This is a genomic window from Glutamicibacter arilaitensis (genome assembly GCF_044793945.1).
In the GTDB taxonomy this organism is placed as follows: domain Bacteria; phylum Actinomycetota; class Actinomycetes; order Actinomycetales; family Micrococcaceae; genus Glutamicibacter; species Glutamicibacter arilaitensis_B.
On record NZ_CP084994.1, the window covers coordinates 3,677,413 to 3,735,083 of the forward strand.

The following is a 57,671-nucleotide window of genomic DNA, read 5'->3' on the forward strand; positions in this document are numbered from 1 at the left end:
TGCTGCGCCGAGAAATCAGCACACCAGCGGCCGCCAGGAGCAGGCCAGCGATCAACACAGACATCGTGGTGAAGCCGGTGTTTGCAAGCTTCTGGTCCTTTTCAGGCGACTGCGGTTCGCCGGATGGTTCCTCAGCCGGGGTCGACTCCTGAACGGACTCTTCCTCGGCTTGTTCGGTTTCAGTCGGCCCTTCGACTGGATCCTTAGTTGGCTCCTCCGAAGCGTTAACCGTAGGTTCCGTAGTCGGCTCAGTCGGCTCAACCGGTTCCATAGGTTCCGTAGGTTCCACAGTTGGCTCGGTCGGTTCCACAGTCGGCTCAGTCGGCTCAGTCGGTTCCGTAGGTGCCACGGTCGGCTCGGTCGATTCGGTCGGCTCGGTCGATTCGGTCGGTTCCGTAGGTTCCGTAGGTTCCGTAGGTTCCACGGTCGGCTCGGTCGATTCGGTCGGTTCCGTAGGTTCCACGGTCGGCTCGGTCGATTCGGTCGGTTCCGTAGGTTCCGTAGGTTCCGTAGGTTCCGTAGGTTCCGTAGGTTCCGTAGGTTCCACAGTCGGCTCGGTCGGCTCAGTCGGTTCCGTAGGTCCCACGGTCGGCTCCGTAGGTTCCGTAGGTTCCGTAGGTTCCACGGTCGGCTCGGTCGATTCGGTCGGTTCCGTAGGTTCCACGGTCGGCTCGGTCGATTCGGTCGGTTCCGTAGGTTCCACGGTCGGCTCGGTCGATTCGGTCGGTTCCGTAGGTTCCGTAGGTTCCGTAGGTTCCGTAGGTTCCACAGTCGGCTCGGTCGGCTCAGTCGGTTCCGTAGGTCCCACGGTCGGCTCCGTAGGTTCCACAGTCGGCTCGGTCGGCTCAGTCGGTTCCGTAGGTTCCACAGTCGGCTCAGTCGGTTCCGTAGGTTCCACAGTCGGCTCGGTCGGCTCAGTCGGTTCCGTAGGTTCCACAGTCGGCTCAGTCGGTTCCGTAGGTTCCGTCGGTTCCGTCGGTTCCACAGTCGGCTCAGTCGGTTCCACAGTCGGCTCAGTCGGTTCCGTCGTCGGCTCAGTTGGTTCCGTCGTCGGCTCAGTTGGCTCAACCGGTTCCGTCGGAACTGGCCTAACGACAAATCCGAAGTCCAAGGTTGGATCGCGGTCGCCGTCGTTGGTCAGCCCCTCGGACTTGGCTTCCCAAGTCGAGGAATCGCCTTCGCGATCGGTGCCATTTTCAATGGTCGGAACGTATGGTGCCAATGGCTCCTTGGATGCATCTTGGTCGATAATCACGGTGTACGACTGGCCGTCTTCGAGAACCGGAAGATTCTCGAATGTGTAGAAGCCGTTTTCGTCGGTGGTGGTCGGTCCAACAGGATCGCCGTTGACATCGATCACCGGTTCGCCATCAGGGCCAACCAGGGTGAGTACGACGTTCTCGATTCCGGATTCGTCGTCGTCCTGGATGCCGTCCTTGTTATCGTCTACCCAGACGTAGTCGCCAACAGAAACCTTCGGTTCCTGCTTCAGCACTACACCGGCATCCCACGTAGGGTCGATTCCCTCGGTGGCCTTGACTTCCTGATCCGAGTATTCCTTGGTCAGAGCGGTGTTCTGCTCGTCTAAGGTGAACTTGATGGTCAGGCCGGTCTGCGGATCAGCATCCGAGTCAGTGGCGTCATCCTCGCCTGCATCCTGCGAAGTGAACTCGTACTTCGCAGCCTGCTCTTCGGTCAGCTCGAACTTCACCTGGTAATCGCCAGCAGGCAATTCATCGAAGATGTAGCGGCCGTTGGCATCGGTGGTCGTCTCGCTGACAACCTCGCCATTGCCATCAAGCAGAATCACCTTGACGCCTTCAAGGACCTCGGCATCGCCTTGGACGCCGTCCTTGTTAGCGTCAACCCAGACGTAGTCGCCCACGGCAAAGGTCTTGGCCGGTTCTTCAGCTGGGGTGTTGTAGAACGAGACGGCTTCGGAAGAACCGTCTGTTTCCACGGTGACTTCAAGCAATTCTTCGGAGAGCTCGTACCCTTCTGGGGCAACGACTTCCTTGATCTTGTAGGTTCCCGGGGTTGAAACAGTCACGTTCTTGATTTCCTCGCCCACGGCGATGCGCAATGCACCGTCCTGGACGAAGACATCATCGACGACGACTGCGTCGTCGGCATCCAGGATCTGGAAGCGCGCGTTCTCATCCGAGATGACGCTGAGGGGATCCTCGGCATCGATCTTGGCGATCGAAAGCGGGTAGCCGTCGGTGGGCGTGATCGATGCCTTCGTGCTGCCGATGATGTTCTCGATGGCCACGTCAGCTTCGAAATCAACGATCTCCACCAGCACGTTCACCGAGGCAGCGCCCTGCGAGGAATCAAGCACCGTGCCAGGCTTCTGGGACAGCACCACTGTGCCGGACGGAGCGTCAGCGGTTGGCACGTCGTAACGAGCCTGGACGTTTCCATTCAAGTCCTGGACATCCAGGCTCGGGTTGCTGAGCGAATCAACGCTTGAGTCGGAAACGAATCCGAGGAATTTCATTCCTGCAGGCAAAACGTCAACGACATCAAAGATCTTGACGCCGGTGTAGTTGCCATGGGGAATCAGTGCCACGTTGTAGACGTACTTCGACTGAGCCAGGTTTCCTTCCGGATCAATTTCCGCACGCAGGTTCTGGGTCCACGCTTCGTTAGGGGTGTCGCGGACGTTCTTGCGGATCTCCGCTTCGTCGCCATAGGAGGTAGCTTCACTCACCGCTTCGGACCAGTACAGTGCCTTGCCGGCTTCGCCGAAGAGGGTGGCTTTGTTCTTGATCTGAATGGTCTGCTTGCCCGCGAATTCCTTGGTGTTCAGGGTCAGGTCAAGAGTGAACTGCTTGTCGGTTCCCCAATCGGCGACCTTGGCAGCGCCAGCGTCGCTCAGCTTGATGACCAGATGCTGCTCGGCGTCCAGGGAAACGACGAAGTCCGCTGGCTCCATGGTGCGCCACCAGTCGTAGGTGGCAGTGACGTTCGAAGCGATCGACTCGAGGTCGCTCACGTCGAAGACCTTGGTGTCCACGTAGTCCACGATGGTGCTCTTAGCCAGGTCAATACCCTTGCCCTGGCCCACGGTGAAGGTGTACTTCACCGGGGCTGAGGTGCCTGGTTGGACCTCGACCTGGGCTGCGTTGGAAGTTTTGTTGAAGTAGTTCGGCGCGTTGAAGCCTTCTTCGTTGTCCTCTTGGGCCAGCAAGCTGACCTTATTGTTGTAGCCGTTCTTTCCGTTCGTGAACTCGGTGTTCAGCTTCCACTCGGCGCGGTTGGTGAGCTCGTACTTGCTCTGGCCGGGAATGTTGGTAGCAGACTTCGCCAGACCGCCAACGGTGTGGATGGCTGCCTTGAGTTCCACGGTGACGTTCAGGTCCGTGCCCTTGCCGATGTTGATAAACAGCTTCTGCCCGTCGACAAAGTAGGTTCCCACGTAGGCATCTCCGGCAAAAGCTGCCGGGTCAACGGGATCGATTTTGGCCAATTCGATTCCGCTGGCCTTCAGGAAGTCCGCATCCTCGCTGCTCCACTTTGCCTGTGAAGGCAGTGCGTCAGAGATGATCACATTGTCCTTGAACGTCTTCTTAACGTTCGATCCGTCCCATGAAGTCAGATCAGACTTGATGGTGTAGATGATGTCCTGCGCTGGATCCAGGGTTCCATCCTCGGCTGGCTCGACGTCTTGCGAAGCCCAGCTCGAATTCTTGCTCAGTCCGCCCGCATTCGGACCCGGCAGGCCGGAAACGGTGCCGGTGATGTTGCCGCCAACGGACAGCGTTGCTTCGCGGTCTGTCTCCCCCAAGGTTGCAGTGTTCTTCAAGTTGACTCGGTAGTTACCACCGTTTTGCTTGTTGACCTTGTCAGCTTCGGCCTGCAGCTGGGCTTCCAGAGCTGCACGTGCAGCCTCATCGGCAACTGCGGCCTTGTAGGTGATCACGGTCTGGGAAGGGCCCGGCAGGTCCAGCTCCCCGGCGAAGGTATTCCCGTTGACCATGGGGGAGAATTCCACGGTGGATTGGGTCTTGTTCAGGCCGTTTTCATCCCAGGTGGTTTGCTTAGCGTTGAAGGAGTCTGCGATGTAGCTCATGGATTCCGGGAGGGCATCGGCAATCGAGTAGCCTTCACGGGCAGTTTTCGTGTCAGCGGTGAGGGTGTACTCGACCGGAGCGCCGATCACGGCGGGATCGAGAGTCACGCGTTCAGTGGCCGGATCGTATTTCACGAAACGGTTCAGATTTCCGGCGTTGGAAACGTACTTGCTCGAGTTCTCGTTCACGTTGGCGAAGTCATCGCCGCCGTTCTTGACGATCACATTCAAGGAGGTTTCTTCCCCATCGAGCAACCAGGTGATGTCTTCCACCGAGCTGTGCTCGACCGGGTTGACGGTGAAGTCCAACGCCCAGACGCCCTGGCCGCTGCCGGCTGGCCATGGGTCCGCAAAGGTCAGGAGCACCGTATTGGGATCGTTGGGATCCTGCGTGACGGAGGTAATTGCTTCATTTCCCGGCGGAATTGAACCAACGCTCACGTTGGGCCCGAGCTTGATCGCCACGGTCGAACCCGGAACCACCTGCGCGCCGTCATACTGGAGCACCATCGTCAGGGTCTGGTTCTCGGTAACTACCGAAGTGCCATCGTATTTCTCGTCACCGAGGTTCACATCGACAGTGACACCTGGCGTTGCAGCGAAAGATGCGGGTGCACCCAGCCCGATCACCGAAGCAAAGGACAGCACGGCGGTCAGCAGAATTGCCAGCGCCGCATGTTTCCGCCCTCGGCCCTTAATGGGTATTCGATCTATTTTGGATGCATCAACAGACGCAGAACGCCACGCAGACATCAAGCATTTCCTCCAGGAATTTTGATTTCAACCGCCTTCAGGATTTTCCTTTGGCAATCTAGAACCATAGCCCGGAGCTTTCACATCAAGTTTTGAGATTTTCCTGCTATGGGATCATAGCTTTCAGTTATTCCGCGTGCGGAATCAGCGACGCGCATTCAGCTCTGTCGCAGCCATAACGTCACCATATCGTGCGGCACTGCTCCGTGGCCTAACAGTCAGATGGCATTAAAAAGAAGGAAGATCCCCCGTTTTGCCTATACCCTGGGGCCCTCGGCTACACGGATTCGCGCCCGAATTGATTCAGTTCGCGAACTGATTCAAAGGAGAACAGGAGCTTCCAAGATCAATCGAAGATGTCACGTTCCGCAGTAAACCAAGAGCATTTCGATAATTCAGGGATGGAAATTTTCAGATCTTGGATTAAAAAGTTAACCCCAGAATTCACCCGCATTTGACTGACCTGCCGACAAATTCACAGGCCCAAGGTGCGTGCCCTGTCCAGCATCTGCTTCAAATTATTCGCTTGCAGCTTACGGTACAAACTTCTGATCTGGGTCTTGATGGTGTTTTCCGAACGGAAAGTTTGTTCGGCAATTTCCTTGCGACTCTTCCCCTCTCGCAAGTGGCTGAGGACTTCGCGTTCCCGCTGCGTCAGCAAAGGGCGAACCGCCGTTCGGCTTTCTGCCGATACTGTAATCCTGCCCAGTCTGCGCGCCGACTCGGAGTCCATTTCCAACAGGCTGTCGATGCTTCCCCACCCGGGGAGCATTTTGAGCATGGCGATTTCATACAGGCTTCCTGAATCGGCATGGGCCTGCCGGACTGATGCAGCAAGCCCGGGCGTCGCGCCCTCCGGGCTGAGCGCGGCCATCCGTGCGTACTGTCCAAGATTTCCTCCACGACGCAGGCCCGTGAAGGGCCCGCGGTTATCCAGTTCTGCCAGTGCAGAATCTGGCTTTCCCTCGGAAAGATGCTTCAGCGCAAGCAGTGCAGGATCGATTCCGATGCGGTCGAGATCATCGGGGAGATAGGTGTGGTCAACAAAAGCAGCGGTTGCAAGGATGTCATCGAGCAACCGTCGGGCCAAGGGGGCCCGTGATGCCACCTCCCGCTGCTGCCGCATCCGGTACACCAGCTTCCTTGCAGCCGCGGTGAGACCAGAGCTGATCTTCTCCATGGCCAGCAGATAGGCATGCACCGACCAGAATTCATCCGAGTCAGGAGTTCGCGGCAATTTCCCCAACTCGCGTCTCATCTGGTCTGAATCCAGACTTCCGCTGGCAAGGTACGCTCGCGCCAGGATGGCCCCGCGTTCGAGCATGGCTTGGCCCCAGCGCACTTGCCCGATGTGCTGTTCGTGCTCGTCCAGGTATTTCCGCGTGGAGTCCATGTCGCCGTGCAGCGCGTGCAGCAAGGCAAGTTTTCCACTGGGATCCGAAAGCAAATAAGCATTGCCGGTCTTCCGTGCATGAGACAGCGAGAGTTCATAGGATTGCAGTGCTTCGGCTTCGCTTCCAGCCAAATAGAGGCTGTTGCCTGCCTGGGCGTGGATCAACGCAGAAAATGAAGACTCCATCTCGTGGGCACCGGATGCCTTGTGGAGGGCGTCGCGCAATCGCAGGGACGCTTCACCAGCCTCCGTGTACATCCCATTGAAACGCAGATAGAGCATCTCCAGCAGGCCGACCGTGACCGCTCTGGCGTCCGGTTTCAGGAACAATCGGTCCGTTTCAGTTCTCAGCGACTGCGCTAAACGGTCGTTTCCATAATTCGGCGCTATACGGGGGAACTGCGGCCCGGATTTATCATGCGTAAGCGAGTCCAGAAGGCGGATGCCCAGCCCCAGATAGGCGTTACTTCTGGCGACGAACGACGGGATTTGGGATGCAAGTTCCGTGAGCTGCATCGGGTCCAGCAAATACAGCTCATCCCACTTCCCAACCACAATCCGGCTCAAGAAGTCCCACTGCTGCCGCGCAATGGCCACCTCTGCCGTTGCGATCAGGCCCTGTTCGCTAATGCTCGCCTCCAGCGCTGCGTCTTCCAGGATCTCCATTCTCTCTGCTCCGGCCAGACGAACTCGTTCCAACAGCAGCTGGCGGACCATCTCTGGCATGAGCCAGCCGCCATTTCCAAAGCCCTGCAGCAACCCGCACTGGACGAGGTCGCCTACGGTGTGTGAAGTGGTCGTGAGTTGTCCGTAGTAGGCTGCCACCGTCGCCTCATCGAAGACAGACAAGATGGCGGCCTCGGATAGTTCTCTGTGCGGATCTCGGTGAGCGAGCCACATGGACAATCCGCCACGCAACAGCTGCAATGCCGGCTCTAGAGCCTGTTGGTCTTCGGCCAGTTTCCGGGCCGCTATCAGCCAGCCGCCACACTGCCGGAAGATGGCATCTGCCGCCTCCGAGCCTGATCCCGCACGGCCCCCGAGCAAGATAGGGATTTCATCGAGGCTAAGCAACAGGTCTCGCTGTTCTGCAAATTGAACTGGTGCGTGCAGAGCCAAGTGCCATACGGTGTGCCCGGGAGAAAGAATAACTGCGGCACGGAGGTTCGGATCTTCTGCCAGCTGCTGATCGAGTACCTCCAGTTCGGAGCAGTCGCTGTGCGACTTGGCGGAGAAATCATGGACCTCTCCTGGCCCATCGCCGATCCAGGAATTGGCGAACCAGAACCTTCCGGTGCCCTGAGCCGCACGAACCAGCAGCAACCTTGCGCGGGGGTTGGCCCAGCCCATAAATCGCTGAAATGCCGGGTGCGGCTGGAACTGGGCAGTCACTCGTTCACCTTCCGGTGCGGTGTTAGGATGTCTCGGAGAAATGCGGGCGATCCCGTCCGCATTTCTCGGGATGTCCCCAGGCGCTGCTGGATAGCGCCCAGACTGGCCATTGTATCTACGAATTGACTCCAGCCAAGATGCCGCTTAAGCGGCCAAGTCTCCACACGTGAAGTTCGTGGCCCTCCACGCCGCTTCGCCGGGACTTCACCCTGGATCTTTGAGGCCGCGCTTCATGCGTCCGTTTCCGCGCAGGTCTCCGAGAGCCGGCAGCATTTCGATCCGCGGTGCAGGACGTTGCCGCGAGCTCTGCGCTGGTTGCTCGGCGCCATCCTCTTCGGCCGCTGGCTCGAGAGATTGGGAGGTCTTGGGATGCCGGCGCCAATGGACATAGGTCTTGATCCCGAAAGCAAGGAGCACAGCCACGACAATCGAGCCGAAGACCAGCGAAGCATGCACCACCTCGGCCAAAGCCAAGTCATCCAGATTTTTGGTCATTATCGAGGTAGCAGTATTCGCGTTCATAACCATTCCTGTACTCGAAGTGACGACTGCGCTAACCCCATATGGCTCACAGTCTATGAGCTGGGAGGCCCAATTCGCGCGTGCCTCATCCAATCGATACCTCTTTGTTATGCGCGAGCCGAACACTGGGCAGTTAAGCCAGTAAATGCACCCGGAAGCATTGGAATCCGGCGGTGCTGAGGCTACGATGCGGCCTTGCCCGGAGGCCGGTGCGCGGTCCGGCACGCGAAAACCCCTCTCCCGCCAGGAAGTGAACTGGTCCCGAAAGTTGGACTAGGTAATTAAAGTCTAGACGGGTCAAGCTGCCAGGGTATGGCACCGATATTCAATCGGTGCCATACCCTGCAGTCGTTCTTGGCACCGAACGTTGTTATACCAGTCAATATACTCATTGATTTCCCTGGTCAGATCGGCAACGGTGGAGAAGTATTCACCGTGATACATCTCCGATTTCAGGTGGCCGAAGAAATTTTCCATCACCGAATTATCGAAGCAATTGCCCTTGCGAGACATGGATTGAACCGCACCGTGCTTCGTGAGCAGGTTGCGCCACGACGAATGCTGATAATGGATTCCTTGGTCCGTGTGCACCAGCAATCCAGATGCCGGCTTCTGCGATTCGAAGGCCTCGGCCAGGCTTGCACTGGTAAACGCCGTTGTCGGCGAAGTCGAGATCGTATGGCTGATGATGCAGTGATCAAACAAATCCATGATCGGTGACAGATACAGTTTTCTGCCAGCCACCCGGAACTCGGTCACGTCGCTGACCCACTTGGTGTTCGCCGTATTGGTTTGGAACTGGCGTTTGAGTAGGTTCTCCGCGATATGACTGGGTTTCCCTTTGTAGGAGGAGTACTTGCGTCGTATCCGGACCTTGGATTTTAGGTTCATCTGATCCATCAGCTTCCAGACCAGCTTCTTAGACACCTTCCAACCCATCTTCACCAGCTCGACTCGCACGCGGCGGTACCCAAACCGATGTTTGCTTTCGGTGAAGATTGTTTGGATGTCTTCTTTGAGATTCTGGTGCTTGTCAGGTTCGGTGAGTCGTTGCGCATGGTAGAAATACGTTGATCTGGCCAGCCCTGCTGCTTTGAGCAGGTCAGCTAGATCGTGGTCGGACTTGATGGTTGCGATCGCCAGCGTTTTCAGGCGTGCCCCTGGTTCCTCAAGTCCCGCAATTTTTTTAGGTATGCGTTTTCCGCTTGAACACGCTTGAGTTCGCGACGTAGCTTGTCTTCTTCACTCAAGGCCACTGGTTTTTCGGAGCCTTTGGGTCTGCCCTTAGGTTTGAGCATCAGCGCTTCATCGCCGCCCTCACGATGTTGCTTAGCCCATTTCCCAACCAAGTTGCGTGAGCTGAGATTAAACTCTTTAGCAAGATCCATCATCGTTTCTCCGGTCGCATGTCGGTCAACGATTTCCTTCTTGATCTCAAATGAATAGACGGCATTCGTGCGTTTTTCCATAAGACATAGCCTGCCATGAAGCTGCCAGCTTCGATGAAGAGTGCGAACAGGTTCTCGCTTCACCCCTAGTTCGGATGAGGCTGCCATATCGCCTGCCCCTTGCTCGAAGAGGTCGACTAGTTGTTCTCGTTGTTGCTCGGTTAATGTGCTTCTTGCGTGCATTGAAAAGCTCCCCAGGTGTTGGTTACTGATTTCTCAGTCCAACTTCTGGGGAGCAGTTCAAAGGCAGAAGAGGGGTCCGGCAAAATCCATTTCCTAGTGCTCGCGGCGGATCAGCGCTCCGCCAGGAACCTGGAAGTCCACGTCGGCCCCGGCGATGATCGACCGGCGGACCACGCCGTGCAAGGTCTTGCCCTGGTACGGGGAAATCGGGTTCTTGTGATGCAGTTTGGCCACGTCCACCTCGAAGGTTTCCTCCGGAGCAAAGATCGCGAAATCCGCGTCCTTGCCGGTTTCGATGCCGCCCTTAGCGCTCAGCCCGGCAAGCTTGGAAGGATTTACGCCCATCCACTGCACCACCTGCTCCAGCTTCAGTCCGCGCCCCTTGGCTTCAGTCCAGATCAGCGGCAGGCCCAGCTGCAGCGAGGCGACGCCGCCCCAAGCGACGCCGAAGTCGCCGTTCTCCACGTCCTTCAGATCAACGGTCGACGGAGAATGGTCCGAAACGATGCAGTCGATAATGCCTTCTTCCAGGCCCTTCCACAGCAGTTCGCGGTTGTCGTTCTCGCGGATCGGCGGGCAGCATTTGAAGGCCGTGGCGCCGTCCGGGATCTCTTCGGCAAGCAGCGTCAGATAGTGCGGGCAGGTTTCCACGGTGAGCTTCACGCCGTCGGCGCGGGCCTCGCGGATCATCTCAAGGGCATCCGAGCTGGACAGGTGCAGCACGTGAGCGCGCACCCCGGTCTTGCGGGCGCGCTCGATGACCTGCGCAATGGCGGTGTTCTCCGCATCGCGCGGACGCGAGTTGAGGAATCCGGCGTACTGTCCGCCGACAGGATTCGGCGAATTATCGATGATCTCCGAGTCCTCGGCGTGCACGATCATCAGAGAGTCGAAGGAGGCAAGCTCTGCCATGTCCTCTTCCATCTCATCGACGGTCAGCGAGGGGAACTCGTCTACGCCCGAATGCAACAGGAAGCATTTGAAGCCGAAGACTCCTGCGTCGTGGAGTTCGCGCAGGTCTTCCTTGTTGCCGGGGATCGCGCCTCCCCAGAAGCCCACGTTGACGTAGGCCTTGGTGCTGGCTGCTTCGCGCTTGACCTTCAATGCTTCAAGGTTCACCGTGGGCGGGATGGAGTTCAGAGGCATGTCCACGATCGTGGTGACGCCGCCTGCCGCTGCGGCCTTGGTAGCAGACTCGAAGCCTTCCCACTCGGTACGCCCAGGCTCATTGACGTGGACATGGGTATCCACCAAGCCCGGGAGCAATACCTCCTCGTCACCGATCTCTATCGTGCGTGCGCCCTGCAGATTATTTCCCAGCGGCTCAATGGCCACGATCTTTCCGTCGCGGACGCCGATTTCGCGGGCGGCAATGCCGGCGGTAGTCAAGATGCGTTCGCCGCGGATCACCAGATCGAAGCCCAGATCTGTGTTTCCGTTGGTTTCACGTTCAACAGCTTCGTTGATGCTCATGAGTCGTTCCCTACTCGTTACGTTTAAAGCTTGAGACAAAATTCAGTAGTGCAAGGTGCGATTATTTCCATGATCTCCTATCTTGAAAATAACCGCACCCGCTTTTCAGTGGAGTTGCCAATGGCAGCGACGACCGACCTCAGGCACCCACACCGGCACTGGATTTCATGGGCACTAACGCGGTAGGCGCATCCCCAATCTCCAGTGCAAGATCTTCAAATTCGTTGACCGCATCCAGCTGGGCTCCCATGGAAATGTTGGTGACCTTCTCCAGGATCACTTCAACCACCACGGGGACCTGGTGTTCGTCGGCCAGTCGGTTTGCCTCAGCGAAACCTTCGGCCAGCTTCGCCGGATCATTCACCCGAACGGCCTTGCAACCGAGTCCTTCGGCCACCTTGACGTGGTCCACGCCGTAGCCGTTGGTCTCTGGGGAATTGATGTTGTCGAAGCCCAAGGAGACGTGGTAATCCATTTCGAAGGGACGCTGCGACTGGCGAATCAGGCCGAGGTAGGAGTTGTTGACCACCACGTGCACGTAGGGCAGTTTGAACTGCGCACCTACCGCAAGCTCTTCAATCATGAACTGGAAATCGTAATCTCCAGACAGTGCCACAACTTTTTCTCCTGGCTTGCCACGCACGACGCCCAATGCCGCCGGACCGGTCCAGCCCAAAGGTCCGGCCTGGCCGGCGTTGATCCACTTGCGTGGGCCATAGACGTGCAGCATCTGCGCGCCGGCGATCTGGCTGAGCCCGATGGTTGATACGTAGGTAGTGTCCTTGCCGAAGGCCTCGTTCATCTCTTGGTAGACGCGCTGCGGCTTGATCGGGATGTTATCGAAGTTGGTCTTGCGGTGGTTCGTCCCCTTGCGGGCGGTGCACTGATCGGCCCACTCCGTGTAGTCGGGGATCAGTCCAGCACTCTTGCGTTCGCGCACGATCTCCAAAATCGAATCCAAAGCCGCCGCGGCATCCGAGGTAATTCCCAGATCCGGCGCGAAGACGCGACCGATCTGAGTTGGCTCGATATCCACGTGGATGAACTTGCGCCCAGCACGGTAGGTTTCGAGCCCACCGGTGTGACGGTTCGCCCAACGGTTGCCGATTCCGAGCACCACGTCCGAAGCCAGGAAGGACTCGTTGCCATACTTGGTGTGAGTCTGGATTCCCACCATGCCCGACTGCAAACGGTGATCATCCGGAATCACGCCCCACCCCATCAGGGTGGGCGAGACCGGGATGTTCAGCTCTTCGGCCAGCTGCACGAGCTTGTCGCTGGCGTTCGCGTTGATGATGCCACCGCCGGCAACGATGATTGGACGCTCGCCACTCAGCAGCAGGTCGACAATCTTCTCTGCCTGGCCGCGGGTTGCTTCAGGCTTGGTGGGTGCCAATGGCTCATAGGCATCGATATCAAAATCAATTTCGGCCAATTGCACATTGATAGGCAGGTCAATGAGCGCAGGGCCGGGGCGGCCCGAACGCATGATCTGGAAGGCTTTGGCGAAGGTTCCCGGAACGAGCCCCGGCTCCAGTACGGTGCTGGCGTATTTGGTCACCGGCTTCGCGATGGATTCAATATCCACCGCCTGGAAGTCTTCCTTGTGCAGTACGTGGGTTGGCGCCTGACCGGTGATGCACAGCATCGGGATCGAGTCGGCGATGGCCGCATACAGGCCGGTGATCATGTCGGTGCCGGCCGGCCCGGAGGTACCCAGGCACAGACCGATCTTGCCGCTGGCCCGCGAGTAGCCGTCCGCGGCATGCGAGGCACCTTCGACATGGCGGTGCAGCGTATGGCGGATTCCGCCATGCTGTTTCATCGCCGAGTACAGCGGGTTAATTGCCGCGCCGGGCAAGCCGAACGCTTCGGTGGAGCCTTCCTTTTCCAGGATCAGCACGATGGCATCTACTGCGCGCATCTTAGGCATTGAAATCACACATCCTTATCGATGGTTCGGCCCCGAACGGAGCGGTGAAAGAAGAATCAAGATTATGAGGGATGACCTGTGGCGGGCCGACGAAGTGAATCGACTTCACGCCCACCCCGAGCACCGGAAGCCGGACTCGAACTGGAACGAAGGACTCCACCTGCTGGCGAAACTGTTGCTCGCCGGAAGGTGGGCCGGCTACCGAAGGCAGGCGTAGGACCCGCCACAGGAAGATTGCGGTGGAAGCTAGCGTGGAGACTTACTCGCTCTGGCCCGAAAGGCGCTGTACGCCGCGGAAGAGGCCGGAATGATCCAGTGCGCCGTCGCCACTAGCGACGGTGGAACCCACCAGCTGGGCCACTAGCGAACCCATCGGAAGCACCACACCGGCTTCTCGGGCGGCCGAGGTGACGATGCCCATGTCCTTGTGGTGCAAGGCCAGGCGGAAGCCCGGTCCGAATTCGCGGTCCAGGATCTTCTGGCCCTTCTGATCAAGCACCTTGGAGCCGGCAAGTCCCCCGCCGAGCACCTTCAATGCCGAGCTGGTGTCTACGCCATAGGCTTCGAGGAAGACCACCGCTTCGCTGAGCGCCTGGATATTCGCCGCGACGATCAGCTGGTTTGCGGCCTTGACGGTCTGTCCGGATCCGGAGGGACCAACTAGGACAATGGTCTTGCCAACTGCTTCGAGGACCGGCTTGGCAGCAGCGAAGTCCGCAGGTTCGCCGCCGACCATAATGGAGAGTACCGCGTCGATGGCTCCCTGCTCGCCGCCAGATACTGGTGCGTCCAGCGGACGCAGTCCGGCTTCACGCGCGGAGTTCGAAAGGTTCACCGCAACGTCGGGACGGATAGAGGAATTATCGATCCAGATAGCCCCGGATTTCGCGTGAGCGAACAGGCCCTCGGCACCGGTGGTTACCGCCTCGACATCAGGCGAGTCAGGAACCATGGTGATGATGAAGTCCGCGTCCTTGACCGCTTCGGCGATTGAGCCTGCCGCGTGACCACCGGCTGCGGTAAGCTCCTTGGTGGCTTTTTCGCTGCGGTTGAAACCGGTGACATTGAAGCCTGCGGTGACGAGATTCTTGGCCATGGGCAGTCCCATGATTCCCAAACCAATAAATGCAACATTCTGTGACATGTGATTCTCCAAAGTTTTTTGGCGGCCAGCAAGGCAGGCGAGTGGAAATTTAGGAGGCGTTAGCGCCTGCGGTGGCAAGCCATTCAAAGGCAGTCTGCGTGTCCTGCTTGTATTCCAGGGCTACCTTGCCGGTGTAGCCGAGCTGGCGGGAGCGTTCGATCCAGGCCATCAAGGGCAGATCGCCGGTTCCAGGTGCGCCACGTCCGGGTGCGTCCGCAATTTGGATATGGCCGAAATCTTTCGCATGGTTTTCGATGACCTGTGCGACGTCATCCCCGTTGACTGCCAGATGATAGAAGTCGGCCAACAGGGCTATATTGCTCTGCCCAGCAGCCTTGACCTTATTGACCACACTGAGAGCGTCGGCAGCGGTCTTCAGCGGGTAGGCCTCCGTGCCGGACACAGGTTCGATCAGTACGGTTCCGCCAATGCGTTCGACGCCGCCGGCGGCCACCAATAGATTCTCAAGGGCCAGCTCGTCTTGAGCCTGAGCGGTGGATTCGGCAAGCCGGTTTCCGTAGAGGGCGTTGAAAGCTCGGCATCCGGTGGCCTCGCCGATTGCGGTAACCACGTCAACATTCTCGCGGAACTCAGCGCTGCGCCCCATCCACGAAACTAAGCCCCTGTCCCCCGCTGGCATGTCACCGGCGAAGAAGTTCAATCCGTCCAGCTGCACTCCAGCATTCTTGATAGAGCCAATGAATTCATCTACCTGCTTGTCGCTCGGCACGGCGGAGTCAAATGGCCACCAGAATTCAACACTGTCGAACCCCGCCTGCTTGGCTGCTTCGGCGCGCTGATTGATGGGTAGTTCGGTGAGCAGAATCGAGCAGTTCAGAGTGTAAGGCACTGGATTTCCCTTCAAAACCTATTTCAAATATTCCATCTTGTGGAATGTTTGTTTTGCTTTATGAAAACTCTAAGTCGAGACCCAGATCACTGTCAACCCTCCGAAGCCCATCACTTGCCCCACCCTAGATAGAGGTACTCCGGAAGCATGTCGCCTGCAATGCAACGAAGTCCACCGAGGGCTAGGGGCGCGACATGGGGCTAATTACATCAATATTCCACATCTCGGAAAGAATTCATTTCGCATAACGGAAATTCAATTTTCCCTTGCGGAAATCTTGTGATGCACATTACAGTTGGGGCAGTCCTTCGACATGGCATATACCTCGCGAGCAATCAACCTCTGGAGCAGTCGTGAAAAAATCATCAACCGAAGACTTTGCCAAGGCAAAGCCGAAACCCAAAAAGCGCCTCTACAAATCATTGTTCGTTCAACTCGGAGTAGCGGTCCTCGCCGGAGTGCTCATAGGCCACTTCTGGCCCGCTGTCGGCTCCGAGCTCAGACCATTGGGTGATGGCTTCATCATGTTGATCAAGATGATCATCGCGCCACTCATCTTCCTGGTCATCGTCACCGGCATCGCTGCCGTCGGCGATGTGAAGGCGGTGGGCCGCGTGGGCATCAAGGCCCTGGTGTACTTCACCAGTGCAACGCTCTTTGCCTTGGTCTTCGGACTGATCATCGCCAACCTCGTCCAGCCTGGCGCAGGACTGAACATAGACCCCTCCACGCTGGACGACTCCTCGCTTCAAGAGAAAACCGGCGAAGCCAAGGGTGCTGCGGACTTCATTCTCGGCATCATTCCGGTCAGCGTAATCGGCGCATTTGCCGATAACAATCTGTTGCAGGTACTTTTCTTCTCGGTGTTCTTTGGCGCTGCCATTGTCGTCGTTGGCAAAGAGCGCTGCATGCCGCTCCTGGCGGTCTTTGAAAACGTCCTCGAATTGATCTTCAAGGTCATGAGCTGGGTTATGAAGGTCGCCCCATTGGGAGCTTTCGGCGCCATGGGCTTCATCATCGGCCAGTACGGCATCGAAACATTGGGCACCTATGCCAAATTGATCATTGCCTGCTACGTTGCGGCGCTGTTGTTCATTGGAGTGCTATTCATCATCGCTTGGACATTCGCCCGAGTCCCGCTATGGCAATTCATTCGCTACACCCGCGAAGAATTCTTGCTGGCGCTAGGCACGGCATCAACCGAATCGGTAATGCCACGCATCATGACCAAGCTGACTAACGCCGGATGCTCACGCGCCACCACCGGACTAGTGGTACCCACCGGCTACTCGTTCAATTTGGATGGCGCCGCTATTTACCTTTCCATCTCCCTACTCTTCCTGGCTCAAGCTTTTGGGCACGACCTGAGCTTCGGCCAGCAACTAGCCGCCCTCGGTGTGCTGCTGCTGACCTCAAAGGGGATGGCCGGCGTGCCCGGCTCCTCCTTCCTCGCACTTTCTGCCACCGCCGCGGCATTAGGAATCTTCCCGGTAGCCGGCGTGGCCCTACTGCTTGGCGCCGATCGCATCATGGACTCCATGCGCGTAGTCGTCAACCTGCTGGGGAACTGCGTGGCGACCTTCGTGGTCGCTAAATGGGAAGGCCAGTTTGACCGCGAAACCATGAAGAGAGCCTTCGCCGGCGAAATCACCAACGAAGACACCGCCCGCATGCTGGGCAAGGAAGAGGAATACGAAGCAGCCGAGCTCGCCCGTCTGGCCGCCGGCGAAAAACCTTCACCGAAGTTTGGCGGCGGACCCACCGCGGATGCCATTCCTGAAATTACGCTGCACAATCGCCAGTAAATACAACCGTGGTGTCCTGCATCCGGCCCGGTGCATGCTTGCACCGGGCCGGATGCAGGCTCTGGAACTCGGGAACCAATGCGCGGCAGCTACCCCGTACCCAGGGCCCGGCTAGTCAGTTAATTGAGCAACGCTTCAACTCTCAAGTCGTCGACTAAATACGACTTCTGGCTCAAAATACTAGTCAGCACGCACCCCAAAAAATTCCACAAAGTGAAATCTAGATTTTCTATTGCGGTAATGTGATCCACAACATACAGTTGGTAGACAATCGATGCGGCAAACATCTCGGAGTGAATTTCTCTAACTCAGGAGCAGCCATGAGCACGCAACTCATAGGGACTCGCGCAGAAAAGCCAGCCTGGCGACTGCAGCATGAAGCCCAGCCCGTGGTGGGCACACCGACCGAGTTCTATCTGAACTTCGGCCAGCCGATCTATCCGTAACGCGTTATCTCGCCCCCTCAGCGGGCAAACACGCAGCTTCTTCCATACGCATAGACCAGCATGTTTCAATCATGCGCACTGCAGGCAATTCGTAGTTTCAATCGCTTCTCAACGCCGAGAACAAACTTCGAATCCCAGTACGCACCTGAGAATAGGACCTCACCATGGGGCAAAATATTCCGGAGACCACCTCCGCGCCAACAATCATCACTCAATCGCAAAACGAACGCATTGACCCCTCCAACCCACACGAGCTAAGCGCCACGCTGTACAACGAAGATCTCGCTCCGACGACACGCACCGGGCGTACTTGGAGTTCATACAGCATCTTCACCCTCTGGGCTAACGACGTTCACTCTTTGGGTAACTACGCATTTGCCATCGGTTTGTTCGCGCTCGGAATGAGCGGTTGGCAGATCCTCGGGGCGCTGGGCATCGGAGCAATTCTCCTTTTCGCGCTACTGAATCTCTCGGGCTTCATGGGCGAGAAGACCGGTGTTCCTTTCCCCGTTATGAGCCGCATTGCCTTTGGCATCAACGGTGCGCAGATTCCGGCGCTGTTGCGTGGTGCCGTGGCAATTGCCTGGTTCGGCATTCAAACGTTCTTGGCTTCCCAGGTGCTCAGCGTCATGGTTATCGCACTGGCACCGGGCGCAGCTAGCTTGCAGGCGAGCAGCTTCCTCGGACTCGATACCCTTGGCTGGATCTGCTTCATAACTCTCTGGGCAGTCCAACTGGTGATTGTCAGCTACGGAATGGAAATGATACGTAAGTACGAGGCCTTCGCCGGCCCGGTCATTCTCGTCACCTTCCTAGCGCTGGCCATCTGGATGCTCTTTGAATCAGGGTTCAACGTCTCCATGACGACCGGGGAATCAAAATCCGGGCTGGACATGTGGGTCGGCATCTTTGGAGCTGCAGCCTTGTGGGTTTCCATCTACGGAACATTCGTTTTGAACTTCTGCGACTTCACCCGCGGCGCCACCTCAAAGAACGCTATCGTGCGCGGTAACTTCTTCGGCATTCCACTGAATATGTTGTTCTTCGGAGCCATAGTCGTGGTGCTCACCGGGACCCAATTCTCCATAAACGGCGCGGTCATTACCTCGCCTTCAGACGTCGTCGAAGCCATCCCCAACACGCTGTTGCTTGTTCTGGCCTCCGGTGCCCTGCTAATTCTGACCATCGCGGTGAACCTGATGGCAAACTTCGTGGCGCCAACCTACGCGCTGACCAACCTCTTCCCCAAGAAGCTGAACTTCCGCGCCGCCGCCCTGATCTCCGGCTTCATCGGTCTGGTGATCCTGCCATGGAACTTGTACAACTCCCCTGAAATCATCAATTACTTCCTCGGCGGGCTCGGAGCGCTCCTCGGCCCGCTATTCGGCATCATCATGGCCGACTACTGGATCGTGCGACGTGCCCGAATCAATGTCTTGGATCTCTACCGCACCAATCCGGAAGGCACCTACTACTTCACCCGTGGAGTCAACTACCGCGCAGTGCTTTCTCTAGCGATTAGCTCGGTCTTCGCTTTGCTTCTGGCATTCTTGCCCGCACTTCATGTTGTCGGACCGTTCGCATGGTTCCTCGGTTCGGGAGCCGGCGCAGTCACCTACCTGATATTGGCCAAGCGTCATCTGGACCTGACGGATATCGATGGCGAAGCCATCGCCGTCACTCCAAAGCACTGAATACTAAGGAACTAAACATGCGCATTCTCATTGTTAATGTGAACACGACGGCCTCAATGACTCACGCAATCGGCGAATCGGCTCGCAACGTCGCCTCGCCGGGCACCGAAATCATCGAGCTGACTCCAGATTTTGGTGCAGACTCCTGCGAGGGAAACTTTGAGAGCTACCTCGCCGCCATCGCCGTGATGGACAAAGTCGTCAACTATCCCGGAGACTACGACGCGGTCATCCAGGCAGGCTACGGAGAGCACGGACGGGAAGGACTTCAAGAACTCCTGGACGTACCCGTCGTTGACATCACCGAGGCAGCGGCCTCAACCGCACAATTTCTGGGTCACAAGTACTCGGTGGTGACCACTCTGGACCGGACAGTCCCGCTGATTGAGGACCGCTTGAAACTTGCCGGGCTCACCGACCGGCTGGCCTCGGTGCGCGCCAGCGGTTTGGGTGTCTTAGAGCTGGAATCCGATCCTGAACGAGCCGTCGCGGCCATCGTGGAGCAATCACGGCAAGCAGTGCTAATCGATAAGGCGGAAGTGATCTGCCTTGGTTGCGGCGGCATGGCCGAATTAGAGGCACAGGTCAGCGAAGCCACTGGCGTACCAATCGTTGATGGGGTGCGTGCTGCAGTGACCATTGCCGAATCCTTGGTTCGCATGGGCCTGAGCACATCAAAGGTGCGAACCTACGCAACTCCTCGCCCCAAGACGATCACCGGGTGGCCGATAAGCCGAGTAACCAGTGACTTGTCTGCCTGAGCCCGGGTACTTTGCTTATTGAGTGAAACCCAAGTTCCAGCTCAGTCTTTTCTCAGAGTGTCCATTTAGAGTCTTAAGTACCTCTTGAAGGTGCGAGTGATGACAAGAAGCCTCCAACGCGACAAGCGTTGGAGGCTTCACTCATATTCGCAGCCATTCAGTGTTTGGGAAGGGTCGGCCATTCTTCGGCCAAGAGCGCATAGGTCATGCCGTCCATCCATTGACCATTTCGGTGCAGTCCGTCGCGTTTGCTGTAACCCTCGCGCCGCATGCCCACTCGCTCCATGAGCCGCCAGGATGGTTCGTTCTCGGCGAAGCATTCGGCCACGACGCGGCGTAATCCCAGCGGCCCGAAACATAGCTCAATCACCCCACGTACCGCTTCGCTGGCATATCCGACGCCACCATACTGCGGGTTGAAGCTCCAGCCGATTTCGGCTTCAACGCCTCGAGTCGCTCCTGCAATTTCTCTTTGCCCCCAGCCGTCTTTTACTTTCACCATGACCGTCCCGATCAATTGGGCTTGGCCTTGTGCATCCAGTAGCTGAACTGCGACATCATGCGCATACCGCCTGGCCTCTAAGAATTGCTCCAGATACTGCGGGAAATCCTCGGCGCATGATGTGATCCAGCGTTGCACCTCGGGCAGCTTCCGGTACTCCCACGTCGCTTGCGCATCAGCAACCTCGAGCCGTCTCAGCGAGAGACGCTGAGTAGTCACGGGCCAACTGATTTGATCGAGAGAATCGTTCATGCTTGCATCCTAGCTCTGCGCATAGTGCCCATCTGCCGTGGCGGCAGCGGTTCATGACGGTAAATGAACATCCCGCAACAGGAAAAACTGGGAAATAAGAATAATTTAGCAATGCTTCGGTGCACTATATTGCTCGGATAAATAGCTTGGCTCACCTAACTAAACGCAGATAAGTACCTGAAAAATCCAAAACTCGGACGGGTAGACGTGGATTGAGTGAGCTAAGTAACAGCATGCTGGCTTATTCGATTTAGGTCAGCTTAGGCTAGGCTAATTATCAGATCACTCACTTGCGCGACCAATGCCGGTCGCCTGCCCTAAAGGATGACATGGCTTCCATGAAACTTCGCGCCGCAGCTTTGCTGGGCGTTGCAGCACTCTCCCTGACAGCTTGCGGCGCCAACGCTGAAGCCCCGGCAGAGTCCGCACCAGCGTCCACTTCCACGGTGACTTTCACTGACAACAACGGCGAACACACCATTAACACCCCTGCGAAGTCGGTAGTTGCAACCGACAACCGCACCTTCGAAACCCTCGAGGCCTGGGGCATCGAGCTGACCGCCGGCGCCGTGGCACTGATGCCAGACACCATCAGCTACGCCAAAAATGAAAAGGTCGTTGACCTCGGCAGCCACCGCGAGCCAAACCTCGAAGCAATTGTCGAGGTGGCCCCGGACCTGATCATCAACGGCCAGCGATTCACCCAGCACGCAGAGAAGATTTCCGCGCTGGCTCCCGAAGCAACCATCGTGAATCTTGACCCACGCGAAGGCGAGGCCTTCGATGCAGAGCTGAAGCGTCAGACCACCGTCCTGGGCGAGATCTTCGACAAGCAGGCAGAAGCCAAGGCACTGACCGATGACTTCGATAAGGCAGTTGCACGCGCCAAGGCCGCATACAACAAGGACGCCACGGTTATGGGTCTGATCACCTCCGGCGGCGAGATCAACTACTCCGCTCCGGGCAGCGGACGAAGCGTCGGCCCGGCCTTCGACATTCTAGGCCTCACCCCGGCACTAGTGGTCGAAGATTCCTCCACCGATCACGAGGGCGACGATATTTCGGTAGAGGCAATCGCAAAGTCGAACCCCGACTGGATTCTCGTCCTTGACCGCGACGGCGCGGTTGCCAGCGAGGAAGCCGGCTACACCCCGGCCGCTGACCTACTGAAGAAATCCGAAGCACTGGCGAACGTCACCGCTGCTAAGGAAGGAAACGTAGTGGTCATGCCTGCAGATACCTACACCAACGAAGGTATCCAGACCTACACCGAGTTCTTCAATGATTTTGCAGATGCGCTGGAAGCCAAGTAACCAGAACGCTGAATAGCGACTACGTGGCGGAGCCGATACCCGGCTCCGCCACGTAGTCGTATCCACCACACATCAAATACACGGCGGCACCATGACTACTACGACCCCTGCGGTCAAGCCCAAGGGCAGACTCCTTGAACCCAAGCTGATGCTTGGCATCCTCGGCGTCATCGTCCTGTTGGGCTTCTCCCTGTTCACCGGTGTCTACGACATCTTCGGCACCGATGACGGATCGGCGATGTTCGCCGTCACCCGCATCCCACGCACCATCGCCCTGGTTCTTGCCGGAGCCGCGATGGCTATGAGCGGTCTGGTCATGCAGCTGCTCACGCAGAACCGTTTCGTGGAACCAACTACCACCGGCACCACTGAGTGGGCCGGACTGGGATTGCTGACGGTGCTGATCATCAACCCGGAAGCCTCGCTGCTTGCCAAGATGACCGTGGCGATCATCTTCGCTTTCATCGGCACCATGGTCTTCTTCCTGTTCCTGCAGCGCGTCTCGCTGAAAGCCTCGTTGACGGTGCCCATCGTGGGGATCATGCTTGGCGCCGTGGTGGGCGCCTTCTCCTCCTTCATTGCCCTGCAGACCGACATGCTCCAGTCCCTAGGTATTTGGTTCGCAGGTTCCTTCACCTCGGTAATCCGCGGACAATACGAGGTGCTGTGGATCGTGGCCATCGTGGCCATCGCAATCTTCATCGTGGCCGACCGTTTCACCGTGGCCGGGCTCGGCGAAGAAATCGCCACGAACGTGGGGCTGAATTACCGCCAGGTGATGCTTCTGGGCACCGGCCTGATTGCGATTGCCACCGGTGTAGTCACCGTGGTCATCGGCAACCTTCCATTCCTGGGACTCATCGTGCCGAATATCGTATCCATGTTCCGCGGAGATGACCTGCGCAGCAACCTGCCCTGGGTGTGCCTTCTGGGCATCGCCATCACCACCGTCTGCGACCTGATTGGCCGCACCATCATCATGCCTTTCGAGATTCCGGTATCCCTGATCCTCGGTGTGCTTGGCGCGGTAGTCTTCATCTCCCTGCTCCTTAGGCAGCGTAAACTTGGCTAAGCTCATGACTCCCCCACGAACCACCCCCAAGCTATCCGCGCCGCCAATCTTTGGCCGGGCATCCGGCGCACTGCCGACGAAGAGGATTCGCGGCCGCTACTGGGCCATCTTCTCCATCATGTTGGTCTTGGCGCTTAGTTTCAGCTTTGGACTACTGGCATGGGACAACCCGATGCCAGTGGGTTCCGATGGCTTCTGGCTGATCGCGAAGATGCGCGCCAGCAGCATCCTGACCATGGCCATCGTCGCCTTCTGCCAGGCAGTTGCGACGGTGTCATTCCAGACGGTCACGAACAACCGCATCATCACTCCATCGATTATGGGCTTCGAATCCCTCTATGTGGCGGTGCAGACCGCTTCGGTGTTCTTCATGGGCACCGCCGGCGTAGTCGCGCTGCAGGGATTGTGGCAGTTCAGCTTGCAGGTGGCGGTCATGGTGATCCTGGCCTGCCTGCTCTACGGCTGGCTGCTCTCCGGCAAGCTGGGCAATATCCAGATCATGCTGCTGATCGGCATCATTCTGGGCGCGGGCCTCGGATCGATATCCACCTTCATGCAGCGCATGCTCGCTCCGAGCGAGTTCGACATCCTGACCGCGAAGCTGTTCGGTTCGATGAACAATGCGGATATGAGTTACCTGCCGGTGGCCATCCCGCTGATCCTCATCGCGGGATTCTTCCTGATCTCGAATTCCCGGAAAATGAATATCGTATCCCTCGGCCGCGATACCACCATGAACCTTGGCATCAATCACCGTTCCGAGGTGATGCGCACACTATTCTTCGTGTCGATCTTGATGGCGGTATCCACCGCGCTGGTCGGTCCGATGACATTCCTCGGCTTCCTCGTGGCGACTCTTGCCTACCAGCTGGCGGACACCTACGACCACCGCTTCATTTTCCCCGTCGCATTCCTCACCGGCTTTGTAGTGCTCGCCGGTGCGTACTTCGTGATGAAAAATATCTTCTACGCCCAGGGCGTGGTGGGCATCATTATCGAGGCCGTGGGCGGCGTGACATTCTTGATCTTCATCCTGCGAAAGGGCCGGCTGTGATTACCCTCAAAGAAGTACACAAGAAGTACAGCTCAGAGGTGGCCATTGGACCGGTTACCCTCGAAATCCCGACCGGCGGCATCACCGCCCTGGTGGGTCCCAACGGGGCAGGCAAGTCCACCATGCTCACCATGGTCGGACGCCTGCTGGGCATCGATTCGGGCAGCATCGAGGTCTCCGGCTACGACGTTGCTTCCACCGCTTCCAAGGATCTGGCCAAGATCGTGTCGATCCTGCGCCAGGAAAACCACTTCGTCACCCGGTTGACCGTACGCCAGCTGGTCGGCTTCGGCCGTTTCCCGCACTCCAAGGGACGGCTGACCCAAGCGGATGAAGAGATCATCTCCAGGTCCATTGATTTCTTGGACCTGGCAGAGCTCGAAGGCCGCTACCTCGATCAGCTTTCCGGCGGCCAGCGCCAGCGCGCCTACGTGGCCATGGTGCTGGCGCAGGACACCGAAACGGTGCTGCTGGACGAGCCGCTGAACAATCTGGACATGAAGCACTCGGTATTGATGATGCAGCACTTGAAGCGCGCGGCCCAGGAACTGAACCGCACCATCGTGATCGTGCTGCACGATATCAACTTCGCCGGGCATTACGCGGACTACATCTGCGCGATGAAGCACGGCAAGGTGGTCCAGTTCGGCACCCCGGAACGGATCATGAATGACGAAATCCTCAGCGAGGTTTTCGAGACGCCTGTGCAGGTAATCGACGGACCTAATGGCCCGCTGGCGGTGTACTACTAAGCGCGAAGCTTAGTATTCGAGCAGCTGGCAGTCACGCCGCGACCATAATTGGGCGGGTTCCAACGGTTGCAACATCCTGAACCTTCAGGATCTTGCGACGAACGTGCGGTATTCAACCCAAGAATCACCACTATCCACTCCAGGATCCCGTGGGGCCCGATCCACCAAGAACGAGAATTCACACTTTAGCGTTCACTATTACCCATTTTTCATTTAGAATGAAAATGCAGTTACGTTGAACATGAGGGATTGTGATGAACAGAGAACTCGCAGCTGGCCTACTCGAGCGATTCGAAGAGTTGGGGCTGAAAATCATTGAGAACACCGATTTCGCTCGCATATCTACAGATGATGCGCTGGCGGTAACGCTTGCTCATGAGCATGGTCAAGGTAAATTTCTTCTTGGGTACACCGATACCATGACTGCCACTTCTCAACAATGGCGCGACCGCACCCTAGACGGGAGTCGGAAGCTCCTTCTTGTCGGACCACGCATCACCGAACGAAGCGCCGAAATCTTCCGGCTACAGGGCGTTAACTACATCGATCAAGCTGGTAATGCATTTGTTAGTTTCAAAGGCGTTCATATTGATATCCGCGGACGACGTGCTCCACGATCATCCACTCCGCACTACACCCAGCTCAAACGCGGCGGCGTGAACCTCTTCAGCCTGAAACGATCCCAGATAATATTTGCCATCCTCACTTGGCCCGAATTACTCCAAAGGCCAATCCGACAGCTTGCCCGTGCCGCTGGAACATCCATCGGCCAGACGCAAGAGACATTAGAACTGCTCACTCAGTACGGTTTCCTAGATGATCGCAGGAAGCTGTCGTCCCATCAACGCGAAATCCTTATCGATCAATGGGCGGCTTCGTATCCCACCGGCCTTGGCTCACAGTCAAGAACGCATCACTTCGCCGGAGATTGGAGCAATCTGAAAATCAAGGACCAGACGGTTTACGTTGGAGGCGAAGCCGCCGCTCCAGTTCTAGTCCAGCCAGAAACTGTAGTACTTTATACCGAAGGTCTCCCTACGAGCTTATTGCGGGCACGCAGATGGCGGCGCGATACTGAAGCGCCCAATATATACATTCGTCAGAAATTTTGGGAAGCGCCGGATGAGCCAGATCATCCTGGAATTTATCAGGCTCCTCTACTACTCACGTATGCGGACCTCCTCGCGTCAAATGACGGTCGTCAACGTGAAGCCGCCCTTCAACTACGAGAATCATCTCTATGCTGAATCTGAACCGTGTAAACGTTCGTCTTTTCGACACGATTTCGCCAGTGATCGAAGAACTGACCTGCAATACTCCGCTTATTCCAGAGAACATTCTCCTCATAGGCGCTGGTAGTCGAGATATCATCCATTCTGCGCTTGGTCATGCTTTCGAGGTGCGATCTACGAGCGATGCGGACATAGCTATCGCCGTGAACGACTGGAAAATCACCGAGCGCATAGACGCCTTGTATCCGAAAAGCGGAAGCAACGGGATCCGTTACATAATTGCAAAAACTCCCGTAGACATCATGCCGTTTGGTGCCATAGAGGATCCAGAAGGTATCAGCTCCCCCGCACCGCGAGGCCAAGAACTTGTGGTCTTCGGATTCCAGGACGTCTACAGCCGATCTATCCCTCTCCTCCTTCCTACCGGACAGAACATACGACTGCCACAACCCGCGGGGTACGCAGCATTAAAAATGAGGGCTTGGATTGACCGCTCAGTCCACTACAGCAGCGATAAGGATGCAAAAGACCTCGCATTGGCAGCTTATTGGTACCAACATTCAGAAGAAATCAGCAACAGGCTATACGACACTGAAGTGGGATTAAAGTTGCTTGAGGAAAGTGACTGGGACCCGGATTTTGCGGCAATAAGACTGCTCAGCATCGATATTTCAGATCAGCTGTCTCCCACTAGTTGCATTGATCTAGCCTACCGCTGGAAAACACAGGACTTGGACGCCTTTGCACGTGACTTCGTACTGCCCTCGGGGGCAAAGTCCACGCCGAGTCTCGATCGACGCAGAAATCTAGTTTCAAATTTCCAGATCGTGCAATAACCGCTATACAGATGAAGGTTCAGATAAACCGCTGAACAACCTCGGCATGCAGCACTTGAAACGCACGGCCCAGGAACTGTTCCGCACCATCGTGATCGTGCTGCACGATATCAACTTCGCCGGGCATTACGCGGACTACATCTGCGCGATGAAGCACGGCAAGGTGGTCCAGTTCGGCACCCCGGAACGGATCATGAATGACGAAATCCTCAGCGAGGTTTTCGAGACGCCTGTGCAGGTAATCGACGGACCTAATGGCCCGCTGGCGGTGTACTACTAAGCCGGTGCCGGTTGCCTGGTCTTCAGTCAAGTCAGCCTTCGGTGGCGCTCGATGTAACTGGACATCCCTGGCGCTGTACAGGAGAGCCTTTGACGACGAGCGAGGACCGCACTTCGTACAGCCTCATCGCGATCCGCCGCCATGGCGTCCACGCGTTCTACTTCTGGCGGAGCCGACCGTTCCCCACGGGCATGAAATAATCCCGCATCCAACTGAGCCTTGCCCGGCTCGGTAGCTGGCTGTCCGCCCTAGGCTGGGAATGGGGATTCGGAGCCACAGGCCATATGGCGCTGCCGAATACTTGCAAGAAAATAGGGGTAGTTCCCGGCTTCAGCAATTAGAGCATCAAAAGCACCTTCGGCCAAATTCTACATCCGGTTCTACAGCACAGTTTTCCCGCTGCTTTTCAGTCAACTAAAGACTAGTAGACGAACGTACGAGAATCTCTTGACACGAGCTATGCGCTAGTCGATAGGGGCGATATCAGCATCGAGACCAGCCAAAACCCTGAGCGCGATCCGGCTCCGGAATCGTACAGGTTCGGATCTGGTTCCTTCTTGTACCTCGTGATCTATATAGATCTATATAGGACTATAAGTTTTTCCTATACTCAATTACCTTGCTTTAGAGGCATGCTGAAATCTAACGTCAAAACCGACGTGGAACACCGCCAGTCAAGGCATTTTGCAACCGTAGGCAGCTGGCACAGATCCGCGGAGCCAAACCGAACCATCGTGATGCCGCATTTTCCGTTCCGCTCTGTGGACGTGGCTATGGAAACCATTGGTGCAGTAGGTGGTCCTGATCTCGTTCCCTGTGCTTTCACCGACAGGCGGTGCCGTCCGGTAAGGACCAGGCAGCACCGCCCATAGTTCAAATGAGTCCGGAGCGTCGGCAGGTGGACCCTATTCGCTTCCCAGATCCACGCCGAGAATCAGGTCATCCTCCGGTCCGGGTGTCCCCCGGCCATCGGTGTTGTTGGTCAGGAACCACAGCTCCCCGTCCGGGGATTCCGTGACATCCCGAATGCGTCCGTACTCGCCGTCGTAGTGGTCGGTGAACGTGGCGGGATCCGCAACCGGAACCGCGCGTAGCACCGTTCCGCGCAGGTTGGCGATGAACAGCGTCCCGTCAATGTGGGTCATGCCGCTGGGGCTGGCCACATCCGGGGCCCACTGCTGCACGGGATTCGTGAAGCCTTCGGCCTCCTCAATGCCCTCGACCGTCGGCCACCCGTAGTTGGCCCCGGCGGTGATGATGTTCAGCTCGTCCCAGGTGTTTTGCCCGAACTCGGTGGCAAACATCGTTCCGTCCTGAGCCCAGGTAAGTCCCTGCGGATTGCGGTGCCCATAGCTGTAGACCAGGGAGCCAGCGAACGGATTGTCTTCGGGAACGCTGCCATCCGGGGTCATCCGCAGGATCTTGCCGAGCAGGGAATCCAGGTTCTGTGCCTGGCCGGCCTGCCCGGCGTCACCCACGGTGGCATAGAGCATCTTATCCGGGCCAAAAGCCAGGCGGCCGCCGTCGTGGTAGCTCGCCGAGTCGATCCCGTCGAGAATAGTCACCGCATCGCCGAGGGCCAGCGCCCCGGGTGTTCCCGTGATATCGAAGCGCTGGATCCGATTTTCCCCGGCACCCGTGGAGTAGACGTACAGCCGTCCTTGATCATCCACCGCCATACCCAGCAGTCCACCCTCACCGGAGCCGGCCACCCCAGGGACCGTCCCGATGGCCCGGGAGCTTCCGTTTTCGGCCAGTTCCAGGATGCGGGCGCTGTCGCGTTCGCTGACCAAGGCCGTTCCATCACGGAACACCACCGACCACGGTGCTTCCAAGCCGCTGCTGACCACACGCGGGGTGCCAGTGGGCGCCGCTTGCCCGGCTGGTTCTGTCGACTGGGATGTTGACGGCGATGAAGAAGCGGCCGGAGCGGTGGCTGGGGGCTGGGCCGGAGGCGTCGGAGCGCATGAGCTCAGCAGGAAGCTGATCCCCGCTCCGGCGGCCAGCACCGATGCTGTTCGTAGTTTTTTCAAGGTCTTCTCCTGGGTATTGGCTCGTCGGCCCGTGGGGCCGGCGGAATGTATGGTGGGCGCTCCGCCTGTTCGGACCGGCGGTGCATGCCGATGCGCCGGGGCTAATCGACAAGTTCGACGGTGATGTTGCTGCCCTCGAGGAGTTCCAATTGTTCGGCAGTGGCGTCATAGGTCCCGAGGTGGATGGTTTGGTCCGAGTAGCCGATGCCCGAGGTGTTGTAGTAGAACCCGAGGTTTCCCCATGGTTTGAAGTAGATCAAGTCCCCGTCCACGGGGTCCGATCCCGGAGAGCCTTCCGTCACCAGCTCCCGGGGCAGATCCGCGAGCTTTTCCCGTCCCGCGAACTCCTCAACCGGCACGGTGAGCGGAAGCATCGAGAGAAAGTCCCTGGCGGTGGGGTTCTCCGGCTTGATGGTGACATCGACGGACGTCTGCCCCGAGGTGAAGCGCACAACTGGCAATTGTGCGGCTGGCGCTTCCGAGGCCGTTGATTCCGCGGCGGATGCGCTCGGGCTCGTCGAGGGTGCAGATGCGGTGGACGGCGACGTGCTAGGCGTGGCGGCTGGCGTTGGTGCCGTGCTCGTTGGTGGGGTCGAGGGGTTGGTTTCCCCGATCTGGGTGCATCCGGTCAGGGCCAGCAACAGTGCCAGGGATCCGGCGATGATGTGGTTTCGACGCATTCGTCGTGCCTTTCTCTTGTGTCTAGCGCCCACTGCACTGCGCTCGATTTCGTTCGTTGCGAGAGGCTCAGCGGCAGATGAGGCTGCGTGCGCCTTGATTGCTTGAAGGGATATGCTGCGTGTCCGGTCGCAATTCGGCGAGCGGTGCGTGAGACACAATTTCGCCTCACTTGGTCCGGACTTTACCGGGGAGGAAAAGCATAGCGGCGTGCGGTGAAGGCAATAGCCAGGGCTACGGCTGCCAGCGCGACCATCAGGACGGGTAGGACCAGTCCGTCGGCGGTGCTGATCAACACTGCGCCAACGATGCCCGCGAAGAAGATGGCGACATTGAATGCGACGCCGAGCAGGGAATTGGCGACATCGGCGTTCTCACCGCTGGCGGCGCTGATGGCCGACTGCAACTGCGGTGCCGCCCCACCGAAGGAGATGCCCCACAGGGCAAGGGCCACCAGTACGGCAATCAGGGATTGGTTGCCGGCGATGAAGATGACGCCCGCGATGAGGAAGATCGAGAGGCTGGCCAGCACCAGCGGTCGCGGTGCGCGGTCAATGAGGGTACCGGTGATCCAGATGCCGATCAGGGCGGACACCCCGAACACCACCAAGGCCACATCAACCGTGAGGGAGGCATTTGTCGTGCGCAGATAGGAAGCGATATAGGTGTACACGGTATTGTGCGCCAGCATCCACGCGAAGATGACCACGAGGATCACCGATACCCCGGGAATGGCGAACACCCGTACCATCGGGATCTGGGATTCTGCGCGCTGGCCGGGGGCATCGGGAACGATTGCCAGTGCGAGCAAGCCGGTGAGAATCGTCAAGACCGACAGTGCCCAGAAGGCGAAGCGCCAGTCAAAGGTGGTGCCCAGCCACGAACCGAGGGGCGTGCCCACGGCCAATCCGAGCGGGGTGCCGATCGAGGCGACGGCCAAGGCCCTGCCAGCGAACTTCGCCGCCGAAATCCGGCGTGCGTATCCGGCCATCATTCCCCACGCCAAACCGGAAAAGGCACCGGCGGCGAATCTGGCGGCCAGGGACAGGATGATGTCGTTAGAGAAGCCCGCGACGATATTCGCCAACAGGAAGCCCAGAATGCCGGCGAGGAATACCGGCTTGCGCCGCATCCCGCGAGTCAGCGCGATGGCAGGGATCGTGAGGACCACGGTGCCCAGCGCGTAGGCGGTGACCATTTGACCAGCAGTGGCTTCGGCGATGCCCAGCCCGCTGGCGATCTGCGGCAGCAGACCCGCCGGCATGGTTTCGGTGGCAATGAGGATGAACCCCATGAGCGCCATGACCAGAAGGGCCGGCAGTGGCAGCCGGTCCTGAGCCACTGCCGGGAACCCGGGCGTGGGCGGTGCCGCTTCGGCAAGCCCGGTTGCTGCTGCACCGGGTGCGGGCGTGGCCGCTTCGCTTTCGGCGCGGCTGCCGGGAGTTTCTGAGGTCAAAGTCTTTTCGTTTCTTCGTATTGGTTGCTGTCGCTTGCATCTGCGCGTGTACTGGTCGTTCTCTCCCCTTCATCAAACAGCAGGTTCGCCCAATGAGGGAGACCGCGTTGTGAGAGGTACCATCGGTGCCCCCTTCGGCAGCGGGCATCATGAACCCATCCGCGAACGATGCGCGGCCGAAACCGTGCCGGCGACCGGGATCAACTCTGCTAGTTCTGCCAAGTTGAGTAGTCCGTGTAGCCCTTGGATCCCTCGGTGTAGAAGGTGCTGTGGTCCGGTTCATTCAGCGGCAGTCCTTCTTGCCACCGGCGGACCAGGTCCGGGTTGGCCAGTGCGGGCCGTCCCACGACCACGGCATCGGCCCAACCGCCCTCGGTGAGATCAAGGGCGTCCTGCAGGGAGGTGACAGCGTTGAATCCGGTGTTCAGGATGATTCTTCCGCCGAATCGAGTGCGCACCTGCTGGACGAGTGTGCCGGAGGGGTCGGTGTGCAAGATGCTCAGGCCGGCCAAGCCCAGCGGTGCGATTCCTGCCGCCACGGCCAGGTAGGTGGCCAATGCGTCCCCGTGATCCGAGTCCAGCGCGTCCTCGATGGTGTTCTCCGGTGAGATTCTCAGCCAGGTCTTGTTCGCGCCGATTTCCCTGGCTACAGCGGTGACCGTTTCGACGGTGAGCCGTGCCCGGTTTTCCGGGGTGCCGCCGTATCCGTCGGTGCGGGTGTTTGCCGAGGAGGAGAGGAACTGGTGGAGCAGGTAGCCGTTCGCACCGTGGATTTCCACGCCGTCGAAGCCTGCTTCGATGGCGTTGGCGGCGCTTAGGACAAATTCTTCGATGATGCCCGGCAGTTCCTCCGTTTCCAGGGCCCGCGGGACCTCGTAGGGGATCTTGCCCTCGTAGGTCCTAGTTTGCCCGTTGATGGCGATGGCGCTGGGGGCCACCGCTTGCTGGCCGGTGATGCCGGAATTGGCTACGCGGCCCGCATGCATGATCTGGGCGATGATGCGTCCTCCCTCGGCATGGACCGCGTCGGTGACCTTGCGCCAGGCTTCAACCTGTTCCTTGGTGGCCAGGCCGGGCTGGCGGACGAACCCTTGCCCGCTGAAGCTTGGGTAGATGCCTTCGGTGGTCAGCATCCCCATGGATGCCCGCTGCCGGTAGTACTCCACGACGATGTCTCCCGGGACACCATCGCGACCCGAGCGTGAGCGGGTCAGTGGGGCCATGACGAGGCGGTTGGGAAGTTCGAGGTCGCCGAGGGTGATGGGGGTGAAAATGCTCATGGAATCTCCTGATTCAGGATTGTTGTTGTTGCCGCTCGCGCCTTGGTTGGGACACGGGGTGGGGCTAGGGGATGCGGGATGTTCAGGTGGGGCGCCGCGTTTGGCTGCCATAGAACGGCAGCTGCGAATTCCTCGCCTGTGCCGAAACGCGCCATCGGGATCAAAGCTGTGGCACCGGTGGGATCGAGTTCCCCTCCGGAGATCATGCGGTCCACCATCGGGGTGGAAATCGTACCCGGGTCAGCTGGGCAAGGTTAGACAAGAACCCACGGACGGGTGCGTGGATGATGACTCCGCGCATGGGGCACTCCTCTTGGTTTTCGGTTCTGCTGTCCATATAACAACACCATCAAATGATCCGCTGCGGGAGTCCCTGTTGAGAGTGGTACTCACGGGGCCTCCCCCAAGGCCCCGAGCTCGTCTACCGTGGAAGTATGGATAATCGAGCAGAAGTGCGGGAGTTCCTTTCGTCGCGCCGGGACAAACTCACCCCGGAACAGGTGGGCCTTCCAACCGGCAACAACCGCAGGGTCAAGGGGTTGCGCCGTAACGAGGTTGCGACCCTGGCAGGGGTGAGCATCGAGTACTACACACGCATTGAACGCGGTGCCATCAGCGGGGTCTCTCCGGAGATCCTCGACGCACTCGCCAAAGCACTGCGGCTCGATGATGCCGAACGCGCTCACCTTTTCGACCTTGCCCAGGCGGCGAGCCCTGTGGCCAGGCCTGCTCGGCGACGGAACCCCAAGACCTGGCTGGCCCACCAGTCCCTGCAGTGGGTGCTGGACGCTGTGACGGCGGGACCGGCGTTCGTCCGGAACGGACGTATGGATATCCTCGCGGTGAACCCCCTGGCCCGCGCGTTCTACAAGGATGTCTACGATATGCCGGGCCAGCCGCCAAACATCGCCAAGTACACGTTCCTCGATCCCCGGGCACACGATTTCTACCCCGATTGGGAGCTCTTCGCGGAGGTCACCGTCGCCATCCTGCGCACCGAAGCCTCGCGCGATCCGCATAACAAGGAACTCCATGACCTCATCGGGGAGCTCAGCACCCGATCCGACGATTTCCGGCGGCGTTGGAGCGCGCACAACGTCCGGCACCACGGAGCAGGATCCAAGACCTTCAACCACCCGGTCGTCGGGGAAATCACCCTGGCCTACGAAGGCCTGGAAATGGCGGCCGAACCCGGCCTGACCCTCACGGTTTATGCCGCGGAGCCCGGCTCCAGCTCCGAACAAGCACTGCGGCTTCTCGCCTCGTGGGCAGCCACCGAAACCGGCGAACGGGCCGCCTCCGCCGCGGCCAAGGAGCCAACCGACCGCTGAGCCCTGCGTCGACGACCAACCGCAAGACCGACAAAGGACTCATCTGCATGAATATCGAACTGACCATCAACGGAACGCGCGTTGACGCCCAGCTGCATGATCATCCGGTGGCGCACGAACTGGCGGGGCTGCTGCCTCTCGATCTGGAATTCGACGATTTCAACGACGTTGAGAAGGTTGCGGACCTTGGCCGATCCTTGACCATGGATGGAGTGCCCCGCGCGGATGCTCCCGGCCCCGGGGAAATCGGCTACTACGCACCTACCCGGGGTCTGGTCCTGTACTACGGCAGCCCGGGGAAATGGCCCGGACTCGTGCGCATGGGACGTTTCGACTACGACTTGAATGCGCTGCGCGCGCTCCCGGACGGCACAAGGATCCATTTCTCAATGGTTCCCGTCCCCAGCGCCTGACCCGTCCATTGGGCCGATGATCTCCCGTGCTCCCGCAAGGCCATGCACTTCCCTGGAATCGTGAACGCCGACCAGCAGAGGGCGCCTAACCGCTACACAAACCCGCGAACCCTTTGTCAAGCAAGCCACCGGTTGGCTCGGCGCTCCGAAGCAGAAAAACCCCGAGAAAGAGGACAACATGAAACGCCCATACGTCATCATCCATACCCACACCTCAATCGACGGAAACATCGACGGAATGGACCTGCCCGCATTTGAAGCCGGCAGCCAGCTCTACCAAGATCTCGCGCTGACCCCCGGAAAGCAGGTGCTCAACGTCGATGCGTACCTCAACGGCAAGACTTCAACGGAAGACAACATCACCCATTACAAGGTGCCCGAGGTGGACAAGAACGCCGCGCAGGTCCCGGCCGGAGACTACATCGCCGAGCCCGATGCAGGGATGTACTACGTGTCCATCGACCCACGTGGGGAGCTCGCGTGGGTAACCAATACATTCGGCTACGGCGGCGTCCCGGCACATTTCCTTGAAGTGCTCACCGATAAGGCAAGCAACGCATACAAGGACTTCCTGCGCCGCAAGAACATCTCCTACATCATCGCTGGCACCGACCAGGTCGACTACGGTGTCATGCTGGCCAAGCTCGCTGACCTGGGTATCAAGCGCCTCATGGTGGGCGGCGGCGGCACCATCAACTGGTCTTTCCTTCAACAAGGTTTGGTGGATGAGGTCAGCATGGTGTTGGCCCCCATCGCCAACGGCGACCCCGAAGCCCCGCGCTTCTTCACAGCTCGGGAACCTTACAGCACCGTCAGTCCCGTCGCCCTGCAGCTCAGCAGCGTGGAGGACCTCGGTGACAGCATCGTTTGGCTGCGCTACACCGTCAAGCACCCCACCCCATAAAGCTCACCTGCCAGCAGAACACGAAGCAAGGAGCGTCACGAGTACCGTTGTCATCAGTGGAGCCGGCCACGTCAGCCTCTGCGGCCAGGTCAACACCATCCTCTGGGACACAAGCCCGATTCTTTCGTCAAGAAAAGCCTCTAACCCATAAACGGCGCGGCCTTCACCACTGAGGGCCGCGTCCCGTTGATGCCGGGGTCAGAAGGTCGCCTCGAATCAAAAGCGACCTTCGGACCAGTTGCCCCCGCGATAGCGTCAACAGCAGGCTCACCCGTGTTTTTCCCTACAGCGCCCGTGCAGTCAGGGCAGGAAGTTGCGCCGCTCGGCTAGCGGGTGTGCTTCGACCGGTTAGTTTCCTTGGACAGACTGCAGATTGAAATTGTCAGTGTCTGCCGGCGCCAAACAACTTCTTTTTGCCCGCCTGCCGTAGCCAAATCCTCAGCACGTTGTGCCGGAGTTTTCTCTTGAGCCATCCAGTCAGATACCAAACTCTGGAGGCCTTGAAGTTCGATTTTTCGTTTTATCACGCGCACTCCATAGCAGGCCCACGGCGTCTCAGGGGTTCCGGACGTCGGCGATTTCTTGCCTGACCTTCTCAAGAAGTGCCCGGAAGCGACTGGCGTACGAGAGCGCTGGCGACCAGGGCTTGACAGGTTGCCCGCCAAGCCAAGGTGTTCGGGAACCGACCTGCCGGAGATCACCGACATGGAATGGTGAGCCGGTCACCGCAAAGTGAGCAGCCCACCTGCGGTCAGTTCGAGTAATAGCTCGTCCAACAATATATTTCAGGTACGTGACTGTTCATATATTGAGAGCTGGCCCGAGGTACGACAGCTCACGGAAAAATGCGCCAGGATGCCAGTCCGGCATCTGTTGATGGTCAACTTGCGCTCCAGCAACATAGGGTCCATGCCCCTGCTAATCCAGAATTCCGGGCTCGATATCGGGCGAGCGACCGCGCACAGCCCTATCCACTCAGCGACAGAAAAGTCCGAAACGCACATAGAGCCACCGCGGCGAAACTGATGGCATCGTATTCGAAGAAACGGCTTTTACCGGCCTTGCATGGCGATCGAATAGCGGATCTCGTTGATCCATTTGGCCATCATGCACGAGCTCAGTTTGATTGTTCTCCAGATCCGTACGCGCTCTGCTCCTGATTCAAACGCCGCTGGCCACAATTCATCCCTCGGAAATCACTGAGGTGTCAGCCGCAGACATCAAGACGCGCATACCGAGTGCCGGATCGCAATATCCCGTTTGCGGAGCCCTGACGACCCTCGCTCCAATGGTCGGAATTTTTTGCTTCTTTGGTGGCAACCGGTGCCGTGATGGCATTCCGGCGGCTCATTCATAAAGCGCCGGCGACTCGTCCGGCGTTATTCCGGGCAGTTCGACTCGGCACCCGCTCAACATCTCGCATTGTGACAAATTTTTTGCGTCAAAACTCAGAGATTGAAGTAAGCAACACTTCAATGAATTGTGTTATTGGTTCATTCTCTAAAACCTCTGGTCGTGAGACTCAGAATTCACCTGACAGACATTCTCCCAAGCGCTCAATTGCAACGTCATAGACCCGAATTCTAGGCAAATTAAGCGAATCTACATACCCCCTCCACTGCTAGTACATGGTCTTCATTTGTGATCCAGCTTATTGTTCTTTAGAAGCCGGACCATCAATAATCCGGACCGAGTGACCGGGAGCAGAACGCGCGGCACAACGAGATCTAGGAATGAACGATGAACATACAAGCCGAATGGATGCGCGGAGGCACCAGCAAGTGCTGGGTCTTTGAAACCGATCACTTGGACTTGACTACAATTGGCCTAGACGAGCTGCTCCCGCGGTTATTCGGCAGTCCCGATCAGCGGCAGATTGACGGTGTCGGCGGGGCAACCTCGACCACCAGCAAGGCCGTGATCCTCCACCGATCCGCCGATCCGGAAATCGATGTGGAGTTCACCTTTGCCCAGGTTGGCATCGAAGAGGCCACCGTGGACTGGGGCAGCAATTGCGGAAATTGCTCTGCAGTGGTGGGACTTTACGCAATCGAGAATGGGTGGGTGGCTCCTCAAGGAGACGTCACCCAGATCGTTACCCGCAACACGAACACCAAGCAGATCATCATTCAGCGGGTAGACACCCCAGAGGGTGCATTGCCCATCGTTCCACAGGCCCACATGCCTGGCGTCGCATCTGCCGGTTACAAGGTCGGACTCGGTTTCCGGGATCCAGCGGGAAAGACCACCGGAAACCTGCTGCCCACCGGCAACGCCACCGATTCACTGAGCGTGGACGGTAGAAACTGGACCGTCTCCATGGTGGACGCCGGTGCGCCGGTCGTAGTCATCCGCGCCGAAGACCTCGGTTTGGATGCCGCGCGGTATGGCACCTGGACCGGTGCTGTCGAACTGCAACTGGACACATTGGAAAAGATCCGCCGCGAGGCTGCCGTGCGGATGGGCCTAGCCGCTACGACTGCCGAAGCCGCCCGCGCCATTCCCAAGGTAGCAATTGCCGCCGCCCCGGCGGATGAGAAAGAAAGCGATATCAGCGTCATGATGCTCTCCATGGGCAAGCCTCACCCCGCCCTGGCGATCACCGGCAGCATCGCGCTGACCCTTGGCGCCCGGACCCCGGGCACGGTGCTGCACAGCATCACCGGCGATGCTCCGCGCACCGCACTGCGTCTGCGCACCCCAGCGGGCGTCATCGAAACCTGGAGCGAGGAACGCGACGGTTCGATGCTGGTCGGCGTCGACCGCACCGCCCGCAGCATCGCCAGCTCCATCATCCACCTCCCCGAGACCCTCGGCAGCGCCGCCGAGGGCTCACTAGCAAGCGCCAGTTACTGAGGAGACGCACCATGACTAAAACAGCTTTTGAGCCTGCTCCACCGACTAAGAACGACGAGATCGACGTTCATACCGTCAAGCCGCGGCGCAACCGCCGCAGCACGTTGATCATCATCGCCACGATCGCCTTCCTCGGTCTGCTGGCCGCCTTCGTCGGGCCCGGCCTCTTCACTCCTTCCACCGGCACCGACCCCGCAACTTCGATGACCGCGGAGCAGATCATCCCGCTGGTGGTCCTCGTTATCATGTTCATCGTCGCCACCAAGTGGCCGGTGAATATCGGTGTAATGGGACTGGTGGCCGCCTTCGGCATCGGCTACTTCATGCTCGGCATGAGCGATAAGGAAATCCTCGCGGATTTCCCTGCGAGCATCGTGTTGACCATCATCGGCGTCACCTACTTCTTCAGCATGGCCCAGCACAACGGGACCATCGACATCATCGTGCGCAACTGCGTGCTGCTGGTGCGCGGCAAGACCATGCTTCTGCCGTGGGTGTTCTTCCTCGTCGCCGCCGCGCTGACCTCGCTGGGCACCTTCTCGCCGGCAGCGGTAGCGCTGCTTGCCCCGGCCGCCATCGGCTTCGCCTACGAGTCGCGCATCAACCCGCTGCTCATGGGCGCCTTCATCATCAACGGCGCCCACGCCGGCGGCTTCTCGCCACTGTCCGTTTCCGGGGTCCTGGTGCACGATATTGCGCTGGAAAATGGGTTCCCCATCTCCCCTGCTGCGCTCTTTGCCGCCAGCTTCGTGATCAACTTGATTCTTTCGGTCTTGACCGTCATGGTGTTCGCCATGCTCGGCAAGCTGCGCGAGGGTGACGGTGAGGCGAATGCCGACCTTGACGACACCCGCAGCACTCGCCCCCGGGGCCAGCAGATCTACACGCTGGTGCTGATTGGAGCGATGCTCGTGTGCGCGCTGGGCTTCGGACTGCCGATCGGCTTCGTTGCCCTGACCGCCGGCTTGCTGCTGGCGCTGCTGAATATCAAGGACCAGCATAAATTCGTCGCCGGGATCTCCTGGTCAACGGTCCTGCTCGTAGCCGGCATGATCACCTACGTCTCGCTGCTCACGCACGTTGGCGTCATCGACACCCTGGCGCACAAGGCGCTGGCCCTTGGCGCACCGATACTGATCGCCCTGGTGCTGTGCTACGTGATTGGCGTTGGTTCAGCTTTCGCCTCCTCCACCGCCCTGCTGGCAGCCTTCATCCCGCTCGCCGGACCTCTGCTCTCGGTCAGTTCGCTCAGCGCTACCGGCACCGTCGCTGCCATCGCCATCGCGGCAACCGTCGTGGACGTGTCGCCATTCTCCACCGCCGGCGCTCTGGTCGTTGCAAACGTGAAGGAAATTCATCGCCAGCGCGTCTACCGGCAGCTGATGATGTACGCCGGCGCTGTGGTGCTTGTCGCCCCTGCACTGGCTTGGGCTTTGCTGGTGCCAACCGGCTTCATGTAAACACGCACGGCTTATCATCCAAGTGAAGGCAGGATCCCGCGAGCGGGTTCCTGCCTTCACTTGTTCGCCCAATCCACAGGCATTCCAAGATTCGCAATGAAGTGGTCAGGGGCTGGAAAGCTGATAGCTGGTGCAGTGAATTCAGGCGACGACCGGATTCCAGTCAACTAGTCCGGTCTGCAGATCATAGACTGCCGCAATGACTTCGGTTCGCCCGGCATTGACTGCCTTACGGATGATTTCGGAGCGTTCAAGAAGCGCGGCGGCAACCTCGACGGTATTCATCCTGACCACATTGTTGACGTGTTCGGATTTATCTGGGACGGGTTTCACCTCGAGCGCCGCCGGAGCGATCTCGCTGATGAAGTCGATCATTTCCCCCGGGGCCTTCGGCGATTTCGAGTTCTCCTCAAGGGCCGCAACCGTGCCGGTCACCGCTCCGCAGGCGGTGTGCCCGAGAATCACAATGACCGGGACTTCGTAGGGGCTGCTGACCGCGAACTCCATGCTCCCCACAAGGGTGTCGTCGAGTACCGCGCCAGCCGTTCGGGTAACGAAGAGGTCCCCGATGCCCTGGTCGAAGACGAGCTCGGGTGAAACCCGGGAATCAACACATCCGTGAACCAATGCCCATGGTTCTTGATGCCCTGCAAGGTCGCTGCGCAACTGGCTTGTCTGGTTCGGATGCTCCGGCCTGCCTTCGGCGAATCTGCTATTGCCCGTCTTGAGTATTGCTAGGGCTTCGCCGGGAGAACTGGGCGCTTTGGCGGCGGCCGGGAGTCGTTCGGCTACCGGGGTTGGAGCCGTCATGGAACTCTGCGGCGACGTACAGGCCGCAAGGCCAGCCAGAGTGAGCACTCCGCCTGCCGCGGAAAAGAACCGGCGCCTATTGAGCTGAACCGTTTCTCCTTTCATGGCGGTTGCGGTACCGCTTATGGAGTTGGTCAATTTAGGCATGAGTTATCCCCTCGGCATACTCCGGCCGACTGCACCCTGGCAAGGAGAGCCAGCACCGACTATGCTCTCGATGTGGTGAGTTTGATCAGTTTCCGTTCTAAATAATGACTTGAATTCTACGGTGAGCTAATTGATTCATTAAAAATGGCTTGTCATATTTCTCAAGCGTCAAAAGCAACATGACAGCCGGGGCAGCGTAGCTCGCCATATGGCGCCGCGCGGTGCCCGGGCCTAGGGCTGAAGTCGCCGATGCGCCTTTTTCCCGCGCAGCACCGGGGAACATAGCAGCACGATGACGCCAACCAGAGGTACAAGCAATAGCCCCATCCGAAGCCCCCAGCCCTCGGCAACGAATCCAACCAACGGCGGTGAGATCAAAAACCCCACACGCATCAGCAAAGAGACCACGCTCAACCCGGCGCCATGGGCAAGCCCTGGCAGCCTGTCAGCGTGTTCCATCGCGGCCGGGACCAGAGTCGCCACGCCAAAACCGGCAGCGGCGAAGCCCAGAACGCTTCCGGGCACCGACGGGAACGCGAGCGCCAGGCCCATGCCAAGGATGAGGCAGACGGCGCCCAGCTGGGCGACCAAACGCTGGCCGAAGCGGTCAACCATGCCATCGCCAAGAATTCGACCCACAAATTGCGCTCCGACGAGGGAAATATAGCCGAGCGCCGCGAACGAGGCGGATGTTCCCAACGAATCGGCTAGATATAGCGCGGCCCAGGAGTTGCCCGCGTCCTCCGTCACGACGCCAGCGGTGGAAATCAGGACCAACGCGGTCATGATCCACAAGGTGCGGTTGCGCGTCTTGCGCTCGGTACCCGCGGAGGGAGCAGCAGGCCGGTCCTCGGATACCACTTCGATTCCGGCTGGCGATCCATCCTTGGGAAGGCAGAATTTGAGGGCGATCAAGGCGACGGCCGCGAAAACGATGAACGAGATGCCCAGGTGCGCACTCAAAGATAAATTCAACGCCATGGCCCCGGCAGCCATAGATCCGCCAAGGACGGCACCCACCGACCACAACGCATGGAATGAATTAAGAATCGAGCGACCATAGCGTCGCTGCACAAGCAGCCCATGGGAATTCTGCGCCACATCGGTGATGGCATCCATGGCGCCGCCGAACAGGAAGCCCGCGGCAAGCAGCGCCAGGCTTGGGGCCGAGCCGGCAGCGAGCAGCGCGACTCCGGTCAGCATGGTTCCGGCTACTGCTACGAGCGCCGAACCGAAGCGGCGAATGAGCCATCCCGCGGCAAGTCCGGCAATGATTGCGCCTATTGGCCAGGCGATCACCAGAAAACCGTAGGCTGCTTCGCCCAGCCCGAAGGTGCCCTTCAGCTCGGGCAGGCGCGGAGCCATATTGGCGAACAACGCGCCATTGGTCAGGAACAAGGCCGACACCGCGCCGCGCGCCCGGCGATTGGCGCTATCGATCGAGGTTAAGGTCACCGAGATTTATCGCTTCTGCGTTTCGAAGGGAGCCGTTGCGCGGACCAATTCAATGCCACGTGAAATAGCTCCCTGCAGCGCCACCTCCGCGCCCAGCTCGGAAACCGCTAATTGCACGCAGGTGAGCTCTGGTTCCTTAGCTAATTCACGGTCGGCGATAGCGATCACCGGTTGCAGGATTCCTGCCATGGCTCCCGAGAGGATGACCTTTTCCAGACCCGCGAATCCAGCGATCACGGCCACGACCTTGGCCAGCCGCCGCCCGAGAGACTCCAAGATTTCCAATGCCAATGGATCTTGCTTCGCGGCGGCCTGGAAGACATCCTCCGCGCGCACCCGTTCGGCGGAGATCCGCTGCATCGAGCTCTCGGTCCCATCGGTGAGTGCACGCCTTGCTTGTTCTCGCGCCAGGTAGCCAAGACCTAGCGCATCCCCCACGCCGGTGACATGCGAAAGGAAACGCATCTCTCCGGCTAGTCCGTGGGCCCCGCGCAATAGGTGTCCATCGATGACAATTCCGGCACCGAATCGTTCGCCGACCATCAGCGCTGCGAAGGACCTGGATTCTTCGAGTCCGAGTTCTGCAACCGCCGCCAGATTCGCATCGTTTTCAACCGAGAACAGATGAGCATACTGCGCTAGTTCCGAACGCCAGTCCGGGTTCATCGCAGCCCAGAAGCCGTCGGCCGCCTTTGGAGAAAACCCCCCGGCGTCGACTGGCGCGGGGACCCCGATAACTAGGGCGCCGAGCTTTTCCACTGCATGCTTCGCCAAGGTTTCTCGAAGCAGCTCTTTGGTGATGCGAAGCCGCTCTTCCCCGCACGCTCCCGGCTCCACGCTCAAGGATTGGCGATCGATTTCCTTGCCGCGCAGGTCGGCGAGCGCCACGGAGATCCGATGTTGTCCCGCATCGATTCCGGCAACCGCGGACTTGGCTTCGTTGAGTTCATAGCGCAGCGCCGGACGGCCTTTTGAGTATGCACCGGCGGCACGGGTATCTTCCGCTTCGCGTAGCCATCCCGCGCTGACCAACTCTTTTGCTTGGTTCAGTACGGTTGCCCGGGTAAGCGAAGTGAGCTCGATGAGCTCGCTGGCGGTCACGAGCCCACGATCCCACGTTGCCTTGAGTACCTTTTGGGTATTCAAGCGTCGCAAAGAGGGGGCGGCCGGCTCCATCGCGGAGTGCTGCATGCTGGAATCGGTCATTGATTTCACAACTTGAGTATAGACGGATATTTATTTAGATGCTAAATTTACTGAGAAAATAAAGTGACCTGCTTCATTCGACCGTCGGAGATACCCATGAACTCAGGATCCGCCACGCTGTCCAGAGCGCTGTCCCGCAGAACTTTCATCTCGTCTTTGGCCGCCGCCGGGACACTGATGCTCGCAGGCTGCGCCGGTACCGGCACGCGCACCTCGATTCGATTCAACCAGTCAAAGCCTGAGGTCGTCGCCTACTTCCGAGAGCTGCTAGCCGAGTTCAACGGCGGGCAATCCTCCATTTCCGCGGTCCATGAGGTAACGGCAGGACTCTCGGCGGCCTTCGCCCGCAATGACCCGCCTGATCTTGGCTGCTTGAACTACAACTACGAGATGGCACGCTTCCAGGAACGCGGCGCGCTATCGGACCTGTCGGATCTGCCCCAGGTCCAGATGAACGCTCCCTTCGTCAACGAATTGCTCGCGCTCTATCCGGATTATCCGGGGCGCACCTCGGTGCTGCCCTATTCAATGATGGCTGCGGCTGTCCTGTACAACAAGGACATTTTCGCCAAGCATGACTTGGCCATCCCGCAGCGATATTCGGAATTCGTCGCGTTGTGCGAAGAGCTCCAAGATCTGAAGGTCACCCCGATCTATTCAACATTCAAGGACGCGTGGACCGCTTCCCAGGGTCTAGCGGACTACACCCTTGGCGGGGCCGTAGACATCAACGAATTGTTTGCCTCTCTGCAAAGCGTCGGCGCCGATTTCACTCCCGGCTCCGAATTGTCCTTCTCCCAAGCTTTTACCGACCCGTTGCTGCGCATGCAGGAACTGGCGAAGTTCTCCAATAAGGACGCGGCGAACCGCGGCTACGGCGACGGCAACCTCGCCTTCGCCAATGGCCAGGCTGCCATGTACCTCCAAGGCCCCTGGGCACTGCCCGAAATCTCCAAGACCAACCCGAACGCCAATATTGGCACCTTCCCGTTGCCCATGACCGAGGATCCAGAGGACCTGAAAGTCCGCGTCAATATTGACCTGGCCCTCTGGATCCCGGAGCAGTCGGATCACCAGGACGAAGCGCGCGAACTGCTCGAATTCCTCTGCCGGCCAGAAATCCAGAACCCCTACAACGAGATGGCCCTCGGTTTCGGAGTGCGCACGGATTCCCCTCCGGCCAAGGACAAACGTCTGGTGCAGATGCAGCCATATATCGATCGAGGCAGGGTGTTTCAAGGAGTATCCACCGCCATCCCACGCACCATCCCCTTCGAAAACTACATGCAGGGCCTCGTTACCGGAAGCAGCGTAGAACAGACGTTGGCCACCCTCGACGCGGACTGGGCTCGACTAGCCCAGCGCGGCTAGTCAGCTAAGGACGAATCATGGCTCTGACAACCTCCACCAAATTCCCGCCCGAAGCTAAATCGGCCGCGCTTGAGCGCACGCCCCGACGCAAGCGCATCGAGTGGACCCATTTGGCATTCCTGCTGCCCGCATTGCTCTGCTTCACCATCGCCATTACGGTTCCGGCACTGATGGGAATGTTCTTCAGCTTCACCGACTCGGTCGGCTTCGGCGACTACGAGATCATCGGTCTCACCAATTACCTGGCCCTGTTCACCGATCCGGCGATCATTGGCGCCTACGGCTTCACCATTGGCTTCGCTTTCATTACCGTGATCATCACTAACCTCATTGCCTTTCTGCTAGCCATCGGGCTGACAGCGCAGATCCGCGCTCGGGTGGCATTGCGGGCCATCTTCGTCATACCCATGGTCATATCGGGCATTGTGATCGCCTACGTTTTCAACTTCCTCTTCTCCAATACTTTGCCGACCTTCGGAGAAGATATCGGACTGGACTTCTTGAAGTCTTCAATTCTGGCGAATCCGGACTACGCCTGGATCTCCATTGTGATCGTCACCGCCTGGCAGGCGATCCCTTCGGCCATGTTGATCTACATCGCCGGGTTGATGGCGATTCCCTATGACCTTTACGAGGCGTCCTCGCTGGATGGCGCAAGCGCCTTCGGGCAACTCAAGGCAGTCACCTTGCCCCTCATGGTGGGGTACATCGGAATCAACATGATCATTGGCTTCAAGAACTTCCTCGGTGCCTATGACATCATCGTCGGCCTGACCAATGGCGGACCTGGCGTAGCCACGCGCTCCATAGCCATGACCATCTTCACTGGATTTGAACGTGGCGATTACGCCTACCAGATGGCTAACGCCACAGTCTTTTTCCTCATCTCGCTGATGATCGCGCTGCTGCAGCTGCGCCTGACAAATAAGGGCGTGGCCAAATGAGCGTCAACCTCCAACAACGACTAAATAAACGTTCCCGCGCACGAATTGGACGCGAACGCATCAACTGGTGGGCCACCGGGATAATGGTGGTCTGCGCCCTCACGGTACTCATCCCCTTGTTCGTGACCGTCTCGATGGCCTTCAAGTCGGCTACCCAGGCCGTTGATGGGAAAGCCTTCTCGCTACCGCGCCCTTTCTCCATAGAGGGTTTTACTGCGGCCTGGGAGCTGGTCAACTTCCCCCGCGCCTTCACCATCTCACTGCTGATTACCCTGGCCACCGTGCTCGGCGGCGTCATGCTGGCCTCCATGGCTTCCTATGCAATTCATCGCAACTGGCATAAGCGCCTCTACCGTTCCAGCTTCTACTATCTACTGGCCGCAATGTTCCTACCGTTTCCGGTGCTTGCACTGTCCCAGGTGAAACTCACCGGACTCTTCGGACTTGATAACCCCGTGGGCGTGACCATCCTGCACGTGATGTTCGGGCTATCTTTCAACGTTCTGCTCTTCACCGCGTTCCTGCGCGGACTACCCGGAGAGCTAGAAGAAAGCGCCCGCATCGATGGAGCAAGCACCTGGGCTACCTACTGGAGGATCATCTTCCCGCTGATGGCGCCGATGAGCGCCACCGTGGCGATCTTCGCGTTTTTAGCCTCATGGAATGACTTCATGATGCCTTCGCTGATCATTGCCGAACAGGCAGATCAGACCCTTCCGGTAGTCCAGCAGCTTTTCCAGACCCAGTTCTCTAATAACTACAACGTTTCTTTCGCCTCCTACCTGATGGCGATGGCACCAAGCATCGTGGCTTATCTGTTTACCCAACGGTGGGTCATGTCGGGGCTCACCCAAGGGGCGGTGAAATCCTAAACAGCCTTTCCTCTTAACCATCTACATTTATAAGCAGACAACTTTTCCGGAAGGAATCAAGATGACCTTACAAGATACGCAGAACTCCGCCGGCCTCGCCCCAGATGCCAACTGGTGGCGCCAAGCCGCCGTCTATCAGATCTACCCACGTAGCTTCGCCGACGCGAACGGCGACGGCCTGGGTGACCTGCCCGGCATCACTTCCAAAGTTTCCTACCTGAAAGAGCTCGGAATAGATGCCGTCTGGCTCTCCCCGTTCTACCCTTCGGCCCTTGCCGACGGCGGCTACGACGTGGACGACTACCGCAACGTTGATCCCCGTCTGGGCACGTTGGAGGATTTTGACCGGATGACCGCAGCGCTGCACTCTGCAGGCATTCGGGTCATCGTGGATATTGTGCCGAATCATTCCTCAGACCGCCACGAATGGTTCAAGGCGGCGCTTGCCTCACCGAAGGGATCCGCCGAGCGCGAGCGCTATATTTTCCGAGACGGACTGGGCCAAAACGGAGAGCTGCCGCCGGCCGATTGGGAATCCTTGTTCGGCGGACCGGGCTGGACCGCCGCGGGCGACGGCCAGTGGTACCTGCATCTTTTCGCCAAAGAGCAGCCGGACTTCAATTGGTCCAATGAAGAAGTCCGCGCAGATTTTCGCAAAACCTTGAAGTTCTGGTCGGACCGCGGAGTGGACGGCTTCCGAGTGGATGTGGCCCACGCGTTGACCAAGGACATTCCGTTGACCGAACTGCCATCTAAGGCACAACTCGACGCTCACCCTTGGGACGGCACCCACCCGATTTGGGACCGCGACGAGGTACATGAGGTCTATGCCGAGTGGCGTGAGGTCTTCAACGAATACAACCCACCGCGCATCGCAGTAGCCGAAGCGTGGACCAATGCCGACCGCCGTCCCGCCTACGCCCGTGCCACCGGGTTGGGCCAGGCGTTCAACTTCGATTTACTGCAAGCGGACTTCGAAGCCGAGACCGTCAAGAAGATCATCTCCTTCAACCTCGCACAAGCCTCTGCCGCAGGCTCGTCAACCACCTGGGTGTACTCAAACCACGACGTGGTTCGCCACGCCACCCGCTATGGACTGGAAGCAACAGGCAATCCCGACGCGGCGAAGAACTGGTTGCTGCAAGGTGCTGATCCTGCCCAGGTGGATGTGGAGCTGGGGCTGCGCCGCGCTCGCGCGGCAACCCTGCTGGAGCTGGCACTGCCCGGCAGCGCTTACCTGTATCAAGGTGAGGAGCTGGGGCTTCCGGAAGTTACCGACATTCCGGATGAACAGCGCCAAGATCCCGCGTTTTTCAGGAACAAGGGTGTTGAGGTTGGCCGTGACGGTTGCCGCGTTCCTTTGCCATGGGAAGCCAGCGGCCCATCCTTCGGGTTTGGCACTGGCGAAGCGCATCTGCCACAGCCTCAGCTCTTTGGCCAGTACGCGGTAGCGGCACAAACCGGGGTCGATGGCTCGACGCTGGAGCTCTACCGCGAAGCTCTAAAGCTGCGCCGCGAGCTGCAAAGCGAAGAATCACTTTCCTGGCTGGCCACCGAGTCCAACACCCTCGGTTTTTCCAGGCCTAATGGCTGGGTGAGCTTCACCAATTTCACTGCGCAGGCTCAGCAGTTGCCCGCCGGCGAAGTCCTGCTGACTAGCAGCCCGCTGGATGCAGCTGGCAAACTTCCCGCTGCAACCACCGTATGGTTGCGTCAAAAATAATCAGCTAGCTAAACAACGAAATCCTGGGCCGGGCCGAATGCGTAAGCATTTGGCCCGGCCTGCTGCTTTCTCCCCCACTGGCTAAAGTGACCCTTGACACATGCTGCAATTCCGACTTGACTGAGAATCTATCAATCGATTGATTGACTCTCGTTTTGTGGTGAAAGCGATTCATAAACATGGACATTGAGCAGGTACAGCGAGCGGCCGTCGCGCGCTTTGCCCAGCAGGGCTTCGCCGCCACGGGAATCAGGGAACTGGGCACCGCGGCAGGCATCAATTCGGCCACCCTCTATCACTATGTCGGCAGCAAGCAGGATCTACTCATGCGGATCATCAGCACCTGCCTAAACGCCATGATCTCCGGTGGCCGTGAAGCGATTGCCGGGGCGGAGAAACCCGCCGGGCAGCTCGCCCGGCTGATCGCTTTCCATGTGGCATTCACCGCCACCAATCCGCTCACTGCACGCGTCGCCGAATACGAGATGCGCGCCCTGACCGGTCCGGCCCAGGAACAAATGCAAGCACTCCGGGATCACTACGAGTCACTCTTCTCTAAGGTGCTAGTTGACGGTCAGAAGGCTGGCGAATTCTCCACCAATGACCTGACCATGGCACGCCTAGCCGTCATGGAGATGGGTACCGGCGTGGCCCACTGGTACCGCCCCGACGGCAGGCTTTCGCTCAGCCAAGTCCAGGAGAATTTCGTGGCCATGGCCTACAGAATCCTTGCAGTCCCCGACGCAGCCAAAACGGCAGACCAACCGCTGCCCACCGCCGAGCTTTTAGCCAGCGAACCAAACCCCCAGCTTTCCACGCAGACCGTCAGCTAAGGACCACCAGTGAAGACCCTGCCCTCACAGATCGATACAACTTCCGAGATCTACCAGCGCAACCTCAAGCAATACAGCGCGCTGACCGATGAATTACACGAACGTTTAGAACGTGCCGCCCGCGGCGGATCTGAAAAGTCTCGGCAACGCCATGTGGTCCGCGGAAAGCTGCTGCCCCGCGACCGGGTCGATCAGCTCCTGGATGATGGCTCCCCATTTCTGGAAATTGCGCCGCTGGCAGCCGAAGACATGTACGACGGGGCGAGCCCAGGAGCCGGCATGATCGCCGGAATCGGTCTGGTCCACGGCCGGCAGGTACTGGTCATTGCCAACGATGCGACGGTCAAGGGCGGCACCTACTTCCCGATGACGGTCAAAAAGCATTTGCGCGCCCAAGAAATTGCACTGGAAAACTCCCTTCCCTGCGTCTATCTGGTTGACTCCGGAGGCGCGTTCCTGCCCATGCAGGATGAGGTTTTCCCGGATCGGGACCACTTCGGCCGGATCTTCTTCAACCAGGCGAATCTCTCGGCCAAGAAGATTCCGCAACTGGCGGCTGTCCTCGGCTCCTGCACCGCAGGTGGCGCCTACGTTCCGGCGATGAGCGACGAAACGGTGATCGTGCGCAACCAAGGAACGATCTTCCTAGGCGGCCCGCCCTTGGTGAAGGCAGCCATTGGCGAGATCGTCACCGCCGAGGAACTGGGCGGCGGAGATCTGCACGCCAAAACCTCCGGCGTGGTGGATCATCTGGCTGAAAATGACGAACATGCGCTGATGATTATCCGTGACATCATCTCCACCCTGCCACCCAATCCCAAACCCGCATGGGCAATCGAAGAGCAGGTCGCCGAACCGCTCTACCCGGCCAGTGAACTTGCCGGTTGCGTGCCAGTAGACGTCAATGCCCCCTACGATGTCCGCGAAGTCATCACCCGACTGGTGGATGGCAGTGAATTCCATGAATTCAAGGCAGAATACGGCACCACCTTAGTCACCGGCTTCGCCCATATTCATGGGCACCAGGTCGGCATCATCGCGAACAACGGCGTGCTGTTCTCCGAGTCTGCGCTCAAGGGCGCGCACTTCATCGAGCTCTGCGACCAGCGTGGCATCCCGCTGCTCTTCCTGCAGAACCTTGCCGGGTTCATGGTGGGCCGCGACTACGAGGCAGATGGCATCGCCAAGCACGGTGCCAAGATGGTCACCGCGGTAGCCACCGCACGGGTGCCCAAACTAACCGTGGTGATCGGCGGATCCTTCGGCGCCGGCAACTACTCGATGTGCGGTCGCGCCTATTCCCCGCGCTTCTTGTGGATGTGGCCAGCGGCTCGCATCTCGGTGATGGGCGGAAATCAGGCCTCCAGCGTGTTGTCGACGGTCAAACGAGACGGGATCGAGGCCTCCGGCGGCAGCTGGAGCACCGAGGATGAAGAAGCATTCAAGGCTCCCATTCGTGAGCAATACGAAAGCCAGGGAAATCCCTACTATTCCACCGCGCGCCTTTGGGATGACGGAGTCATAAACCCGGTGGATACCCGACGAGTCGTGGGCCTTGCCTTGGACGTCTGCGCCCGTCAGCCATTGCCGGAGACCTCCTTCGGCCTATTCCGGATGTAGTGCGAGGAGACAAACATGGATACAAAACTTTTTGACACCGTCCTCGTCGCCAACCGAGGCGAAATCGCCGTACGCATCATCCGCACCCTGCGCACTCTGGGGATCCGCTCGGTAGCGGTTTACTCAGATGCAGATGCCGGGGCGCTTCACGTGAGCGAGGCCGATACCGCGGTACGCATCGGCGCTTCGCCGGCCAATGAGAGCTATCTCAGCATCCCGGCGGTGCTGCAGGCCTGCAAGGATACCGGCGCTCAAGCGGTTCACCCCGGATACGGTTTTCTCTCCGAAAACGTGGAGTTTGCGCGCGCTTTGGAGGATGCCGGGATCACCTTTATCGGACCTCCGGTGAACTCGATCAACCTCATGGGTGACAAGATCCGCTCGAAGAATCATGTTCTCGCTCATCAAGTGCCCGTTGTGCCGGGTATCGCCGAGCCCGGGTTGAGCGACGCAGAGCTGTTGGAGGCCGCAGAACAGATCGGCTTCCCCCTGCTGATCAAACCCTCCGCGGGCGGAGGCGGCAAGGGAATGTTCGCCGTTCAGTCCTTAAGCCAGCTTCCCGAGTCGCTGGCCAGTGCGCGGCGTACCGCGCGCAACGCTTTCGGAGACGAAACCTTGTTCCTCGAACGTCTGGTGCGCAACCCGCGCCATATCGAGGTGCAGATTTTGGCTGACCAGCAAGGCAATACCTTGCACCTTGGCGAGCGTGAGTGCTCCTTGCAGCGCAGGCATCAGAAAGTCATTGAAGAAGCTCCGGCGCCACTGTTCGAAAATCTCGAACACGGGGCGCAAATCCGCGAGCGCATCGGTGCGGCGGCCGTATCCGCAGCGAAGTCAGTTGGTTATGTGGGTGCGGGAACGGTCGAATTTCTGGTCAGCGACGAAAACCCTGACCAGTTCTTCTTCATGGAGATGAACACCCGTTTGCAGGTGGAGCACCCGGTCACCGAAGAGGTGGTCCGGGTCAACGGGAACCGGCTGGATCTAGTGGACTGGCAGGTGCGCATCGCAGCCGGGCAGCCCTTGGACTTCACTCAGCAAGACGTCACGCTCAATGGGCACGCAATCGAGGCACGCCTCTACGCCGAAGATCCTTCGGAAGGATTCCTCCCCTCGGTCGGAACCATCCTGCGGGTCAGCGAACCGACGGGTGAATGCCTGCGCGTGGACAGTTCCCTGCGCGATGGACTGGAGGTCAGCGCGCACTACGATCCAATGCTGGCAAAACTCATCGCCTGGGGTGAAGACCGCACCGTGGCACTATCCCGGCTTGACCGCGCCTTGTCCCGATGCGTGGTGCTCGGGGTGTTGACCAACAGCGAGTACCTGCGCCTGTTGCTGGCCGACTCGGACGTGGCAAACGGTCAACTGGACACGAATCTGATCGAACGGAAGATGCCCGAGCTTTCCTTCCGGTCCCCCGGGGCTCGCGAACTCGCGCTGGCAGCCCATCTGGAACACGGCCGCCTGCGCACCACAGACACCCCGTGGACCCGCCGCGATGGCTGGCGGGCGCAGCACAATCATGGAACACCACAACATTACGAAGTGAAAGGGCAGCAAGTCGAGCTCACCTTGCACGGCGGAGACACCGAAAGCCGAATCCTGTTTGGCGAAGACGAGTACGTGGTGCGGGATCTAGGCTCAGGGAAGTACTCCATCAATGGACAGCGCACCGGGATTCACCATGCATTCGCCCCGGATGGCACCTTGTGGCTCAGCGAAAACGGGTGGACCGGAGCGGTCCGCAAACTCCGGCGCGAAGAGGTACTCGAACGGCATCTGGCCACTCTGGCCAAAGCGTCCGGAACGTTCTCCCCGCATGTTGAAACCCCTATGCCTGGCACCGTGATCTCGGTCCAGGTGGCCGATGGGGATCAGGTGGCCGAGGGGCAGCTGCTGGTCAGTATCGAGGCGATGAAAATGGAACACCAGCTCCTCTCCCCGGCAAATGGCATCGTTCGCATGACCGGATTGAGCGTCGGAGATCTGGTGAAGGCCAAGCAATTAGTGGCTACGGTGGAACCACAAACTCAGGAGCAAAACGCATGAACGAACCTACTCAGAAACGTTTCGAACAGCGCGGGCTGTACTTCGATGAGCTGAATCTCGGGGCTGTCTATGTGCATAAGCCCGGGCGCACGCTCACCGAATCTGACAACGTTCAATTCACTACCATGACCATGAACAACCAAGGTCTGCACCTTGATGCTGCGTGGACGGCGACCCAACCTTTCGGAAAGCCGCTGGTGAATTCCTTGCTGACCTTGAGCACCATGATCGGTCAGTCGGTAGCGCAGCTAACCGAAGGAACCATCGTGGGGCAGTTGGGAATCAATGATGTGAAGTTCCCGCGCCCCATGTTCCATGGGGACACGCTCTATACCGAAACCGAGGTCACCGCCCTGCGCGAGTCGAAGTCCCGTCCCGGACAGGGGCTGGCGTCGATGACTCACACCGGACGAAACCAGCACGGAGACATCGTCGCCACCGCAACCCGCACCTGCCTCATGTGGACCCGTCAGGCGCACCTGGACTCCCTGAATTCCAAGGAAGTACCAGTCAATGAGTAGCTTCAGAATGGGTCCCTCGATTCTCTTCTGCCCGGCAGACCGTCCCGAACGCTATGCCAAGGCCGCCGAACGCGCCGACGCGATCATTGTTGACTTGGAAGATGCGGTCGCTGCGCAGAATAAGGATGCCGCCCGGCGTGCCATGGTGGCTAGTGCGCTGGATCCGCAACGCACCATCGTGCGGGTCAACCCCGTAGATTCCCCATATTTCGAAGCAGATCTGCAGGCGCTTGCCCAAACCAGTTATCGCACGGTGATGTTGCCGAAGAGCGAATCGGCCGCGGATGTTGCAAGGCTCAAAGGTTATGAGGTGGTGGCGCTATGCGAAACTGCCGCAGGAGTTACCAACGTTGGCAGCTTTGCTGCTTCCCCCTTGGTAGTGGCGTTAATGTGGGGCGCCGAAGATCTGCTCGCTTCGCTAGGCGGTACGTCTTCCCGTCACGAAGACGGCAGCTACCGTGACGTTGCCAGATTCGCGAGGTCTCAGATTTTGCTGCATGCCGCCACCCACGGCAAAGCCGCCATTGACTCGGTGTATTTAGATATCCCAGACATTGAAGGATTAAAGGCGGAAGCCCGTGATGCCAAGGCCTCAGGTTTCATGGCCAAAGCCTCCATCCACCCGAATCAGATGCCAGTGATCCGAGAAGCCTTCCTTCCCAGCGAAGCAGAGCTCGAAAGAGCCAGGAGGATCCTCGCCGCGGCGGAATCCACCCAGGGCGTCTTCGCCTTTGAAGGTCAGATGGTCGACGAACCGCTGCTGCGCCAGGCTCGGGCCACGCTTGGTAAGTAAATCCGGCCCAGGAAGGCTTCGATGGGGTTTCAGCCGCGCGACCAGCAAACGCCCTCACTCACATGAGGCTGTTATCCATAGTTCACGAGTAACTTTGATCCGCTTTGCCGGCCTTATCAGAATCGTGGCTGACAAGCTTTAGTTGCACTAATACCCGCTGCTCACGGATTTTTATCCGTGAGCAGCGGGTATATTGCGATGAGTCCTAGTTGCGCAGCTGTTAGTTCTTGTGCAGGCTCTTATTGCCGTAGTGCACCGCGAAGAACAGGCCAAGGCCGACGAACAGGTGAATGATGCTCAAGGTGAGCGCAGTAGCAATGTCACCGGCGGCCATGATTGGCATGATGATCGAAATAACCGCAATGACCAGGCCTAGCCATTGAGCGACCTTGCAAAATCCTGGCTTGGCACGCCCGACTACGAAAACTACCGCGCCGAGAACGAGGATTGGCAGCAACGTGAAACCGTAGACCTGAGCGAAACCAACGTGCTCGCCGGCATTCTCGCCCAGCACCATCGAAGCGCCTGCGGAACTTCCAATGAAATACGTGATGACGTTGAGGAAGCCAATACCAGCGGCGGCAATCAGCACCTGAACGAAGTTAAACGGGCTTTTGGGTTGAGTCTCAGCGTTCATGAGCCGGAGCACTCCTCTAAATAGTTGATTTTACCCAACTAAGTCTAAAACTTAACCCACATTCCCCGCCGCTCACTTACCAGTGAAATCCGCAACACCGAAGCACCCCGATACCGCTTGTTCCGTATCGAAGCCCCCGAACACCCCCGAAAGATAGGGCGCAAAAATCCGAAACCTGGCCTAGGAAACTACAAGGCACGAACCCGCTTTAGTTCGGGCCGAGTACCAAAATAATTCCGAAAACGCCTATGGCGATCAGAACCAGGGTAGTCATCAGCACCGCGACGATATCCGGGCTTACTCGTTCGGATTTCACGCCTTGCGCCATGCGCCGGTAGCGGGCGCGCTGCGAGGCAAAAATTCCTAGCGCCATCGTCGCGGAAATCGCTATCATCAACACAATACCTACGCCAAAGTGCGGCAACCAACGCAAGAAGACCGCACTGACCACCAGGAATGAAACTAGGGTGCGACTCCACGCAAACACGGTACGCTCTGGCTGCAACCCCGGGTCAGCGATCTGGATTGGCTCGGGCATTAGACTCGCGAACCGACAATCATCGCCACGGCCGCGAGCGAAGCCACCACGGCGCCGAAGCCCAAGAGCGGCACAATGGCCGGAATTGGCAGCGGGCGCCCGGTGCGCATGCTGCGCTCCACGCGAACCCAGCGAACAGCGGCTCCGGCCGCAATCAGAATTCCGACACCGATAATGAGCACCGCGAGCCAAGTGCGCAGCGGCGACGGGAAAGCTTCGGCGGCAAAGGCCTCTAGTGCGGTGCCACCAGCAAGGAACGCCAGAGAGGTTCGAATCCACGCCAAGAAGGTACGTTCATTGGCCAACGTGAACCGAGGATCCGGCTCCGTGCCGTGAGGCAAGAGCCAGCGCGATAGGCGGCTCCGTTCGTGATCTGGCATGACACTCCTACGGGTACTTTTTCTTCTTTCAGTACATCATGCTCAATGTACCGTCATTGCTTGATGATGCTTCACGTCGCGATGAAGTCTACAGACCTATTCATAAGTAAAACCATTGTTAATGCTAGATAAAAACAGTTTTACGAATGTGATCCAGCGCATAAGAATGGTTGATAGATACTAGAACAACGAAAGGTCGCAGGCACATGACCTCCAACAATTTGAATCCCCACGTCGTCACCTTGGGCACCGCAGGCGGTCCACGCTGGTGGACCGGAGAGCATGCCGGCGAGCGGGCAGGGATTTCCACCGCGGTAGTGGTGGGAGACAGCGTCTATCTCGTAGATGCAGGCACCGGCGTAGGAAACCAGCTAATGAAGGCGGGCTACAGCCCGGCGAACCTGCGCGGCATCTTCCTGACCCACCTGCACTCCGATCACAGCATCGACCTAGCCTCACTAGCGATCTTCGGACTATTCACGTTGCCCGCCGATAAGGAACCAATCGCCATAGTCGGCCCCGGCGAGCGCGGCGCTTTGCCCCCTGTCTCACCGAGGGCAAGCGTTCCGCCGCAGGCCCTCTACCCACAGAACCCGACTCCGGGCACCGCCTCGATGTTCGATCATCTGATGCAGGCCTACGCAACGGATCTCAACGACCGGGTCATTAACGCCTTGCGCCCATCTCCGCTAGATCATTTCAATGCTCAGGACATTCAGATCCCTGCGGGCGCCGGTTATCACCCGAACGATAACCCGACTCCGGACGAGTTCAAACCATTTGTGATTTACCAAGATGAGCTCGTGACGGTTAGCGCAACGCTGGTGAAGCACCCTCCGATTGCGCCAGCCTTTGCTTTCCGCTTTGATACCGCCGAAGGCTCGGTCACCATTTCCGGAGACACCTCACCTTGCGAAAACCTTGTCACTTTGGCTCGCGACACAGACCTATTGCTGCATGAAGCCATCGACTTCGATTGGGTTCAGCGCGCTTACGGCTCGATTGGCAGCTTAGAAGCTCAAGCCTCCATGGACCATCACCGACGTGCTCATACCTCAGCCGAACAGGCCATCGAGATCGCAACCCAGGCCGGTGCGCGCACCCTGGCCTTGCACCATCTGGTACCGGGCACCACTCCCCTATCCGTATGGCTCTCGCAGGCCAGTAAATTCTCCGGAACTTACTTGGTCCCCAATGACCTCGATAAAATATCCTTCTCCCGCGTCCAAAGTGAAATGACGGCATCCCGATGAGCAACGCAATCAAGCCACAGCACCAGCCGACTGGCGACGGCGAGCTCAAAGTTCCCTCACTCAATTCGCCTCAAATGCGTCGCATCCTCGCTTCGAGCTTTATTGGAAGCGCGATCGAGTTTTACGACTTCATCCTCTACGCCACAGCGGCCTCACTGGTTTTCAACAAAGTGTTCTTTGTTGGGCTTACACCAGGCGTGGCACTCTTTGCCTCCTTCTCAACTCTTGCCGTGGGCTATCTGGCCCGCCCGCTGGGTGGAATCGTCTTCGGCCACTTCGGCGACAAGGTTGGCCGCAAGGGCGTGCTGATTACCTCGATGGTGATGATGGGTGTCGCATCGACGCTGATCGGCCTGCTGCCGCCAGCCGCGCAAATCGGAATGCTCGCGCCGATCGCCCTGATCACGCTACGCATCATCCAGGGCTTGGCCGTAGGCGGCGAATGGGGAGGTGCCATGCTGATGGCATTGGAACACGCCCCGAAGCAACGTCGTGGTTTTGCCGCAAGCTTCGCAAATATGGGTGGCCCGGCCGGTGCAGTGCTGGCGACCCTCGCCGTTTCCGCAGTATCGGTACTGCCAGATGACCAGTTTTTGGCTTGGGGCTGGCGAATCCCTTTCCTGATCAGCATCTTACTGGTTGGCATTGGACTGATCATCCGTCTTAAAGTTACCGAGTCTCCGCTCTTCCTCGCCTTGGAAAACAAAGCCGAAGAACGCAAGACCCCTTTCCTTGAGGTCATCACCAAGTATCCGGGTTCGGTAATCCGCGGGACATTAGTTGGCATGAGCTCTTACACGGTGCAAGGACTGATGACTGTCTGGGCCGTCGCCTACGTGGTTGAAGAGGTCGGCATGGACCGCACGGCTGTGCTGAATATGAAAGCCATCGGCGCCACATTGACTATCGTGGGCATCTGGTTTGCCGCCCGTTATTCCGA

44 protein-coding genes and 2 pseudogenes (2 of these 46 only partly in view) are annotated in these 57,671 nt (G+C 58.7%); 27 read left to right on the forward strand and 19 right to left on the reverse strand.

Annotated features, from left to right (window positions below; translation table 11 throughout):
• The 8 genes and pseudogenes from LG294_RS17165 to LG294_RS17200 form a co-directional block, all read right to left on the reverse strand.
• Positions 1–4,828: the 5' portion of an SdrD B-like domain-containing protein gene (locus LG294_RS17165; RefSeq protein ID WP_404287895.1), read on the reverse strand. Its footprint begins 17 nt before the window's first position; the window shows 4,828 of its 4,845 coding nt (coding positions 1–4,828); it begins with the start codon at positions 4,826–4,828; the stop codon falls past the left edge of the window.
• 475 nt (positions 4,829–5,303) lie between these two features.
• A complete protein-coding gene (locus LG294_RS17170) occupies positions 5,304–7,613 on the reverse strand; it encodes a response regulator transcription factor (RefSeq protein WP_404287897.1) in 2,310 nt (769 codons plus the stop codon).
• Between the two features lie 204 nt (positions 7,614–7,817).
• Positions 7,818–8,135 carry a hypothetical protein gene (locus LG294_RS17175; RefSeq protein WP_404287899.1) on the reverse strand — a complete coding sequence of 106 codons (318 nt, stop codon included), beginning with the start codon at positions 8,133–8,135 and terminating at the stop codon, positions 7,818–7,820.
• A gap of 297 nt (positions 8,136–8,432) precedes the next feature.
• A pseudogene (locus tag LG294_RS17180) lies at positions 8,433–9,613 on the reverse strand (IS3 family transposase); the annotation flags it as partial.
• 246 nt (positions 9,614–9,859) lie between these two features.
• On the reverse strand, positions 9,860–11,239 hold the full coding sequence (allB, locus tag LG294_RS17185; protein WP_404287901.1) for an allantoinase AllB: 1,380 nt from the start codon (positions 11,237–11,239) through the stop codon (positions 9,860–9,862).
• Positions 11,240–11,378: 139 nt separating this feature from the next.
• The gene (gene gcl / locus LG294_RS17190) at positions 11,379–13,172 is read right to left on the reverse strand and encodes a glyoxylate carboligase (RefSeq protein ID WP_404287903.1); all 1,794 of its coding nucleotides are present in this window, start codon (positions 13,170–13,172) and stop codon (positions 11,379–11,381) included.
• A 259-nt stretch (positions 13,173–13,431) separates the two neighbouring features.
• Complete coding sequence (locus LG294_RS17195) at positions 13,432–14,316, reverse strand: 2-hydroxy-3-oxopropionate reductase (protein WP_404287905.1); 885 nt, start codon at positions 14,314–14,316, stop codon at positions 13,432–13,434.
• Between the two features lie 49 nt (positions 14,317–14,365).
• Positions 14,366–15,166 (reverse strand): hydroxypyruvate isomerase family protein, encoded by an 801-nt coding sequence (locus LG294_RS17200; protein WP_404287907.1) that lies wholly within the window; start codon positions 15,164–15,166, stop codon positions 14,366–14,368.
• Between the two features lie 353 nt (positions 15,167–15,519).
• Between LG294_RS17200 and LG294_RS17205 the strand changes: the two genes are divergently transcribed.
• The 4 genes from LG294_RS17205 (at position 15,520) to LG294_RS17220 (ending at position 19,872) form a co-directional block, all read left to right on the forward strand.
• Complete coding sequence (locus tag LG294_RS17205; protein WP_404287909.1) at positions 15,520–16,971, forward strand: cation:dicarboxylate symporter family transporter; 1,452 nt, start codon at positions 15,520–15,522, stop codon at positions 16,969–16,971.
• A gap of 320 nt (positions 16,972–17,291) precedes the next feature.
• Positions 17,292–17,417 (forward strand): hypothetical protein, encoded by a 126-nt coding sequence (locus LG294_RS17210; protein ID WP_404287911.1) that lies wholly within the window; start codon positions 17,292–17,294, stop codon positions 17,415–17,417.
• A 164-nt stretch (positions 17,418–17,581) separates the two neighbouring features.
• Entirely contained in the window at positions 17,582–19,111 is a 1,530-nt protein-coding gene (locus LG294_RS17215) for an NCS1 family nucleobase:cation symporter-1 (protein ID WP_404287913.1), read from the forward strand.
• 17 nt (positions 19,112–19,128) lie between these two features.
• Positions 19,129–19,872, forward strand: a complete 744-nt coding sequence (locus LG294_RS17220) for an aspartate/glutamate racemase family protein (RefSeq protein ID WP_404287915.1) — start codon at positions 19,129–19,131, stop codon at positions 19,870–19,872.
• Between the two features lie 157 nt (positions 19,873–20,029).
• Here LG294_RS17220 and LG294_RS17225 read toward each other — a convergent pair whose 3' ends face one another.
• Complete coding sequence (locus LG294_RS17225; protein ID WP_404287916.1) at positions 20,030–20,593, reverse strand: GNAT family N-acetyltransferase; 564 nt, start codon at positions 20,591–20,593, stop codon at positions 20,030–20,032.
• A gap of 362 nt (positions 20,594–20,955) precedes the next feature.
• Between LG294_RS17225 and LG294_RS17230 the strand changes: the two genes are divergently transcribed.
• The 7 genes and pseudogenes from LG294_RS17230 to LG294_RS17260 form a co-directional block, all read left to right on the forward strand.
• Positions 20,956–21,939, forward strand: coding sequence for a siderophore ABC transporter substrate-binding protein (locus LG294_RS17230; protein WP_404287918.1), 984 nt, complete (start codon positions 20,956–20,958; stop codon positions 21,937–21,939).
• Between the two features lie 91 nt (positions 21,940–22,030).
• On the forward strand, positions 22,031–23,011 hold the full coding sequence (locus tag LG294_RS17235; RefSeq protein ID WP_404287920.1) for an ABC transporter permease: 981 nt from the start codon (positions 22,031–22,033) through the stop codon (positions 23,009–23,011).
• A 4-nt stretch (positions 23,012–23,015) separates the two neighbouring features.
• Entirely contained in the window at positions 23,016–24,065 is a 1,050-nt protein-coding gene (locus LG294_RS17240) for an iron chelate uptake ABC transporter family permease subunit (protein WP_404287922.1), read from the forward strand.
• Positions 24,062–24,817 carry an ABC transporter ATP-binding protein gene (locus LG294_RS17245; protein WP_404287924.1) on the forward strand — a complete coding sequence of 252 codons (756 nt, stop codon included), beginning with the start codon at positions 24,062–24,064 and terminating at the stop codon, positions 24,815–24,817. Before LG294_RS17240 ends, LG294_RS17245 begins: the two co-directional genes overlap by 4 nt.
• Positions 24,818–25,071: 254 nt before the next feature.
• Positions 25,072–26,064: a type IV toxin-antitoxin system AbiEi family antitoxin gene (locus LG294_RS17250; protein WP_404287926.1), complete on the forward strand. Its 993-nt coding sequence runs from the start codon at positions 25,072–25,074 to the stop codon at positions 26,062–26,064.
• Positions 26,058–26,885 (forward strand): hypothetical protein, encoded by an 828-nt coding sequence (locus tag LG294_RS17255; protein WP_404287927.1) that lies wholly within the window; start codon positions 26,058–26,060, stop codon positions 26,883–26,885. Before LG294_RS17250 ends, LG294_RS17255 begins: the two co-directional genes overlap by 7 nt.
• 22 nt (positions 26,886–26,907) lie before the next feature.
• Positions 26,908–27,165 (forward strand): annotated as a pseudogene (locus tag LG294_RS17260) (iron ABC transporter ATP-binding protein); the annotation flags it as partial.
• 905 nt (positions 27,166–28,070) lie between these two features.
• On the opposite strand, the gene LG294_RS17265 reads toward LG294_RS17260, so the two are convergent.
• From LG294_RS17265 to LG294_RS17280, 4 genes are all read right to left on the reverse strand, one after another.
• Entirely contained in the window at positions 28,071–29,198 is a 1,128-nt protein-coding gene (locus LG294_RS17265) for a PQQ-dependent sugar dehydrogenase (protein WP_404287929.1), read from the reverse strand.
• A 101-nt stretch (positions 29,199–29,299) separates the two neighbouring features.
• Entirely contained in the window at positions 29,300–29,878 is a 579-nt protein-coding gene (locus LG294_RS17270) for a cyclophilin-like fold protein (RefSeq protein ID WP_404287931.1), read from the reverse strand.
• A 182-nt stretch (positions 29,879–30,060) separates the two neighbouring features.
• On the reverse strand, positions 30,061–31,332 hold the full coding sequence (locus tag LG294_RS17275) for an MFS transporter (RefSeq protein WP_404287933.1): 1,272 nt from the start codon (positions 31,330–31,332) through the stop codon (positions 30,061–30,063).
• 209 nt (positions 31,333–31,541) lie between these two features.
• Positions 31,542–32,612 carry an alkene reductase gene (locus LG294_RS17280; RefSeq protein ID WP_404287935.1) on the reverse strand — a complete coding sequence of 357 codons (1,071 nt, stop codon included), beginning with the start codon at positions 32,610–32,612 and terminating at the stop codon, positions 31,542–31,544.
• A 434-nt stretch (positions 32,613–33,046) separates the two neighbouring features.
• Between LG294_RS17280 and LG294_RS17285 the strand changes: the two genes are divergently transcribed.
• From LG294_RS17285 to LG294_RS17305, 5 genes are all read left to right on the forward strand, one after another.
• A complete protein-coding gene (locus LG294_RS17285) occupies positions 33,047–33,943 on the forward strand; it encodes a helix-turn-helix transcriptional regulator (protein ID WP_404287937.1) in 897 nt (298 codons plus the stop codon).
• A 47-nt stretch (positions 33,944–33,990) separates the two neighbouring features.
• Entirely contained in the window at positions 33,991–34,356 is a 366-nt protein-coding gene (locus LG294_RS17290; protein WP_404287939.1) for a cyclophilin-like fold protein, read from the forward strand.
• Positions 34,357–34,534: 178 nt separating this feature from the next.
• Complete coding sequence (locus tag LG294_RS17295) at positions 34,535–35,260, forward strand: dihydrofolate reductase family protein (RefSeq protein ID WP_404287941.1); 726 nt, start codon at positions 34,535–34,537, stop codon at positions 35,258–35,260.
• A gap of 1,740 nt (positions 35,261–37,000) precedes the next feature.
• Positions 37,001–38,116 carry a PrpF domain-containing protein gene (locus LG294_RS17300; protein ID WP_404287943.1) on the forward strand — a complete coding sequence of 372 codons (1,116 nt, stop codon included), beginning with the start codon at positions 37,001–37,003 and terminating at the stop codon, positions 38,114–38,116.
• An 11-nt stretch (positions 38,117–38,127) separates the two neighbouring features.
• Entirely contained in the window at positions 38,128–39,576 is a 1,449-nt protein-coding gene (locus LG294_RS17305; RefSeq protein WP_404287945.1) for an SLC13 family permease, read from the forward strand.
• A 141-nt stretch (positions 39,577–39,717) separates the two neighbouring features.
• Here the strand turns inward: LG294_RS17305 and LG294_RS17310 are convergent, their stop codons facing one another.
• From LG294_RS17310 to LG294_RS17320, 3 genes are all read right to left on the reverse strand, one after another.
• Positions 39,718–40,533 (reverse strand): carbonic anhydrase, encoded by an 816-nt coding sequence (locus LG294_RS17310; protein ID WP_404287947.1) that lies wholly within the window; start codon positions 40,531–40,533, stop codon positions 39,718–39,720.
• 231 nt (positions 40,534–40,764) lie between these two features.
• Positions 40,765–41,988: an MFS transporter gene (locus LG294_RS17315; protein WP_404287949.1), complete on the reverse strand. Its 1,224-nt coding sequence runs from the start codon at positions 41,986–41,988 to the stop codon at positions 40,765–40,767.
• Positions 41,989–41,994: 6 nt separating this feature from the next.
• Positions 41,995–43,194 carry an ROK family protein gene (locus tag LG294_RS17320; protein ID WP_404287951.1) on the reverse strand — a complete coding sequence of 400 codons (1,200 nt, stop codon included), beginning with the start codon at positions 43,192–43,194 and terminating at the stop codon, positions 41,995–41,997.
• Between the two features lie 96 nt (positions 43,195–43,290).
• Here LG294_RS17320 and LG294_RS17325 point away from each other — a divergent pair, with 96 nt between their 5' ends.
• The 9 genes from LG294_RS17325 (at position 43,291) to LG294_RS17365 (ending at position 53,923) form a co-directional block, all read left to right on the forward strand.
• A complete protein-coding gene (locus LG294_RS17325; RefSeq protein WP_404287953.1) occupies positions 43,291–44,565 on the forward strand; it encodes an ABC transporter substrate-binding protein in 1,275 nt (424 codons plus the stop codon).
• Between the two features lie 17 nt (positions 44,566–44,582).
• On the forward strand, positions 44,583–45,509 hold the full coding sequence (locus LG294_RS17330) for a carbohydrate ABC transporter permease (RefSeq protein WP_404287955.1): 927 nt from the start codon (positions 44,583–44,585) through the stop codon (positions 45,507–45,509).
• The gene (locus LG294_RS17335; RefSeq protein ID WP_404287957.1) at positions 45,506–46,381 is read left to right on the forward strand and encodes a carbohydrate ABC transporter permease; all 876 of its coding nucleotides are present in this window, start codon (positions 45,506–45,508) and stop codon (positions 46,379–46,381) included. Before LG294_RS17330 ends, LG294_RS17335 begins: the two co-directional genes overlap by 4 nt.
• 61 nt (positions 46,382–46,442) lie before the next feature.
• Entirely contained in the window at positions 46,443–48,104 is a 1,662-nt protein-coding gene (locus LG294_RS17340) for a glycoside hydrolase family 13 protein (RefSeq protein WP_404287959.1), read from the forward strand.
• A gap of 179 nt (positions 48,105–48,283) precedes the next feature.
• Positions 48,284–48,937 (forward strand): TetR/AcrR family transcriptional regulator, encoded by a 654-nt coding sequence (locus LG294_RS17345; protein ID WP_404287961.1) that lies wholly within the window; start codon positions 48,284–48,286, stop codon positions 48,935–48,937.
• A gap of 48 nt (positions 48,938–48,985) precedes the next feature.
• Positions 48,986–50,557, forward strand: coding sequence for a carboxyl transferase domain-containing protein (locus LG294_RS17350; protein WP_404291818.1), 1,572 nt, complete (start codon positions 48,986–48,988; stop codon positions 50,555–50,557).
• Between the two features lie 15 nt (positions 50,558–50,572).
• The gene (locus LG294_RS17355; protein WP_404287963.1) at positions 50,573–52,609 is read left to right on the forward strand and encodes an acetyl/propionyl/methylcrotonyl-CoA carboxylase subunit alpha; all 2,037 of its coding nucleotides are present in this window, start codon (positions 50,573–50,575) and stop codon (positions 52,607–52,609) included.
• Positions 52,606–53,130 carry a MaoC family dehydratase gene (locus LG294_RS17360; protein WP_404287965.1) on the forward strand — a complete coding sequence of 175 codons (525 nt, stop codon included), beginning with the start codon at positions 52,606–52,608 and terminating at the stop codon, positions 53,128–53,130. Before LG294_RS17355 ends, LG294_RS17360 begins: the two co-directional genes overlap by 4 nt.
• Positions 53,123–53,923: an HpcH/HpaI aldolase/citrate lyase family protein gene (locus tag LG294_RS17365; RefSeq protein WP_404287967.1), complete on the forward strand. Its 801-nt coding sequence runs from the start codon at positions 53,123–53,125 to the stop codon at positions 53,921–53,923. Before LG294_RS17360 ends, LG294_RS17365 begins: the two co-directional genes overlap by 8 nt.
• A gap of 220 nt (positions 53,924–54,143) precedes the next feature.
• Here LG294_RS17365 and LG294_RS17370 read toward each other — a convergent pair whose 3' ends face one another.
• The 3 genes from LG294_RS17370 to LG294_RS17380 all read right to left on the reverse strand — a co-directional run bounded on the left by LG294_RS17370 (position 54,144) and on the right by LG294_RS17380 (position 55,478).
• Positions 54,144–54,560 (reverse strand): DUF6069 family protein, encoded by a 417-nt coding sequence (locus LG294_RS17370; protein WP_404287969.1) that lies wholly within the window; start codon positions 54,558–54,560, stop codon positions 54,144–54,146.
• 208 nt (positions 54,561–54,768) lie between these two features.
• Complete coding sequence (locus tag LG294_RS17375) at positions 54,769–55,098, reverse strand: DUF202 domain-containing protein (RefSeq protein ID WP_404287971.1); 330 nt, start codon at positions 55,096–55,098, stop codon at positions 54,769–54,771.
• Positions 55,098–55,478, reverse strand: a complete 381-nt coding sequence (locus LG294_RS17380; protein ID WP_404287973.1) for a YidH family protein — start codon at positions 55,476–55,478, stop codon at positions 55,098–55,100. The genes LG294_RS17375 and LG294_RS17380 overlap by 1 nt, the downstream gene beginning before the upstream one ends.
• A gap of 206 nt (positions 55,479–55,684) precedes the next feature.
• Here LG294_RS17380 and LG294_RS17385 point away from each other — a divergent pair, with 206 nt between their 5' ends.
• Positions 55,685–56,731 carry an MBL fold metallo-hydrolase gene (locus LG294_RS17385; protein WP_404287975.1) on the forward strand — a complete coding sequence of 349 codons (1,047 nt, stop codon included), beginning with the start codon at positions 55,685–55,687 and terminating at the stop codon, positions 56,729–56,731.
• On the forward strand, positions 56,728–57,671 hold the 5' portion of the coding sequence (locus LG294_RS17390) for an MFS transporter (protein WP_404287977.1). 406 nt of this gene lie beyond the right edge of the window; 944 of the gene's 1,350 nt are visible here — the first part of the coding sequence; its start codon is at positions 56,728–56,730; its stop codon lies beyond the right edge, outside the window. Before LG294_RS17385 ends, LG294_RS17390 begins: the two co-directional genes overlap by 4 nt.

Coding starts and splice junctions, on each gene's coding strand:
- LG294_RS17360 (WP_404287965.1), top strand. CDS start 52,606: ATGAACGAACCTACTCAGAAACGTTTCGAACAGCGCGGGCTGTACTTC.
- allB (WP_404287901.1), bottom strand. CDS start 11,239: ATGAGCATCAACGAAGCTGTTGAACGTGAAACCAACGGAAACACAGAT.
- LG294_RS17375 (WP_404287971.1), bottom strand. CDS start 55,098: ATGCCCGAGCCAATCCAGATCGCTGACCCGGGGTTGCAGCCAGAGCGT.
- LG294_RS17295 (WP_404287941.1), top strand. CDS start 34,535: ATGAAACGCCCATACGTCATCATCCATACCCACACCTCAATCGACGGA.
- LG294_RS17285 (WP_404287937.1), top strand. CDS start 33,047: ATGGATAATCGAGCAGAAGTGCGGGAGTTCCTTTCGTCGCGCCGGGAC.
- LG294_RS17250 (WP_404287926.1), top strand. CDS start 25,072: ATGAACAGAGAACTCGCAGCTGGCCTACTCGAGCGATTCGAAGAGTTG.
- LG294_RS17325 (WP_404287953.1), top strand. CDS start 43,291: ATGAACTCAGGATCCGCCACGCTGTCCAGAGCGCTGTCCCGCAGAACT.
- LG294_RS17300 (WP_404287943.1), top strand. CDS start 37,001: ATGAACATACAAGCCGAATGGATGCGCGGAGGCACCAGCAAGTGCTGG.
- LG294_RS17335 (WP_404287957.1), top strand. CDS start 45,506: ATGAGCGTCAACCTCCAACAACGACTAAATAAACGTTCCCGCGCACGA.
- gcl (WP_404287903.1), bottom strand. CDS start 13,172: ATGCCTAAGATGCGCGCAGTAGATGCCATCGTGCTGATCCTGGAAAAG.
- LG294_RS17230 (WP_404287918.1), top strand. CDS start 20,956: ATGGCTTCCATGAAACTTCGCGCCGCAGCTTTGCTGGGCGTTGCAGCA.
- LG294_RS17210 (WP_404287911.1), top strand. CDS start 17,292: ATGAGCACGCAACTCATAGGGACTCGCGCAGAAAAGCCAGCCTGGCGA.
- LG294_RS17330 (WP_404287955.1), top strand. CDS start 44,583: ATGGCTCTGACAACCTCCACCAAATTCCCGCCCGAAGCTAAATCGGCC.
- LG294_RS17270 (WP_404287931.1), bottom strand. CDS start 29,878: ATGCGTCGAAACCACATCATCGCCGGATCCCTGGCACTGTTGCTGGCC.
- LG294_RS17240 (WP_404287922.1), top strand. CDS start 23,016: ATGACTCCCCCACGAACCACCCCCAAGCTATCCGCGCCGCCAATCTTT.
- LG294_RS17255 (WP_404287927.1), top strand. CDS start 26,058: ATGCTGAATCTGAACCGTGTAAACGTTCGTCTTTTCGACACGATTTCG.
- LG294_RS17320 (WP_404287951.1), bottom strand. CDS start 43,194: ATGACCGATTCCAGCATGCAGCACTCCGCGATGGAGCCGGCCGCCCCC.
- LG294_RS17220 (WP_404287915.1), top strand. CDS start 19,129: ATGCGCATTCTCATTGTTAATGTGAACACGACGGCCTCAATGACTCAC.
- LG294_RS17385 (WP_404287975.1), top strand. CDS start 55,685: ATGACCTCCAACAATTTGAATCCCCACGTCGTCACCTTGGGCACCGCA.
- LG294_RS17215 (WP_404287913.1), top strand. CDS start 17,582: ATGGGGCAAAATATTCCGGAGACCACCTCCGCGCCAACAATCATCACT.
- LG294_RS17355 (WP_404287963.1), top strand. CDS start 50,573: ATGGATACAAAACTTTTTGACACCGTCCTCGTCGCCAACCGAGGCGAA.
- LG294_RS17340 (WP_404287959.1), top strand. CDS start 46,443: ATGACCTTACAAGATACGCAGAACTCCGCCGGCCTCGCCCCAGATGCC.
- LG294_RS17175 (WP_404287899.1), bottom strand. CDS start 8,135: ATGAACGCGAATACTGCTACCTCGATAATGACCAAAAATCTGGATGAC.
- LG294_RS17365 (WP_404287967.1), top strand. CDS start 53,123: ATGAGTAGCTTCAGAATGGGTCCCTCGATTCTCTTCTGCCCGGCAGAC.
- LG294_RS17290 (WP_404287939.1), top strand. CDS start 33,991: ATGAATATCGAACTGACCATCAACGGAACGCGCGTTGACGCCCAGCTG.
- LG294_RS17310 (WP_404287947.1), bottom strand. CDS start 40,533: ATGCCTAAATTGACCAACTCCATAAGCGGTACCGCAACCGCCATGAAA.
- LG294_RS17280 (WP_404287935.1), bottom strand. CDS start 32,612: ATGAGCATTTTCACCCCCATCACCCTCGGCGACCTCGAACTTCCCAAC.
- LG294_RS17345 (WP_404287961.1), top strand. CDS start 48,284: ATGGACATTGAGCAGGTACAGCGAGCGGCCGTCGCGCGCTTTGCCCAG.
- LG294_RS17370 (WP_404287969.1), bottom strand. CDS start 54,560: ATGAACGCTGAGACTCAACCCAAAAGCCCGTTTAACTTCGTTCAGGTG.
- LG294_RS17380 (WP_404287973.1), bottom strand. CDS start 55,478: ATGCCAGATCACGAACGGAGCCGCCTATCGCGCTGGCTCTTGCCTCAC.
- LG294_RS17305 (WP_404287945.1), top strand. CDS start 38,128: ATGACTAAAACAGCTTTTGAGCCTGCTCCACCGACTAAGAACGACGAG.
- LG294_RS17195 (WP_404287905.1), bottom strand. CDS start 14,316: ATGTCACAGAATGTTGCATTTATTGGTTTGGGAATCATGGGACTGCCC.
- LG294_RS17235 (WP_404287920.1), top strand. CDS start 22,031: ATGACTACTACGACCCCTGCGGTCAAGCCCAAGGGCAGACTCCTTGAA.